Raw genomic sequence first — 57,671 nt, 5'->3', positions numbered from 1 at the left:
ATTAATTTCTTGAATGAAATGATTATATTTAATATTTTCCGCAACAGAATTTGATGAAGCACTTCGAGCCTGCTCCTGGACTAATTCTGTGATAGCCTGATGAAATTCTTGGTTTAATTCTTCATGGATATTCACATCATCGGTACTTTTTAACCGCGTAACTAACTGAATTAATTTTTCGGCCTTTGCCTGTACATCCTCATTATCAAAAGTAACAGTTGGGACTCCATACATAAATACCACATTGATAGAATCCGCAGCTTCATGATTAGCAGGATCCGGTAATAAATTTTGTCCGTATTCATTATCTAAATAGGCAATTAATTCATGTTTATCAAAACACTTGGATTTAATATTTCCATCTAACTTATCATCATAAAGTGTGATTGAATCTGGAAAATTTTCACCAACCGGGTAGCTACACCTAAATATATTTCCATCAATAAGCGTTGCATTAGAACTGCGAACTGGCAGTTCAAGCTCGTGCCCATTAATCGTAATGGGGTAACTCGCAGGTTTAAACCTCTCTTCTTTGCCATCAACGGCATAAACTTCAGACAATGTGTAATAAACAAAATGATTTGGGTTAATAATACCGCCAGAGTTATTTTCAAAGACAAAAAAATCCGTCACGTTACCCTCATCGCTTTCTAACTGGTGTAACCCGCTAGAAAGTAAAACAACACCTTTATCTTCTGGTAAAACATCATAATCTTTACCATCTAGCTTAAACCTAATCGTGTTTGCGCTTGGGTTACTATAATAAAATTTACCTTTACCACTTAAAAGCTCCATATCATCACAAGCGGAAAGTAATATAACCGCGGCGATAAAACAGCTATATTTTAGTATAGTATTCATAAAGTTATTCCAAAGCTTTTTAAAATCAATTTATTAAATAAAAAGTGAGCGCTATCTGTAACGCTCTTTAAGATATTATTATCGATATTGAAACCATTATTCAGTTATTCAAATAAAATAACTTTACGATAAATGCGGTAGTAATCTGTCTTAGTTGATAAATCTCATACGTTGTTATCACGCAATACTTTTAATAATACCTGAAAAACCTCGTCCATTAGTGGCGTCGCTTGCTCGCTATTACGAATTAAAGCGACTGTGCGCGTTAACTCCGGTTGTTGTAATTGCAAAACTTTCAATTCCGGGTCTCGTAAATGTACAGTATAAAGCAGTGGTAAAATAGCAATCGCTAATTTTGAACGAACTAAGCCATATAAGGTTTCAATATAATCTACTTGATAACGAATATTTAATTTTAGTCGGTGACTTTCCACCGTAGCAGCAACTAAACGTTGAATATTACCTTTCGAAAATACGGCAATATCACGATTATTTAGCAATTTCCACGGCAAGTGAAATTCATTGGTAGACACGGTATCATCATGATGAATAACAGCAACAAAAGGGTCATCCTGCAAGGGAAAGATATTTAAATTTTGAGGCACTGAGCTATCTAACACACCAATGCCAAAATCAATTTCATGATTGATAAGTTTATCAATCAAAGCGTCATTCGTTTGGTCATAAAACTCAATATTAAGCCTCGGAAAATATTGAGTTAATAATTCAGGTACAGCAGGAAATAACAAAGAACTTACGGAAGGAACTAGCCCAATACGTAATGTTCCATCCCCACCTTCCACGATTATTCTTTGAATTTCACTAAATGCACGGTGAGAAACACTCAGTATTTGCTGTGCATGTGGCAAAATTGCTGCGCCTAGCTCCGTTAATGTTACGGATGAAGCGGTACGATTAATTAGTTTTCCTCCAATAACCGTTTCTATTTGCCGCAAAGCACTACTCAAAGCAGGTTGGCTCACCGCTAGACGATTTGCTGTCTCGGTAAAATGGCGCAGTTTTGCTAATGTCACAAAATACTGTAGTTGTTTGAGCGTAAGTGCTGGCAGTCTCTGCCAAGGTTCTATCATAATAATGTACTTTTATTTTTATTGGGTTAGCCAATATATCTGTTCATTATAACCATTTCTTATCGCATGATAAATTTTATCATCTTGGCAAACGTTTGCGTTGCTCATAAAGTAACAGTCATTAAATTGAAGGAATGGTATTTTTATGAGCATAACAGAACAAAACAGGCGTCATGTCATTCAATCCGCTAAAGGTGAAAAGCCTTTTGACCTTTTACTCGCTAATGCCAATATTGTCGATATGGTCACAGGTGAAGTTCGCCTTGCAGATATCGGGATCACCGGCAACCTAATTGCTAGCGTTCACCCTACTGGAACCCGTACTGATGCAAATGAAACCCATGATTTATCAGGCTATTTCATTTCACCCGGCTTAATAGACACTCACGTTCATTTAGAAAGCTCACACTTACCTCCTGTTCGCTATGCCGAGATAGTTCTAGCTCAAGGAACAACAGCTGTATTTTGGGACCCCCATGAACTCGCCAATGTGCTAGGCCTAGAAGGTGTACGTTATGCCATTGATTCTAGCCGAAATTTGCCGCTAGATATTATGGTTGCAGCCCCTTCATCTGTACCATCAACACCTGGCCTAGAAATGTCTGGTGCAGACTTTGCTGGGGATGAAATGTCAACCATGCTGAGTTGGCCGGAAGTTCGTGGTGTGGCTGAAGTTATGGATATGTTTGGCGTGCTCCATGGCAGTGATAGAATGGAAGAAATTCTAAATGCAGGAATTACATCAGGTAAACTTATAGAAGGCCATGCAAGAGGCTTAAATGGGGCTGATCTCCAAGCTTATCTGGCTGCCGGAGTCACATCTGATCACGAATTAACCTCGGCTGAAGATGCCCTTGAAAAACTGCGTGCGGGCCTTACATTACAAATTCGTGGCTCTCATCCTTACCTTCTTCCCGATATTGTTGCCGCATTAAAATCCTTACCACATTTATCATCGCAAATTACAGTATGTACGGATGATGTTCCGCCCGATATGTTAATTGAAAAAGGTGGCATTATTGCGTTACTTAACCTTTTAATTGAGCATGGAATGCCGGCAACGGACGTACTACGCTTTGCTACATTTAATGCTGCAATACGCTTGCAACGCCATGACCTTGGCCTGATTGCCGCAGGTAGAAAAGCAAATTTAGTTATCTTCGATTCATTGGAAGTTTTGAAAGCGAAAGCTGTGTATGTGTCTGGACGAAAAATTGCTGAAAATAATCAGCTTATCAATGCATTAAATGTGCCTAATGACATTTTACCTCCACGCGATACCATGCGACTTTCACCTATTACCCCAAATGATTGCACATTAAAAATTGATGAAATAAATAATGGTAGTGCGCGTTTACGTCATATTCGTGGGGCGCGCTTTACCCAATGGGGAGAAGTTGACGTACAAATCAAAAATAGCGTGGTACAACTGCCGAATAATTTCAGTCTTATTCGAGTTCAACACCGTCACGGCCGTCACGATGCTTTACCTCAAATAGCCTTACTTGAGGGCTGGGGTGAATTACGCGGAGCCATTGCGACAAGCTATTCACACGATTCACATAACCTCGTTGTTCTTGGACGTGACCCCGATGATATGGCTATCGCTGCTAATTTATTAATCGAGAGTGGTGGAGGTATGGCGTTAGTGCAAAATGGCCAAATTTTAGCCCATGTTGCGATGCCAATAGCGGGGATGTTATCTGATTTACCTGCGCCTGAATTAGCCGCTCAGTTTCGTCAATTACGTGAATTAAGCAGTGAAATTGCAGATTGGGAACCACCTTACCGCGTATTTAAAGCCATTGAGGGAACTTGTCTTGCCTGCAATGCAGGGCCACATTTAACCGATTTAGGATTAACTGACGGAACAACACGTCAAATCGTTGACGCTGTTATCCATACGGTTAAGCACGCTTAGAAAATTAAAAATATCAAAAATAATGATAGGAGAGCCTATTAATGGCTGACAGTTCAATAAATACGCCAACATCAGGGAGTTGGCTGGAAAAACGCTTTGCTTTACGTGAACGTGGGAGTTCAGTGAAAACAGAGTGTTTAGCCGGAGTTACTGGTTTTTTAGCCGCAGCTTACCTGCTAGTCGTGATCCCCGGTTTACTTGCCGCAGGAGGAATGGATAAAGGCGCAGCAACCACTGGAACAATTATTGTCTTCGTCATTGCCAGTTTATTAATGGCATTCTATGCGAATTTACCATTTATTGTTGGCCCCGGTATCGGAGGCTCTGTTCTTGTCGGCATTACTCTCGCAGGTAGTGAAGGCATTGACTGGCAAATAGGGCTCGGCATTGCTTGTTGGTCTGGAATTTTATTTTTCCTATTAACTAAATTTGGCTTGCGTGAGGTTGTTACACGCTCTGTTCCCCAATCAATTAAACTCGGATTAACTGCATCAATTGGTCTGTTCGTGGCCGTTTTAGGTTTTCGAAATGCAGGGTTAGTACTTGCTAACCCAAAAACAAATGCACTAATGCTTGGGGATTTCCTTTCTCCTGGTGCATTAGTTGCACTCGCAGGCTTTTTCGTTGCGATTGCACTACAAGCTCGCAAAATACCAGGCGGAATTTTATGGGCAATTTTATTTGCAACCCTCTTAGGCATTCCTTTTGGCGTCACAAAATTGCCTGAAAGCTTTATTGGTATTCCACATTCTGTAGCACCTGTACTAGGGCATGTAGACTTAATTGGCGCATTAAATATCGCTTTCCTACCTTTCTTATTTGTCTTTTTTGCTGCTGAGTTTTTCTCAACCATGGGAACAACTTTAGCCGTTGGCGGAGAGGCTGGCTTATTAGATAAAGAAGGTAATATGCCAAATATTAACCGCCCCTTTATCGTTGACTCAATTGCTGCTGCATTAGGCCCGTGGGTAGGTATTCCAGCGGCAACCGCACTCATTGAGTCCTCCGCTGCCGCAGAAGCTGGGGGTAAAACAGGTATGACCGCCCTTGCTGCTGCCTTTATGTTTTTATTAATGCTGTTATTTACGCCTATCGCATTAATGATCCCAGCCCAAGCCACAGCTCCAGCTCTAATTTTAATTGGACTAAATATGTTTAGTGGCTTACGAAAAGTGGACTTAGGCAATTTTACTGATGGCTTACCAGTATTAATGATGGTGATGATTACGTTAATCGCTAATAGTTTTGGTACTGGTATTGCAGGTGGGCTGTTATTTTATATTTTAATCAAAGCGGTTGCAGGCAAATGGAGAGAAATTCCAATAAGCTTGTGGATCCTTGCAGTGCCTCTTATTTATTATTTCTCAACATTAGTAAAACACTAATACCACGAGTGCCAGAAAAGCCGATACTTCCACTGTCGGCTTTTCTATTCTAATAAATTTAATTCAAAACTGCATGAGCTTCTATTTCTATCAACCATTCCGGTAAGGAAAGCCCTGAAACAATAACCCAAGAAGATGCAGGTGGCATATTTGGAAATTTTTCTTTTAATGCTCGCGCAATATCAGCTTGTTCCTTATGGCTGTTAAAGCCCTCTTTGATATAAATACGTAGCATAGCCACATGAGATAAATCGCCACCGGCCTCATGCAATACATGTTCAATATTAATTAATGATTGCACGGTTTGTTCGTAAATTCCCCCAGCAACAGTTTCTTCCGCAGCATTCACACCAACCTGACCCGATAAAAATAATTGTCGGGTTCCCGTTGTTTCTACGGCTTGGCTAAAGCCATACTGCAAAGAATTAAAGACAGACTCTGGATTTATCGATTTTTTAGTCATTTTTGTTCCATCGTTAATAAAACAGTAAAGCAGTATAAGACTTTCACTTTTCAACTCATTAAATATCAGGCAAACGTTATTTGATTTGTATTAAAAAAGCATCAAAAGACACACTGGCTTATGTGCATCTAAGAATAAACACGAATACGCTCAGCTAAATAGTTCGCACACAAGGTGACTTCCACCTGTTGATTTTCCCATTCAACAGAAACACCAGTTAAATAGGCCTTTTTCGCTACCAGTAGCACCGAGGCCAATTCCACTGGCATGAGTTCTATTGCCCAAATGGCAGCCTCATCCTTTGACATAAATAGTCCCGTTTCCATGGTGTACCACATGCGTGCTAATGTCAGTAAAACATTACGCTCATCACCTTTTAGAGATAACTCTAAATTAGGGAGTGAATCTAACATAGCTCGGCGAATATCATGCAGGCCAACAATAGGTAAGCCGTATATTTCCTTGTGCCATAAACTTACTGCTTCTTGTGACGCTTGGGCTAACATTAGTGTGAATTCAGGGTCTTGAGTTTGTCCTTCAAATACCCCTTGCTCGTACTCTGTACGTAACCACTCTCCATAAATTAATTCACATTTTGCAGGATAAGAAAGCATGTTTAATTCACTTGTTAAGAATACAACAATTTCCAGTGGTCGCCGGCCTTTTGGATCAATCGGATATAAGCCAGAAATATCCATTAAATCTCGTACAAGTTGTTCACGGCAAATATCAGTCACGGGGCTATCAATCACCACAAGTAAATCAATATCACTCATTGGCCGTAACCCACTAGAAACAGAGGAACCGTGTAGATAAACTGCAATTAATGAATCAGAAAAATGTTTTCGCAGAATAACCAATGCTTGTTCTGCTTGGGGGGGAGTTACCATCATATCACTCCTATCATATTTAATGATACTAATACTAGTATAAATAGTAATTAAAACAATAATTTTAATAAAATCAATAACTAAATCACTGACTTATTTTTATGACATAAATGAAATGGTTAAAAACTAAGCTATAATATTTAAATAGAATTACACTATTATTTTAATGAATAATATTCGCATTCATTTCACTGAGGTTAAAAGCAATTAATCGTTCAGATACTGAGCCCAAATGACATGTTCAAGACATCAATTTTCATTTGAATTATTAAATAAACTAAAAGCTCATTCTACATCATGCAGCATTACTCCTCTTCTTCTACAATTGCTAAGCGTCTTACATGCGGTACATCACACTTCTCATCATTCATATTGAATTCGGCTTTATAACCACGAGATAAAACCAGTGCAAATATTAATCACCATATAAATGATACCCAAATACATATCAAACAGAAAAAACCATAATTAACAAATAGTTAAATTGAAAATAAATAATTTACTACGGGATTGGATGGCTCGACAAATGAAAAAATAAGAATGTCGCAGTTAACTAAAAGTTATAGATACCCAAACAAAACTCATTGTTAAACAAAAGTTACGCAAAGTAATTTAATTTATCGCTAATGTTAAATAACAACGGTGAAAGTTCTGGTAAACTAACTTGAGGTAAAATAATGATCCTAGATGCCAGCTACACTTTATTAGTCGCTTGTTTGGCGCTATTGATTGGTATGTTTGTTGTAAAATACACTCCTTTTCTACAAAAAAACCATATTCCTGAAGCCGTTGTTGGCGGTTTTATTGTTGCTATCATTCTATTAATTGTCGATAAAACAGCTGGATATTCATTTACTTTTGATGCTTCACTACAAAGCATTTTAATGATTACGTTCTTTTCATCAATTGGATTGAGCTCAGATTTTTCGCGTTTAATAAAAGGTGGTAAGCCGCTTATTTTATTAACTATCGCAGTGACTATCTTAATTGCTATTCAAAATACCGTTGGTATGGGAATGGCTGTCATGCTTAATGAAAGTCCATTTATTGGCTTAATTGCAGGCTCAATCACACTTACGGGTGGCCACGGCAACGCAGGAGCTTGGGGACCAATACTGGCTGATAAGTATGGCGTGACTGGTGCTGTTGAATTAGCTATGGCATGTGCAACCCTAGGTTTAGTATTAGGTGGGTTAATTGGCGGCCCTGTTGCTCGTCATTTATTGAAAAAAGTTTCAATCCCTAAAAGCACTGAACTCGAAAAAGAAACAATCGTTGAAGCCTTCGAACAACCGAGTGTTAAACGAAAAATTAATGCTAATAATGTTATTGAAACCATCTCAATGCTGATTATCTGTATTGTTGTCGGTGGCTATATTAGTGAGTTTTTTAAAGATACTGTCATGCAATTACCAACCTTTGTTTGGTGCTTATTTGTCGGTATTATTATTCGTAACGTCTTAACCCATGTATTTAAGCATGAAGTTTTTGAACCAACTGTTGATGTTTTAGGTAGCGTTGCCTTGTCATTATTCTTAGCAATGGCGCTAATGTCCTTAAAATTCGGTCAACTCGCCAGTATGGCAGGCCCTGTTCTGATAATTATTGCTGTCCAAACGGTAGTTATGGTTCTATTTGCAACATTTGTTACCTTTAAAATGATGGGTAAAGACTATGACGCAGTTGTTATTAGTGCTGGGCACTGCGGGTTTGGAATGGGTGCGACACCAACCGCTATCGCTAACATGCAGACCGTCACTAAAGCATTCAGTCCTTCTCATAAAGCATTTTTAGTGGTGCCAATGGTAGGGGCATTTATTGTCGATATTTCAAATAGTATCTTAATTAAAATCTTTATCGAAATCGGCACGTATTTTACCTAGTACGCAATCATAGAGGCCAGGCTATAACCTATGTATATCATCTGGCCTTCTCTTTTTATCACCATTGAATTTAAACCGCCTAATTACCTTTCATCATTTTCAGTACCAAATAAATAGTTGTTCAGATTAATTTGTATTAATTCGGTAGAATATGCGAATTAATACAAATAGTCGGTTTCGGTGAGTCAAAGCAAATAGTAGGTTTCTGAAAATGAAATTAAGGCATCTCGATATTTTTTATGCAGTCATGACATGTGGCTCTTTAACTCGTGCAGCGGAGGTTTTACATATCTCACAACCCGCGGCAAGTAAGGCCTTAAAACATGCAGAACAACAACTTGGCTTAGTCTTGTTCCAGCGAATAAGAGGAAAGTTAATTCCCACGGCTGAGGCAAACCTGCTATTTGAAGAAGCCAAAGAAGTTTATCAAAATCTAGATAAACTAAGAATTTTAGCGCAAAATTTATCACGTGATCCGCAAGGTAAACTAGCCATTGGTTGTCTACCTAGCTTAGGGCTAAACTTAGTACCTGAAGTGACCGCGCAATTTATTAAAAAACACCCCAATATCAAACTCACGATCGGTACACATCATACAACGGATATTCTGCAGTTATTAACCCAACAAGATCTCGACATTGGTATTGGCTTTAATCTTGAAATTGAAGGGGGCATTACTGTTCTTCCCATTGCTGATATCCCATTAGTCTATGTGGATAGTAAATTACCATTGCACTCCCCTGTATCACTCACCGATATAGACCAAGAGCGTTGGATCCATCCTGGGTCTGACTCCTTATCTCAGCTATTACAAAAGCGCCATGAGTTTGCAGAATCAAATATTAGTGTTCATACCTACCATATGGCAGCAGAATTTGTTCAAGCGGGTTTAGGCTGTAGTATTACGGATATTTTTTCAGCCGAACATACGCTACCTGAGTCGATGATTTACCCACTAAAAGAAGGTTTACATCTTGCCGTATCTGTTTTTCATCGCGCAGACAAACCATTAACCAAAGCTGCACAAAATTATGTTAATACTTTGGCATCCACACTTGAAAAAAGAAATAAAGTAGTTAACCAAAAGTTATACTCTAGTAATGAAAACTCAATTGTTTAGTTAGCTTATTCACCGTTAAATAATAACATCTTGGTTATTATGAGTTACGGATTATTATGACTAAACATGTGGTGGTTATTGGAGCTGGTGTAATTGGTTTAAGCACCGCCTATGCATTAATTAAAGCAGGCCAAACCGTAACATTAGTTGAATCAGATACCGATGTTGGCATGCAGACCAGTTTTGCTAACGGTGGGCAACTCAGCTATCGTTATGTATCTCCTCTTGCAGACGCCGGTGTTCCTTTGCAAGGCCTACGTTGGATGGGGAAAAATGATTCTCCTTTAAATCTAAAAATAACGCCTTCAATACAACAATGGTCTTGGCTTGCACAATTTACATTAGCTTGTAACCGTAAAACGAATAAAATTAATGGTGCCCATCTTTTACGTTTATCACTTTTTAGCCAAGAAATAATGAATAAATGGCGTAACAATGGTGATATTTCTGATTTTGCTTGGGAAAAATCAGGGAAATTAATTATCCACCGTGATAATAAAAGTTTTCAAAAAGCCAGTGAAACGGTTGATAAACAATTTCAAAAAATATTAACACCCTCTGAAATTGTTGGGCTAGAACCTTCTTTAAAAAATATACAGTCTCAATTGGTAGGTGCAATATATGCCCCTGATGATGAGAGTGCAGATTGCTATTTATTCTGTAAGAACCTACTGCAATATTTACTCACGCAATCTCAATTTAATCTTTGCTTACAACATAATGTTCAATCTTTCATTAAACAAGATGACTGCATTATAGGAGTAGCCACTCACCAGGGAACTATCCAAGCTGATGATTTTATTGTTTGTGCCGGCAATGGTAGCCGCGAATTGTTAAAACCACTAAATATTAATGTCCCAATTTTAGGGTTAAAAGGCTATAGCTTAAGCGTAGAATACCCGCAGGTAGAACATATTGTTCCGAAAATTAACGTGACTGATTACGGCAATAAAATTGTCTATGCCAAACTTAATGATCAATTACGCATTGCTGCGATGGTTGATATTGGTTATGACAAGCAAGGCTTGCGTGAAAATAGAATACAAGCACTCAAGAATATTATTAAAAATACCTTCCCTGAATTACCTAAAATTGACGATGCTGAAAGTTGGTGTGGGTTACGCCCTTCAACACCGAAAGGCCCACCGATACTAGGAAAAACTGCCTATAAAAATTTATGGCTTAATATTGGGCATGGCAGTTTAGGGTTTACACTTGCCGCAGGCAGCGCGGAAATACTGAGCCAATTAATAACTGAACAAAAACCCCCTATTTCTTTAACTGGATTAACGAGGTAATCATGTCCATAAAACGTAACAACCCAAAACCACGCTTAGCTGATAGCGTTGAATATTCAGGTTTAGTTTACTTATCAGGGCAAGTACCTAATGATCTAACGGGTGATATCACACAACAAACCAAAGACGTTTTTGCCAAGATTGATTCATTACTTGCTGCAAGCAACAGTGATAAAACACGTATTTTATCCGCCCAAGTTTGGATTAAAGATATCAAACGGGATTTTGCTGACTTTAATGCGGTATGGGAAAGTTGGATGCCTATAGAAAATAGCCCTGCCCGTGCAGCTGTTGAAGCCAATATGGCTCGGGAACAAGTACTAGTAGAAATTATGGTGATTGCTGCTCAGGCTTGACCCTATTTAACTGTATTCTAAATCTAAAAAACAGTGAGGTCTAAAAAGATCTACTGTTTTTTATTACTCTACTAATTTATATTAATTTATTAAATAATATATTTAATAACCCCCATTAATCTCATTATAAAATATAACACTTTCACTACTTCCCTTATTAGCTATCATGGAATTGATTTCAATAAGAATAAATAGCTAATATAAATAATTACAAATCAAGTAAAAAACAATTATTAACTGGAGAAGTTAAATGAAAGAAACTGTTGTTGAATATATTTTATCTAAGCTCTATCAATTAGGCATCGAAGATATATTTGGTGTTCCTGGTGATTATTCATTTCCTGTAAATGATAGTGTTTGTGCAAACTCCCATCAACGTTGGATTGGCAATTGCAACGAATTAAACGCAGCGTATGCTGCAGACGGATATGCAAGAATTAAAGGTGTTGCTGCACTATCAACAACCTTTGGCGTTGGCGAATTAAGCGCTCTCAATGCAATAGCAGGTTCTTATGCTGAAAGAGTCCCTATATTTCACCTTGTTGGAATGCCTCCTAGCCTAACACAAAAGAAACAACGCATTTCTCATCACACATTAGGGGATGGAAACTATGACGTTTTTTATAAAATGAGCCAACATATTGTCTGTGCTCATGCCATTATTACCCCTGAAAACTGTATTGAAGAGACTGAGCGGTTAATCGCATGCGCCTTACATGAACGCCGTCCAGTTTATTTTGGCTTACCTGCTGATTATGCTGTAAAGACTGTAATTAAACCATTTCATCATGTTGTTCCATTAATACCAAACAGTTGCTCAGAAACACTAAAAAATATTATTCCTTTAATCTTAAATAAATTAATAAATAGCCAACAACCCTGCATATTAGCAGGCTCAATGTCTTTGCGCTTAGGCGTAGCAAATACCTTACAAACAATCATTGAAAAAACCAAAATTCCTTATACCACGTTATTTATGGATAAAAGTGTATTAGATGAAACTAATACGCAATATATCGGAATGTATACAGGGCAAATATTAACTCCTCAAGTCACTTCATTTGTCGAAAGCAGTGATTGTGTTATAAATATAGGCACTATTCTGTCTGACTTTAATTCAGGTTGTTATACCTCTAATATTAAAATCGAAAATATAATCCATATTATGGAAGATAAAGTCATTATTGATGGCCAATGCTACAATAATATTTCCATGAAAGACGTTGTTTTAGCCTTGCAGAATAGATTGCTATCACTGCCAACCTCTTCTTTTAATCAACACAAAAGTCCTAAGGCCCAATCACTAGGTCAACCGATAGCCGTAGAAACAAACGAAATAGCTGAATCATATCTATATCCTCGCTTAGAAAAAATGTTTAGACCTAATGATATAATATTTACAGATACTGGAACCTTTTCAATGGGCTTAGCATTTTCACTATTACCTAAAGGTGCATCTTTTCATTCCCAATCATTATGGGGATCTATTGGCTGGGCAACACCTGCTGCACTGGGCGCCGCTTTAGCATCCCCGTCACGTCGAGTCATCTTAGCGACAGGGGAAGGCGCTCATCAATTAACTATGCAAGAAATTAGTCAATTTGCACGATTCGGATTAAAACCCATCATCTTTGTATTAAATAATGATGGCTATCTTATTGAACGACTATTCTGTAAAGAACCTGAATATTATTATAATGATGTTGCGCAATGGAATTACGCACAACTTCCTTTAGCACTGGGATGTGACGATTGGTATTGCAAAAAAGTGACAACCTGCGATGAATTAGATGAGGCTTTACAGGCTATCGAAACACTCGATACTGCTGCTTATATAGAGATAGTCACTGACCGATATGATGCTTCAAAATATTTAATAAAAATGGGAGAAATGATTTCTTCTATTTATACCAACTAAACTAGTTTTAGGTCCTTTCGCCTTATAAAGGTCATTTAACTTTATAAGGCATGGGAATTTAACTTTAAACATCACAATACATTGAATTTGTAACCATTATTTTTTTCGTTTCACTAACATAACTAGATGAAACTACGCCATTTTTATGAGCTACAATATCCGCCATTATCGCTAATGCTATTTCGGGTGGTGTTTTGCTACCGATAGGAATACCAATGGGAGCATGGATGCGTTCTATTTCCGCCTCCGTCATCCCACCAGATGCTATAAGACGTTCACGACGACGAGCACTCGTTCTTACTGAGCCCATTGCACCAATATAAAACGCTGGGGTATTCACTGCTTCCATTAGTGTCAGGTCATCAATACGAGGATCATGGGTTAAAGAAACAATAGCGGTATTCGGTGTACAGCTTTGGGATTCCAAATAGCGAGCTGGAAATAATTTAATGACTTCAAATTGACTAGAAAGTTGCCCAGAAAAACGCGATAGCTCATCTTCACGGTGTTCACAAATGATAACCTCAAACCCTAATGTTGCTGCAAAACTAGCACAGTAAATACCTACATTTGAGATCCCAGCAATAATTAACCGTGGTGGCGCAGCAATATACAATTGAATATTATCCCCTTCCCGCTCTATTTGGGTTGGGATTTGTTGATTATTAACCGTGCTTACCTCCCCCCTTTGTGGCAACGTGATTTTTTTACTGATTGCAGTATATCCCAGTAACGCTTGATGTATCTCCGTAAGGTAACTAACACTTTCCTGACTATTCGGTAAATATTCAATTAAAACATCTAAACTACCATCACAAGGTAAATTCACTTTCGCTTCTAAACCACCGCGACCATAGCGAACAATTTGGCTGCTCTTAATGTATTCAGCATGCTGTATTCGTTGAATAAAATCTTCTTCAATACAACCACCTGATAAAGAACCAACATACTGGCCATCTGCCTTTGCAACAAGAAGTGAGCCCGGGCTACGAGGAGAGGAACCATATGTACTTAGCACCGTACACAACCATATGGGCTCTTTTTTTATCCAAGAAAGGGCTTGAGAGATAACAAAAACATCTTCACGCAACATATTCGTTCCTTAATCGTTATCAACACTCGGATAATCAATATCTTTTACAACATTTTCGTCATTTATGTCTAATTGATAAACAAGATTGCGACGTAATATTGATTTCGCACCGTCATCACCTACTAGATTAATTAATTCTGTATAATGCTTTGCAGATATTCCCACTGGATGGCCTGGCAAACCATTATATATTGGCCTGACTAATGTATGCTGTTTTAATTCATTCACTATACGAGTAAATAAATGACTATTGATGTATGGCATATCCGCTAAATGAATTATCCACCCATCTAAATTAGACGTATTTTTAACACCAAATGCGATTGATTCACCTAACCCATTACTATTTATCAACGAGTATGGAATATTAAATTGTAAACAATTATTAATAACACCTTCATTCTCAGGCCGTGTCACTACATGCACAGGAAGCTCACTATCGATTGAATTTAATAGTGTTTTTTCAAAAACTGTATTTTTTTCAAGCATAAAATTTAATTTACTTCCTTTACCTCCAGCATTTTGAAAACGTTCACTTTTTCCTGCTGCCAATATTAAAATACCAATATTCATAGTTTTTATTTTAAATCGATATACTGATTGCGTATCTCATAAATAAAGTATATTCAGTAAGATCACAAGAACTACTTATCATTAATTTGAAATTTATTAAGAGAAGTATAATATAAATGTGATACAAGTAATTTTTTCGATATGACTATAAAAATAAAAATACCGATGTAATAATAATAAGTGTAAGGGTGTATTATGAGCAAAAGCAATGTCGAACTCTCCCGCAGACACTTTCTAAAATGTGCCGTTATAGCGGGAATATCTGTTTATTTAGCCCCTTTGTATAGCCGTGCTTTTGATGTGCTATTCGAAGAAAAAATCCTTCAATCTCCTGACTGGAACCCGGTCGACAAACAAATCAAATTTCGTATTGATGGTTTTGCCAAAGTCCAAGGGGAAAAAGTCTTCGCCAGAGACATTCGTGCACGTGATATCCCTCACTGGCCAAAACAGCAAGGTCATGCATTTTTACTCCGCGTGACTCAAGCCGATAAAATTTACCAAGGCTTTAACCTTGATCTGCTAAAAGATGGCCTGATGCCTGACCGCATCGTAACTGCAAGTGACTTAGAAAAAGATGGCGTTGCTTTCCCTGAATTTTATGGTGATGATTTATTGCTTCCAGAAGGGAAAACTCCCGCTTACCTTGGCCAAGCCGTCGCATTATTGATTTATCATGATTTTGCTAAATTCCGTTTTGCCAAAGAAACCTTAAAATTCCGTGACGATGTTATCCAATACGGCGCAGTAACTGGCCCATTAGAACGAGACCCATGGGGAACCTACCGTGGCGTGCGAATTGGCAATGAAAATCCTTATGAGCCAGATATTTATTCAAGCCTAAAAGATATGCCAATCTCCCCTATTGGCATGAAAAAGCACTTACCCGTTTGGCCTGAAGGTCGCGAAGGCGGAAAATTAGATCAACAAGGCATGCTATATGCTGATGAGCTCGCTAAACAACTGGAAAACCCACCGGAAGACTGGTTAGTGCTCAAACGAAAATACTTTTCTCAATCCATTGATACTGCTGCCTTAGAGCCTGATAATGCTAACGGTTGGTACGACGCCAAAACACAGTCATTCCATCTTGTTATTCCGACACAGTCCCCTCAGGAAGTTGCGGAATCATTACCAGAGATGTTGGCAAAATCGCATTTTCCAATTAAACAAATTTTCCTACACCCTTGTTTTACCGTTGGTTATGGTTCTAAAGACCACACTCCATTCCCCTATTATGGTGCGATGGCAACATTATATGGAGACGGAGTCCCTATTCGTCTAGCTAATGACCGTTATGAACAATTTCAATCTACCATCAAACGCCATGCTTTCGATATGGATTACACCTTAGCGGTTAATAAAAAAACGCATAAAATTGAAGCCCTTTCAGCTTCTTTTATCGGTGACGGCGGTGGTCGCTGTAATTTTACGCCTTCCGTTGTCATGGTCGGGGCTACTGGGGCCCAAGCTATCTATTATATTCCCCGTAGTGATTTATCTGCGGTCGGTATTGCATCAAGAGCTGTCGATGCGGGTTCAGCTCGCGGTTATGGTACTTTACAAGCCATGGCAGCAACCGATATGTTAATGGAAGAAGCCGCAAAACTCCTAAAAGTAGACCCCATCGAGTTCCGTCTTAAAAATATCATCAAATCTGGGATGAAAAATACCCAAGGGGCAATTCCTGGCGGCGCAATTCGTGCCGATGAAGTGTTAACCCGCTGTGCTGCTCACCCAATGTGGACTGACAGAGCCAAACGTAAAGCCGACTTTGAAGCGAAAAATAGCGGTAAACTATTCGGTACAGGGATTTCTTGTGTGCAAAAAGACTTTGGGACAGGTGCGGAATCCTCCTTTGCTCGCGTAGAACTTACCCCCGAGGGTAAAATAGCCATTTATCATAGTGGAGCAGAAATTGGTACAGGTATGTCTACGTCCCAATCGGTGGTTTGCGCTAAATGGTTAGGAAAGCCTGCGGAACAAGCTCATTTTTCCGTTGTTGATTGGTCAATTTTACCGATGATCTCAACAGGTAACCCATTTGCTATGTCACAAGATGAGCAAAACCACTTAGCACAAAACCCATTATGGACACCGAACTACTGCTCACCTGCGAGTGCGAGTAATTCAGCCTATTATTTCACCCACAGCACAGAAGCAGCCGCACGCCTTATATTCGAACATGGGTTATGGCCAGCTGCCATGTCAATTTGGCAAGAAGGGATTGGCGGCGGACAAGCGGCCCCTCTAGTTGTTCGCCGTGAAGATGCTCGTTGGGTTGCTGAAGGCTTAACCGCTGATGGGCTTGAGGTGCTTAGCTTACCGCGCTTAATTGAACGCACTTTTGCAATGGGCGGGGTAACTGGCGCAGTGTGCCACGTATTTAACCGCTGGCAATGGGCTGAAGCCGATTTCCCTATTCAGGGTGAAACTCGCCGTTTACCGATTGATGGGCTATCACTACGATTTGCCGATAAAGAATACCAAGTTTGCCACCGCGAAAAAGCTTATTACCCTGATACACAAAGAAATAATGCCGGAGTCACTTACTACAGTGCCGTCGCTACCGTTAGCGAGCTATCCATTGATAAAGCGACTGGGCAAGTCGAATTGCTGAATCACCATAGTGTGGTGGAATGCGGTAATCTTATCGTCCCACAACTGGTTTCAGGACAAATTCAAGGTGGATTAGCAATGGGTATCGGCCATGCACTCCATGAATATTTACCTCTCTACGAAGATGGTCCCGGTAATGGGACGTGGAACTTCAACCGTTATCATCTCCCGCTTGCCAGTGATGTTGCAGTTTGGCAACAAACCAATGAAGTCCTACCAGGACTTTCAGATACTGACCCGCCGAAAGGCGTTGCTGAGGTTGTTATGATCCCGGTAGTTTCATCCATCGTCAATGCCATTGCAGATGCAACTGGTCATCATTTCTTGCATTTGCCTGTACGCGCAAAAGACATTTTAGAGGTAATATCATGAGCCTAAATTTCCTTCCCCTCACCTTAACCATTAATGGCCAACAGTATGGACCAATGGACGTGCCTGAAGGCCTCATGATGATAGACTTTCTTCATGAATATGTTGACCTAACAGGTTCTCGCCTAGGTTGTGGCCAAGGCATTTGCCATGCTTGCGTTGTTATATTAGATAATCCATCTGGTACCAGCGAAGAAATCCGCACCTGTATTACTGGTGCACATTTTTTCAATAATAAAAGCATCCGAACTATCGAAGGGGCTGCCACCAAAGAAGAAAACGGAGAGGTAAAACTATCTCCGGTTCAACAAGCTTTTGTTGAAAATTTCAGTTTTCAGTGTGGCTACTGTACCCCAGGTTTTGTAAATGCAGCGACTGTGTTTATTGAAGAACTTCAGCGAAACCCGATTGCAGAAGCAGACTTAGAAGAGGCTATCAAACAAGCTCTAAATAACCATATATGCCGTTGTACTGGTTATGTACGCTATTATGAAGCAGTACGCGATGTGGTTCTTGCGACTCCTGGTCTTATCAAGGAGGCAGTAAAATGATCAAACGAATTATTTTATGGTTGATAGCCATCGCTATCATCGTTTGGGCGGTAATGTATTGGTATGAAAGCCGTACCTTAGATGGCCCTGTACAAAAAGTGACTGCGACGCCTCAAGAAATTGAGCGAGGCCGTTACCTCACTCTTGCCGGTGACTGCGCTGCGTGTCACACCAGTGCTGATGGTGCACCATTAGCTGGTGGTTTTCCACTCGATACCCCATTTGGTACCATCTACAGCAGTAACTTAACGCCCTCAGCCGATTTTGGTATCGGCCGCTGGACAAAAGATGATTTTTATAAAGCACTGACCCAAGGTATCTCTCCACCCAGTAAAAATCTTTATCCGGCAATGCCTTATACATCCTATAAAGGGATCACTCGGGAAGATTCTGATGCTATTTACAGTTATTTGATGAGCCAGCCAGCTATTGATGTCGCGCCACCTGAAAATTCATTGCCATTCCCACTGAACCAACGCATGGCAATGATTGGCTGGAATTTATTGTTTTTTAACGATAAACCACTCCCCGATAGCTCACAAGGTAGCTCCCCTGAATGGCTACGTGGTAAGTATTTAGTTAACGTATTAGAGCACTGTGCTGAATGCCATACGCCAAGAGGAAAGCTGGGAGAAATGGATTTAGATAACTTTATGAAAGGGGGTGCTTTAGGTCGTTTTGTTGCTCCAGATATTACCCCGCAAGCGCTTGCAGAACGAGGATGGACAAAAGAAGATTTACAGCAGTTTTTCATGACTGGGCTCACACCACAAGGTTCCGCCTACAGTGATATGCACCCTGTAATTTATCTGAGTTCTCAACATTTAACTCCAGAAGATAATAATGCCATAGCCACCTATTTAATGGGCGATAACCCGCCAGCAACTTCGCCATTAAGGGTGGGGGAAGGTAATGCACAAGGCCGCCAAATTTATTTAGAAACCTGCTCAGGTTGCCACTCCTATGACGGTAGCGGTAAACCGAATGTGGCGGTGGCAATGAAAGGAAATTCAACATTGCGTGATGTGGATAGCACTAACCTAATTAATGCGATTCTAGATGGTTTGCCTGAGCAAGCGTTCCCAAATAACCAATATATGCAAAGCATGCCAGGGTTTGCCAATAAGCTAAATGACCAACAAATTAGTGACTTAGTGAACTTCCTTCGCGTTCAGTGGGGAGGACAACCTGCTGATGTCACCCCGGAGCATGTTAAATCCTTACGTCAATAATGACAAAAAATGAACTATCGGGCTTGTTCGTATTTAACGAGCCCAATAGTTTTCTATTTAATAACCGAATACAAATATACTTTACATAATTAAATGCATATTGATTTAATCATTTATTAATAAGAATTAGTATCATTTAAATAAATTGTGTTCTAATAAAGCTCAGTTATTTTATTCAATACTGTCATATTAAGATGACTTAAACAGTATTATTCACTTTCTTGTCTAAATCCCTTTACTCGTTCTTGATATATCATTACAGATACCCATACTATTTATGTAACTTACTGAGCTATCTGATATTAGTCATCAAATTGTGAGCAAACTTAAGCGAAATAAAACGATCTTATAATGAATGACTAAAAAATATTATTTACTTCCATTGCTCATAATAAAAACCCTAAAAATATAATCAGGGAGCACAACATGTCGGGACATATTTCTAGACGCAATTTCATCAAACTAGGCACTATTGCGGGCATTGCTGTTATGGTCGGCAAACTCCCTTTTGCGATAGCAATGGAGCTCGATTCTGACGCCCCATCAACGGATTGGATTGGTCAAAACGGTAAAGCACGTTTTCGTTGGGATGGCGTTGAAAAAGTCACTGGCCGTAAAAATTTTGCTCGTGATTACCGCGCTAAAGACATCCCCGGCTGGCCAAAAAAACAAAGTTATGCCTTTATGTTAAAAGCGACAGAGGCAGATAAAACCTTTGAAGGCATTGATATTTCAATGTTAGGGCCAAATCTACAACCTGATAAAGTTGTTTTACAAGAAGATCTTATCCGTGATGGCTTAAATATTCCCCAAGATACCAGTATGGGGAAAGGCTTCTATGGCACCAATATTTTAGTTCCTCTAGGGGATACACCGCCGATTATTGGCCACCCAGTTGCTATCTTGATTTATCATGATTTCGATAAATATAGTGCAGCACAGCGGATGTTACGCTTTGCCACAAACACCGTAAAATACGGAACGGTGACAGGGCCAAAACCGCCCGCCAACTATGGTGCAGCACGGTACGTGCGTATCGGTGGTGACACACCACTTTCGCCTTCTATTTTTTCCCCTTATCAAGATTCAGGTATTAAAGGCGGGTTCGATGGCAATACGCCTATTTGGCCACCTTATGACCCCAAGCACGCCATTTCTATTCCCCCAGTGATCCGTAAAGATCGTGGCGGTGGCTTTATTCAAGCCCTTCATCAGGCAGAAAAAAGCCCTGATAAACAAGAAAAAGCGATGGATTACGCGCGGCAAATTGAGCAAGAAATCGCAGCGGCTCGCGAGAACCCTGATAAGTTTGTGATTGAGCGCCATGGTTTTTCACAATCCATTGACCCTTGCGCGATGGAGCCAGATAACTGTAATACTTGGTATGACGCGCAAACCAAAACACTGCATATCTTAACCGCGACACAGTCTCCTGCTGGTGTAGTTAATGCTGCTGCTGAGCTATCTAAACACAACAAACATTTTTCCGTCGAAAACATTGTGTTATTAACCGGTTCTACTGTTGGTTACGGCTCAAAAGACTATTCGGTTTTTCCTTTTTATTCGATGGTCGCTAGTTTCTACGCTGATGGCTTACCTGTTCGCATGGCAAATGACCGCTATGAACAATTCCAAATGGGAATGAAACGCCACTCCATTGAGATGGATGTCACCATTATTGGTGATAAAAAAACAGGTAAGTTTGATGTATTAAAAGGCACTTATAACTGTAATGGCGGCGGTCGTGAAAACCTCTCCGTTGCCGTATCTCACGTAGCAGTGCGCGGTGCTCAGTCTATTTATTACTTCCCTAAATCTGACCTCACTGCTCTCGCCATGGCCACTCCGGCTGTCGAAGCGGGGTCAATGCGTGGTTTTGGTTCCTTGCAGTCGATGGCAGTCACTGAATTGATGGTGGATGAAATCGCTCATAATCTTAATATTGACCCGATTGAACTGCGCCGCCGTAATGCCATTTTAGAAGGTTATCCAAATACACAAGGTGGTGTAATAGCCGGTGACCCGCGCAACGTTGAAATGTTAAATCTTGCGGAAAAACACCCGATTTGGGTCGATCGTGAGAAAAACAAAGCCGATTATGAAGCGAAAAACCCCGGTAAGTTATACGGCGTTGGCTTCGCGCAAGTACAGCAAGTTTATGGGTCTAGCGGTGTTCCAACGATTCTTTCTCTTGAATTTGATGCCAATGGCAAGCTAACAATGCGCCATTGTATGCAAGAGATTGGCACCGGTGGCACAACCGCACAGCAAGTGATGGTATGGCAAGCACTCAGCAAAGCCCCTGATGTCGTTGAGTTTGGGGTGACTGAGTTTGAAGAACTACCGCTTAAAACCAGTTGGGCCGACCAGAAAAAACAAGATGAATTATCCAAAACTGATCCCTATTGGACACCCGCTCTAATACCTGACATGAGCTCATCAAGTGGTGTTTACTACATTGGGTTCGGTACGCGCCAAGCTGGCCATTTTTTATTGGAAAATACCCTCTGGCCTGCGGCTAAAAGCATTTGGAGTGAAGGCCCCGGCGGCGGTGCGTTCAACGGCTTAAATGTTGAATTTGCCGATATTCGCGTTGGCCCAGATGGTATTGGCGGTGGTGGAATGAAGCCCATTCCTTTTGACATTTTAGCCAGAAGAGCCCATGAGATGGGGCTCATCACTGGGGTTGCTGTTCACGGTTATTCCAGCTGGCAGTGGGCTCGCGCAGAATTCGATATCCCAACTGTGGGTTTGAAAAATCTCCCTCTCGATGCAATATCCGTTCGTTATGGCGAGGGTGCACCACAAGAATTGAAAAAACAAATGACAACTGGCGGTTACCATTTTATTAAACGTAAAATTGCCTACTACCCACCAACACAACGCGCCAAAGCGGACCCAACAACGGTCACGCCTGCGTCTTGTTTAGTCGAGCTCAACGTCAACACCATGACGGGTGAGGTCGATATCATGCGCCACCATATGATTATGGACCCCGGTACGATGATTGTCCCTGAATTGGTTTCAGGCCAAATTCAAGGGGGTACCGCGATGGGTATCGGCCACGCGTTGATGGAAGAATTACCACTCTATGAAGATGGGCCAGGAAACGGAACATGGAACTTTAATCGCTATGTCCTGCCACGCGCTAAAGATGTTGCGGTTTGGCAGCAAACCATTGATTACTTACCACCACTTTCAGAAACTTCGCCACCCAAAGGCATGGCAGAACTGGGGATGATCCCAATCTTACCTGCGACTAGCAATGCATTAACCCATGCAACAGGCAAGCGTTTCTATGAATTCCCTATTACGGTAGATAAAATTAAAAAGGCACTCTCATGAAAATCAACAATGCCGTTCCGATTATTGAGCGCAAGCCACTAACACTGACCATTAACGGCCAAAAAATTGGTCCTATTGATGTCCCTGTTGGGATGCCAATGATTGAGTTTCTACATGAATACCTAGACCTCACTGGCACCCACTTTGGTTGCGGACAAGGGATTTGCCATGCTTGTACCATTATGGAAATCCAGCCCGATGGCACAACGGTTGAAAGCCGGACTTGTATCTTTGGTGCCCATTATTTCAACAATAAAAATATTGTTACCATCGAAGGGCAAGCCAAACTGGATGAACAAGGCAAAGTTGTTGAATTAACGCCAATTCAACAAGCTTTTATCGAAAACTTTTCGTTCCAATGTGGTTATTGTGCTCCCGGTTTTGTCACAGGTGCAACGGTGTTTCTCGATAAACTGAAGAAAAATCCAGTGAAACGAGACCAACTCGAACATGCGATTGAAGAGGCTCTCAATGAGCATATCTGCCGTTGTACAGGTTATGTACGCTATTATGAAGCTGTGAGGAAAGTCGCTCTCGACACTCCTGGCTGCGTGATCGACTAGGGAGAAACATCATGGCTAAATCCAGCTCTCTACGTAAAAGCATTTATATTATTATCTTATTATTCATAATATTAATGCTTGCGATCCTGTTTGGCGCTTTTCGTACCTCCAGTATCGGCCCTGATTTAGATAAACCGCTAACCTCAGAAGAAGTCGCCAAATTATTGCCAAGAGGGCAAGAACTGGCAACCGCTGGGGATTGCTTTGGTTGCCACTCATTACCTGAAGGGCCATTGGCTGCGGGGGGGCGTGCTATCGGAACCCCTTTTGGTACCATTTACTCCACGAATATAACGCCTGATAAACAATTTGGTATTGGTAACTATACCCGCGCTGATTTCCATCGTGCGTTGAAAGACGGAATTGGCAAAGAAAGAGGTAATCTCTACCCTGCGATGCCGTTTGTATTTACCCATATGACCACATCGGAAGATATTGATGCACTATATGCTTATGTGATGTCGCTTCCACCAATGGCCGTGCCAAACAAAGAAAATACAGGTGTCTTTGTCCTACCCGTTCGTCCATTTATGAACTTCTGGACTTTGCTTAATTTTCCTAAACAAAATGCACCCCATGACCCGCAACGCTCTGCCGAATGGAACCGTGGCGCGTATATTGTCGAAGGTTTGGCACACTGCGGTGCTTGCCACTCACCGCGTAACTTAATGATGGGTGTCGAGTTTTCACGGTCACTTCAAGGGGGTGAAGAAGCGGGCTTAGCGATCCCTGATATCACAGCAGAAGCGCTTTCCAAACATGGCTACGATACCGCCTCTTTGAGCCAATTTTTACTGACGGGCAATGCCCCACAAGGCTCTGCATTTGCAGACATGAGCACAGTGACTCATTTTTCTACTAGTCAGATGAAAAAAAGCGATGTTGATGACATGGCGATTTATTTGATGACCGATAAACAAGGAAAAATACTCGGAGCCAAAGCCCCACCAGCGCCATTACCGGAGGCAAACTCACCAGAAGTGGGTGATGTCAGTCAAATCATGGAAACCGGTCGCTTGATGTATATGTCTACGTGTGCAGGTTGCCACGGGATCACCGGAGAAGGTGTACCAAATGGCATTCCAGCGTTAAAAGGTAATGCCATCCTAGCCATGGACAGCCCTGAAACCTTTATCAGTGTGGTATTAACCGGTATTCCAACCACCACCTTCCCGAACGGGCAGCGTATGTATGCAATGCCAAGTTTTGCCGATGATTTAACACCACAAGAAATGGCAGATTTAATTTCATGGGCGCGCGCTGAGTGGGGAGGACAAGGTAAACCCGTCACCGCCGAACAAGTTGAAAAACTGAAAAAGGCGGCTCAGTAATCATTCGTCGCTTCTCTTCAAATGACTTATTTATTGAAGGGAAGCGACATTATTATTTTCATTACAATATTTGAGTAAAATCCCCATTAATTTTATTGTTATCTAAAAGCCTATCTTGAGTTAATCCCACAAGCAGAGAAAACGACAGCCCACATTCTAATTATTTGGAATATATCAACTGGATTTCCTTTCACATTACCTCACTCAAACATTCACACAACTCATGGGTATTTTTCAATATTAACCTTTATTAATAAGCACTTACTATATACATAACGAAAATTTAGCTTAGCACATACAGTCACAATTCAAATTAATAACCTATGTTATAGTTAACATACAAATAATAACATTAAATTATCATTTATTGTGATTAGCAATGTGAAAGGAAAGTATATGCAACTAAATATCAATGGAAGATGGGTTGAACTAAGTAATATTTCTCCATCAACACCGCTTCTTTACGTATTACGTAATGATTTAAAGCTCAACGGCCCCAAATATGGCTGTGGCTTAGGCGAATGTGGTGCTTGTAGTGTACTTATCGATGGTAAAGTCGTTCGCTCTTGTTCAACACCTATATCGACAGTAGAAAATAGAAAAATTACGACATTAGAAGGTATTAGTGATGCTGATACACTCCATCCTGTGCAACAAGGATTTATTGATGAGCAAGCAGCACAATGTGGTTATTGTACGAATGGCATGATAATGACATTGGTTGCTCTGTTTAAACGTAACCCTAATGCAAGTGAAGAAGAAATAAAAAAAGAGCTCGCTTTTAATTTATGCCGTTGTGGAACCCATGTAGAAATATTAAAAGCAGCTAAAAAAGCTAAAATAATCATCGCACAAGGTGGTAAAGCATGAGTATTTTTGATATCACTCGACGCCGTATGCTGCAAGCTGGTGGGCTCATCGTTGTCAGTAACATGTTGCCTTCTATTTCATTTGCAACAGAAAAAACACCAACCAAGAATGCCGCTATCCCTTTAAATTATGTCGATAGTTTTATTGCTCTTGCTGCAGATGGTTCGGTGACTGCATTTAATGGCCATGTGGATTTAGGTACAGGAATTCGTACCTCGCTCGCACAAATTGTCGCTGATGAAATTGGTGTCTCTTTTGAATCGGTAACAATGATACTTGGGGATCCGCAAAGTACACCAGATCAAGGACCGACTATCGCCAGTGCGACCATTCAAGTCACTTCTATCCCTTTACGCCATGCCGCAGCTCAAGTTCGCATGAAGCTAACATCTCTTGCTGCAAAAGCGTTAAATGTGCCTGTGGAAGCTGTTCGAGCAGAGCATGGATATGTTTTTGTCACTGCCGAACCTGAACGCCGTTTGAGTTATGCGCAATTGGCGAAAGGACAAGATCTCCATTTTGAATTAGATGAAAATGTAACCTTAAAACCTATTTCTGAGGCTGTTTATGTCGGAAAGCCGATTCAACGCGTAGATATTCGCGCTAAAGTAACGGGTGAATTGACTTGGGTACATGATATGCGAGTACCCAATATGTTACATGGCAGAGTTATTCGCCCTCCTTATGCAGGTGCAGATAGTAGCGCGCCGCTTGGGAATAGTTTGCTTTCCATTGATGAAAGTTCGATTGCCCACCTGCAAGGCGTGGTAAAAGTTGTACGCATTAATGACTTTGTTGGTGTCGTTGCAGAACGTGAAGAACAAGCGATAGACGCTATGCGTCAGTTAAAAGTTCAATGGAAAGAATGGCAAGGATTACCCGATTTAACCCTCGATAAGCTCCATGACACCCTTGATGCATTACCCAGCCAAGATAGGGTATTACGAGATGATGGCGATGTTGACAGCGCCTTAGCAAATTTACATAAAACCGTGAATGCTGACTATGTTTGGCCATACCATTTACATGCATCAATTGGGCCATCTTGCGCTATCGCTGATGTCCGTGCCGATAAAGTAGACGTCTGGTCAGGCACACAAAACCCTCATGACCTACGAAAAGATTTAGCACTACAACTCGATAGAGACCTATATCAAATACATATTCATCGCATGGAAGCATCAGGGTGCTATGGGCGCAACTGTGCTGATGACGTGGCTGCCGATGCTGTATTACTGTCTCAAGCGACAGGCCGACCTGTGCGAGTGCAATTAATGCGAGAACAAGAAGCGGGTTGGGAGCCAAAAGGCACAGGGCAATTGATTAAAATTCGAGGGGGAGTTGATCAAAATAATGATGTCAGCGCTTACGAACTCAGTACTCGTTATCCATCAAATAACGCCGCTACTTTATCGTTGATTTTAACTGGGAAAAAAGAAAACAAACCAGATATTCAACAGATGGGGGACCGCACTGCTATCCCTCAATATCTATACCCACATATGCGTGTTATTGCTAAAGATACCGCACCTGTTGTTAGGGCATCTTGGATGCGTGGAGTTTCAGCGCTCCCGAATGTATTTGCCCATGAATCTTGGATTGATGAAATTGCTTATTTAGCACAGCAAGACCCTATAGCATACCGCTTGAAATATTTAGATGATCCTCGAGCTATCGCTTTAATTAATGCTGTGAAAAAACAGGCAAATTGGATTGATGGACCAATGCATCAAAAACCATCCCCTGTAACCGAAGAAATTGTGAATGGTCGAGGCTTTGCATGGGCGCGTTATTTTCACAGTAAATTCCCGGGGTTTGGTGCAGCATGGGCAGCTTGGGTTTGTGACTTAACCGTTAATCGTCGTACAGGGCAAGTGCTTATCAAAAAAGTCTATGTCGCTCATGATTGTGGACAAATAGTTAACCCAGATGGCGTTAAACACCAAGTCCATGGAAACATTATTCAATCCTGTAGCCGAGTATTAAAAGAGTTTGCCACCTTTGATAAATCAGGCACAACCTCACTTGAATGGGGGGGATACCCTATTCTACGTTTCGATGAGTTACCCGAAATTGACATTCAATTAATGGAATATCCCAATGAACCCCCTATGGGAGCGGGTGAATCTGCATCGGTACCAAGCGCTGCCGCGGTAGCAAATGCGTTATTTGATGCATTAGGTGTGCGTATGCGGGAAGCTCCATTTACCCCTGAACGTATTCTGCGAGCAGTAAATATGGCAGCCAAAAACCAAGGAGTGGCTCATGAGTAAAGCAAAAAAACTATTTGGCTACAGTGCGCTTGCTATCATTATTATTGCGGTGGGGGGACTCGCTCTGAGTTGGCAATCTGCCATTGAGCCATTACACACTAATTCGACACAAAGTTTTACTGATGCTCAAATTGCCCACGGTGAAAAATTAGCGGCACTAGGTGATTGTGCTGTTTGCCATACACGGCCTGGCGGTGAGAAAAATACAGGGGGCTTCGCAATGGAGATCCCCTTTGGCACGATTTACACCACAAATATAACACCGGATATAGAAACAGGAATTGGCAGCTGGTCATATGAAGCGTTTGAACGGGCTATGCGTTATGGTGTTGATCGTGAAGGGAATTATTTATACCCTGCTTTCCCTTATACCGCATTTACTCATACTTCCGACGATGATTTATATGACCTCTATGCATGGTTAATGAGCCAAAAACCCGTTCGTTATCAACCCCCAAAGACATCGTTGAACTTCCCCTTTAATATTCGCCAAGGAATTTGGGCATGGAACCAGCTCTATTTAACCACTGGGTCATTAAAACCAGATAGTTCACAAACTGATGAGTGGAACCGAGGTGCATACCTTACCGAAGGACTCGGCCATTGCAGCGCTTGCCACTCTCCACGTGATATTTTATTTGGCGAAAAAGGCGGAGATAGCCACTTGATGGGCGGAGATGCTGAAGGGTGGAGTGCACCAGCGCTGCGAGGTAACCAATCTTCACCTGTTGCATGGAGCCATCAGGACATGGCGGAGTTTTTGCGTAGCGGGTTCTCAGCTAACCATGGCGTTGCAGCAGGCCCGATGGCGCCTGTCATTAGAGAAGGAACCTCTCAACTAACCGAAGAAGATAGACAAGCTATTGCTACCTATTTGACTTCTGAAGTTGATCATCCGCAAGTCACATCGCAAGCCGTAGCAATCGTACAGCAAACAGAAGATAAAATTGAACCACTCTCTACTGAAGGGGCAAGGTTATATTCAGGGGCTTGTATGGCATGCCACGCCCAAACGAAAGGTGCGCAAATGTCAGGTATACGCCCCGCTTTAGCCTTAAATACAAATCTTTATGCAGATACACCAGATAATGCCATTCGCGTTGTATTAAATGGAATAGAGTATGAGGCAACAGATGGGCTCGGTAGCATGCCTGCTTTTCGTCATAATTTAAGTGATAAGCAAATAGCTGTACTCTTAAATTACCTAAGAACAACGTTTACCGACAAATCGCCATGGCCTGATTTGGAACAACAAGTTAGCCAGCTGCGCGCGGAAACAGCAGCTAAATAATCCGTTTTATCTTTAGCGCAAATAACGGTTATATCTATGTCCCCTTATTTGCGCTATTTATTTCTACTCAACAATATTTCAGACCATTTATCACCAAACACGCATTGTCCCTGTGATAATCACATCATACTATAGAGAATTGCATGGCTAACACGTTTGCCTACTCTCATTTCTTGCGATTTGTGGTATTTTAGTCTCTGAAAATAATCGTCGAATACACTCACAGAATTTAGTTAACTCAATACGTTAAACAGACAACATTATGACTGATAAGCAAAGTTTCGAATCTCACACCCCTATGATGCAGCAGTATCTAAAACTAAAAGCACAACATTCAGACATACTGCTGTTTTATCGCATGGGTGACTTCTACGAACTGTTTTTTGATGATGCTAAAAAAGCGTCTCAATTGTTGGATATTTCCCTCACCAAACGGGGGCAATCTGCGGGGCAGCCGATCCCTATGGCCGGCGTTCCCCACCATGCTGCCGAGGGCTACTTAGCCAAATTAGTACAAATGGGTGAATCCGTCGCCATTTGTGAACAAATTGGCGACCCTGCTACCAGTAAAGGGCCGGTTGAGCGCCAAGTAGTACGTATTGTCACGCCGGGTACTATCACCGATGAAGCGCTATTAAATGAAAGGCAAGACAACCTATTAGCTGCGGTATGGCAAGACCAACAAGGCTTCGGGTTTGCCACATTAGATATCACTTCTGGTCGTTTTATTATCAGTGAAATCGCCGACGAAGAAGCATTACAAGCTGAACTTCAACGCTCTCGCCCTGCCGAACTTCTATACCCTGAAGACTTCGCCAGTATGGCATTAATTGAACACAATAAAGGCCTACGTCGCCGCCCATTGTGGGAATATGAGCTCGATACTGCAAAACAACAGCTCGGTTTACAGTTTGGTACGAAAGATTTAATTGGTTTTGGGGTTGAAGATGCTCATAAAGCGCTCAGAGCCGCAGGCTGCTTATTACAATATGTAAAAGACACACAACGTACTTCACTGCCCCATATTCGCAGTATTGTGATGGAAAAACAAAATGATAATGTCATTTTGGATGCAGCAACTCGTCGCAATTTAGAGATCACACAAAACCTTGCAGGTGGTACAGAAAACACACTTGCCGCCATTTTGGATATGTGTGTGACCCCAATGGGCAGTCGTATGCTAAAACGTTGGCTACATACCCCATTGCGTAATATTCAAGTATTAAATAACCGCCAACAAGCTATTAGTGCATTGCAAGAATGCGGCTTTGAATTACAACCATTTTTGCGTCAAATCGGCGATTTAGAACGGGTATTAGCACGCTTAGCGCTGCGTTCCGCTCGCCCACGCGACTTAACCCGTATGCGTTACGCATTCCAGCAATACCAAGATATTCATCAAATACTGAGCCAATCAAGTTGTTCGTATTTACAAGATCTTCAAAATCGTATTGGCCAATTTGATGAATTACAAGACTTACTTGAAAAAGCCATTATTGATGCGCCACCTGTGTTGGTACGTGATGGCGGTGTTATCGCCCCAGGTTATAATAGTGAACTCGATGAATGGCGCGCCCTTGCTGATGGGGCAACCGACTACCTCGATAGACTCGAAATTCGTGAAAGAGAAAAGCTGGGGATCGATACCCTAAAAGTCGGTTATAACGCGGTTCATGGCTACTATATTCAGGTTAGCCGCGGTCAAAGCCATTTAACACCTATCCATTACGTTCGTCGCCAAACGTTAAAAAATGCCGAACGCTATATTATTCCTGAACTCAAAGAGTATGAAGATAAGGTATTGACATCAAAAGGAAAAGCATTAGCTATTGAAAAAGCGCTGTATGATGAGCTGTTTGATATGCTATTGCCTCATCTTGCTGCGCTGCAAACTAGTGCTGAAGCACTCGCTGAGTTAGATGTCCTAGCCAACCTTGCGGAGAGAGCACAAACTCTAGGCTATGCTTGCCCACAACTGACTGAAAAACCGGGTATCCAAATAACCGAGGGTCGCCACCCTGTTGTAGAACAAGTGCTTAGCGAGCCGTTTATTTCTAACCCATTATCACTATCACCACAACGTCGCCTATTAATTATTACTGGTCCAAATATGGGCGGTAAAAGTACCTATATGCGCCAAACTGCATTGATTACCTTATTAGCGTATATCGGCAGTTTTGTTCCTGCCAGCAAGGCAGTAATAGGGCCAATCGACCGTATTTTTACTCGTGTTGGAGCCTCTGACGACCTAGCTTCTGGCCGTTCCACCTTTATGGTTGAAATGACAGAAACCGCCAATATCCTTCACAATGCGACAGAACATAGCTTAGTGCTAATGGATGAAATTGGTCGTGGGACTTCAACCTATGATGGCCTTTCTCTTGCTTGGGCTTGCGCTGAAAATTTAGTTAATAAAATCAAGGCAATGACCTTATTTGCTACGCATTATTTTGAATTAACAACACTACCTGAAAAACTCGAAGGTGCAGTCAATATTCACCTCGATGCTATTGAGCACGGTGATACCATTGCCTTTATGCACAACGTTCAAGACGGCGCCGCCAGCAAAAGCTATGGTCTTGCTGTCGCTTCTCTTGCAGGCGTGCCAAAAGATGTGATTAAACGAGCGAAACAAAAGCTTAAAGAACTCGAAGTGATCTCAAACAATGCCAATGCGAGCCATGTGGATAGCGCCCAGCTTAGCTTTTTAACCACAGAAGATGTCGAGCCATCTCCAGTATTAACTGCTCTCGCTGAAATTGATCCCGATAAACTCACTCCGCGCCAAGCCCTAGATTGGATTTATCGGTTAAAGGATATGGATAACTAACATGGATGAGTATGCGCAATTACTCACACCAATCAGGCAGTTTCTGCAATGTGAAACGCCTGATGCGTGGGTAAAAAAAGCGAGTTTGCCTGAAAACTTGCCCATTATCTTAAAAGACCATTTATTATGCGAATTAAAAGCCGCGCAAAGTGCGATGTTTTTAATTCGCAAGTATGCTGTCGATAAAGACAGTGCTGCAGTGCTACTTGAATGGTTTAAACCTTATGAATCATTTGCTTATGACAGAATTGGTGACATCCATACATTAAGAAACAAAAATCAGGTTTCTAAACAGATATTGGCAAAAAAACAATCACCTTATAGCCAAGATTTAATTGATAAAATGGTCCTGCTAATCAAAGAGGAACTTCATCATTTTTACCAAGTTCTAGAGATTATGCATGAACGTAATATTCCATACGATGGCATCACTGCAGGCCGTTATGCTAAAGGGTTGTTGAGCCATGTCGACCCCCATGATCCAAAAACCTTAGTTGATAAGCTAATTATTGGAGCTTATATCGAAGCACGTTCTTGTGAGCGTTTTGCTAAATTAGCCCCATTTCTTGATGAGCAGCTGGCAAATTTTTATATTTCATTATTACGCTCAGAAGCTCGCCACTATCAAGATTATTTGCACTTAGCACAATTAATTAGCAAACAAGATATTACTGAGCGAGTTAATTATTTTGGTATTATTGAAGCTGAATTAATTTCGACACCTGATGATGATTTTAAATTTCATAGTGGTGTCCCCATTAACTAAGCTTGTTCTCTATTATTTACATATAAAAAGCCCCTATAAACCTTAGCTTATAGGGGCTTTAACTATCTAATCAACATCCTACATATTAAATAGCGACTCCAGAGTCAGCTCTTCTCCATGTAAAATATCTTTTAATCGCTTTAAACCTTCTACTTGGATCTGGCGAACACGTTCTCTTGTTAACCCTATTTCACGGCCAACTTCTTCCAGAGTTTCAGCTTCATAGCCTAAAAGCCCAAAACGTCGTGCTAAAACCTCCCTTTGTTTTGGGTTCAATTCATATAACCACTTAACAATATTCTCTTTTAAGTCATTATCTTGAATTGTATTTTCTGGACCTGAATCATTATCATCAGACAATACCTCAAGCAAAGATTTCTCTGAGTCCCCTGCAATTGGCGTATCAACAGATGTGATACGTTCATTTAAACGTAACATCCTACTGACATCTTCGACAGGTTTATCTAGCTGCTCAGCGATCTCTTCAGGGCTTGGCTCATGATCCAACTTCTGGGCTAATTCACGTGCAGTACGAAGGTAAATATTGAGTTCTTTAACGATATGAATAGGAAGACGAATGGTTCGAGTTTGGTTCATAATCGCGCGCTCGATCGTTTGACGGATCCACCACGTTGCATACGTCGAGAAGCGAAACCCTTTTTCAGGATCAAACTTTTCAACAGCACGAATCAACCCAAGATTTCCTTCTTCTATCAAATCGAGTAATGCGAGACCTCGATTATTATAACGACGTGATATTTTTACAACGAGACGAAGGTTGCTTTCTATCATGCGCTGTCGTGATGCAATATCTCCACGCAATGCACGTCTTGCATAGAAAACTTCTTCTTCTGCTGTAAGGAGTGGTGAGAACCCAATCTCACTAAGATAAATTTGAGTGGCATCCAGAACACGTTGATTTGTGTTCTGGAGTAAATCCATTTCGTCATCTAGCTCAGTAACCAGATCCTCTTCTTTAAACTGACTCTCGTCAAAAGTGTCATTTAAATTACTTTCATCGAGGTCATTATATAACTCGTTAACTTTCAGCGAACTTTGGCTCATCAGTGACTCCTACCCTAGATAATGCGGACAGAATGTCAAAGCACTCTGCCCAGTTTATCGTTGCGGCAAATAGCGCAACGGGTTTACTGATTTTCCCTTGTAACGAATTTCAAAGTGTAGTCTAACCGAACTAGTTCCAGTACTACCCATAGTAGCTATTTTTTGACCCGCAGTGACATCCTGCTGATCACGCACAAGTAACGTATCATTGTGAGCATAAGCACTTAGATAGTCATCGTTATGTTTTATAATTATTAGATTTCCGTATCCACGCAAAGCATTACCTGCGTAAACGACTTTTCCTGGCGCAGCAGCAAGCACAGCTTGACCACGAGAACCGGCTATATCTACCCCTTTGTTCCCGCCTTGAGCATCAGAGAAACCTTCAATCATTTTCCCTTCAGCTGGCCAACGCCATTTTATTGACGAATTATTCGTACTGCTGACTGCGGTAGAAGCGGTTGCTGTCGAGGTTGTTGTTGTCGTTGAAACTTGCGTTGCAGGTTTCTTATTATTAGGCAACATCTTACCTGAAGTTTGACCACCACTGTTTGCAGGATACTCATTAGTTGTTCGAAGATCAACCGCTTGCTGATGACTATTTGATGAATTTGCCGCTAATTGAGTGTTCGAGTTCACATTTGTGTTACCAATATTAATAACCTGCCCTACATTTAGGCTGTAAGGTTCTGGAATATTGTTTCTCGATGCTAACTCACGGAAATCATTACCGGTTAAGTATGCAATATAGAATAATGTGTCACCACGCTGTACCGTATAACTATTACCGCTATAACTGCCTTTTGGAATACTGCCATAGTCACGGTTGTATACAATGCGCCCTTCACCATTAGTTGTTACCGGCGCTGAACTACGGCTGACAGGCTGAGTGTTAGTATTACTTGATAAATTTGGACGAGACGACGGCATTGCCGTGCTCATACCCGTATTTGGTGACGAGGCCGGTGTCGTCCTTTGCACCGTCTGTTGGCTAGACTGGCTATCATTCACACTCGAAATAGGTGCCGCTGTATGATACGGTGTAGAACAACCTGCCAATAGCGCTCCGCTAAATGAAAAGATGACGGCCCATCGAATTCTGCTTATAGGGCTAACAATTTTCATGCTTCTTCTCCCGTGAAGAAAAATCTGACGCGACAATTCAAAACAATGTCAGCAATAGAGTTATCATAAAATATTTCACTTATTAAAGCAGAAATACAAAATAGTGAACAAGTTAAATATATTAAAAATATAACAATTTGAGAGTATGACCTAACGCTTTAAGCTATTCCCCCAAATTCAGCTGGGTAAAATATCATATTTGGAATAGTTTTACTGCTATTTGGGTTAATAGAACCTTTGCAATGATATTTTAGTTAAATCGATTATAAAAATAATCAGACTTTGATTAAATACCATTACAAATAGGTTAAAGGAGGTCACCGGCAACCAATGGGACAAAACGGACTTTTTCAATAACATTAGTATGGTAATCATTACCACGTCGAGTAATTAGCTTCAATGCTTGTTCTTTATCACCGACAGGTAAAACCATTCGCCCGCCATCTTTTAATTGCCCTAATAATAGAGCCGGTATTTCTGTTGGTGCCGCAGTAACGATAATAGCATCAAAAGGCCCTTTAGATTGCCAACCTTCCCAGCCATCTCCATGACGCGTTGAAACATTATGTAAATCAAGCTGTTTCAAACGCCGTTTTGCAGCCCATTGCAAGCTCTTCACCCGCTCAACAGAAAAAACATGTTTAACTAAGTGTGCCAATACTGCTGTTTGATACCCTGAGCCTGTCCCTATCTCAAGAACGTGATCATTCGGAGCTAAAGCCAATAGCGCCGTCATTTTAGCAACAATATACGGCTGAGAAATAGTTTGCCCATGCCCAATAGGTAATGGGATATTGTCATAGGCTTTATGGGAGAGCGCTTCATCCACAAACCGTTCCCGAGGAACGAGTGAAATGGCATCTAATAGGCGCTCATCGTGAATTCCCTGTTGGCGTAATTGAGCCAAAAGTTCTTTCATGAGCCCTGTTTTCATTATACTGACACTCCTGATTTTTCGAGCCACTCTTCTACTAATGAATGTGCTTTATAAGCGGTTAGATCAACTTGTAATGGGGTGATGGAAACATAGCCATTTTGCACAGCTTCAAAATCCGTTCCAGGGCTGGCATCACGAATTTCACCAACAGGCCCTAACCAATACAGTGTATTCCCTTTCGGGTCTTCTAAACTATACACCTCAGAGGCGGCGTGACGGCTGCCACAACGAGTGACTTTGATACCCTTAATCTCTTCGTACGGGATATCAGGTACATTTATATTTAAAATATTGCCTGCTCGCAATGGGTTCTTCTGTAAGAGCGCTAAAATATCGCATGTCACTTTAGCGGCACTTTCGTAATGCGTTTCGCCATCTAGCGATACCGCAATTGAAGGTAAACCTAAGTGGCGGCCTTCCGTTGCCGCTGCAACCGTGCCTGAGTAAATAACATCATCCCCTAAATTAGGGCCACAGTTGATACCAGATACAACAATATCAGGGCGTGGACGTACCACTTTATTCACCCCAATATAGACGCAATCTGTCGGTGTGCCTTCTTGTACAGCAAGGTCACCATTACTTAGCGTCTGAATTTTAAGTGGTTTATCTAATGTTAATGCGTTCGAAGCCCCACTTCGATTGCGGTCAGGCGCAATCACTTGAACATGATAATATTGGCGTAACGCAGCCGCAAGGGTTTGAATCCCCGGCGCATTTACCCCATCGTCATTACTCAATAAAATCTTTAGCATCGACATTATCCTGCCCATTTTGATTAATAATTTCTCTCACAACACTGGTTGCAAAACAACCCGAGTTTAAGAAAAAATTCAGTTTTACCGTCGAGTCATCCAACCATTCCCACTGTAAATTTTGTGGTTTAACAACTACCGCCCGTCTAGCTGAAGAAACTCGTTCGCGCTGCATTAAAGAGATAAAGGGTTGATAATCCTCTAAACACTGGGTTTCAAATGCCAGTGCTTCATCCTGAGTACCCAATTCCCCATCACCTGGTAATGGCGCAGTAATACTTAATTCATTGGACTCCAAGCGAGGTTGCAATGTAGCAAATTCATCTTGTGTCGCGACAAACCAACTTCCTCTGCCGGTTAATTGCAACGCATCACCCAACATTACGTGTTGAGCGGTATTATTTGCAATACGTTCACTTGCCACATGATTAAACATTGCACTACGTGCAGCAGAAAGATAAAAACTACGCTTGTTGCGTTCACGTACGTTGATTTCTTGGTTTGCCCAACGCAACGCTTGCGTTAAATTTTGCCCATCGCGCCCAAAACGTTGTTCACCGAAGTAATTAGGCACCCCTGATAATGCAACTTTCTGTAAACGTTGCTCAACGTCTTTTGCATCTGAAATATCACGCAAGGTTATTTCGAACTGGTTTCCTTTCAAGGAACCAATACGTAATTTGCGTTTTTGCCGAGTGACAGCCAGTATTCGGCAGCCTTCGAGTTGCCAAGTCGAAAAAACAGGTGTTTCTTTACCTGGCATTTGCAGGCAAAACCACTGCTCCGTTACTGCATGCCTATCTTTTAAACCTGCGTAACTGACCGCTCTCGCTGAAATTTTAGCAAATTTTGCTAGTTGTTCAGCAACAAACACCGTATTGCAGCCTGTTTTTTCCACACGAACCATAACATGTTCGCCTTCGCCATCTAGCTCAAAGCCTAAATCTTCTTTGACGATAAAATCTTCTGGGACACTTTTTAATGTGCCAGAAGACAATGGCTTACCATGCAGGTACTGAACATTCATTACTTTCATTACTATTATCTTTTATTAAAAGAACAACTGCAGCACAGGCAATGCCTTCTTTACGCCCCACAAAACCTAATTGCTCGGTTGTGGTCGCTTTCGCATTGACATCATCCATGTGGCACTCAAGGTCTTCGGCAATATTCACACGCATTTGCGCGATATGTGGCAACATTTTTGGTGCCTGTGCCATGATGGTAATATCAATGTTACCAATGCGATACCCTTTGGCACGCACATGGCAAAACGCGTCTCTCAATAAGACTCGGCTATCCGCCCCTTTATATGCTGGGTCAGTATCAGGGAACAATTTACCAATATCCCCTAATGCAGCAGCGCCGAGAATTGCATCAGTTAACGCATGCAATACCACATCACCGTCAGAGTGCGCGAGCAAACCTTGTTCATAAGGGATACGCACGCCACCAATGATAATAGGGCCTTCGCCACCAAATTTGTGTACGTCAAAACCGTGTCCGATTCTCATTTTTTTTCCTTAATTGTTCATTCTTGAAAGATAAAATTCCGCTAAAGTGAGGTCTTCTGGGCGCGTCACTTTTAAATTATCAGCGCGGCCAGCAACTAACACTGGTTGGTGGCCGCAATACTCTAGCGCAGAAGCTTCATCTGTGATCACAGCGTTTTCTTTCAAGGCCTTACTTAGACAGTCCCGTAATAATGTTAACGGAAAAAATTGTGGTGTGAGCGCATGCCATAACGCTTCACGTTCAACAGTGTGGTCAATTAATTGACTCGCTATTGAGCTGCGTTTCATGGTGTCGCGTACGGGGGCTGCGAGGATCCCACCACAACAATTTTTTTCCGCTGCTAATTGAATAATTTCATTTAAATCTGATTGATGGAGGCAGGGACGCGCCGCATCATGCACTAATACCCAGCAATCTGAAAAATTGGGGTTAGTGATTAAAAAATCCAGACCTGCTAATACTGAATCAGCACGTTCTTTGCCACCAATAACCGTCGTTACTCGTGGGTCATTAGAAATTGCAAGCTGCTGAAAATAATCATCTTCTGCACTCAAAGCAACCACAATCTCTTGCACTTTATCATTTTCGAGCAATGCGCTTATGGTATGTTCAATGATCGTTTTACCTGCAACCTGCAAATATTGTTTTGGGCACTCGGCATTCATACGGCTACCTACCCCAGCAGCAGGAATCAGTGCAACAATTTGAGGGAGATTGTTTTCTGGGGCATGGTTTGGATTTGTCATTGTTGAATTCTTACATCAGAAATTATCAGGCTAATGGGTATACTATTTTGACATCATTTTATTATGTCTATTTCTGGTTATTACTTTCTTTAACCATCCGATAAAATGATTCCCCTGGTTTGATCATCCCAAGCTCAGTTCGAGCTCGTTCTTCAATCGCATCTTGGCCATCATTTAAGTCGTTGATTTCAGCGAATAGCTGTTCATTACGCATTTTTAAACGCGAATTTACAATTTCCTGAGCGGCGACATCATCTTTGACTTGTACGTAGTCGTGTATGCCATTTTTGCCTAACCATAAGGAATACTGTAACCAAGCTAATATCGCAATTAATAGTAGCGTTAATTTACCCATCTTGCCCCCTGAAATGATTTGCTAATCATCCCATAACTCAACGATTGACGCCACTGTGATACTGAAATTGTGATAAAAAGTCAGATTAAGTCGGGTTTGAATACGCAAAATACCGCCTTATTTTACCATCGAATAAAATAAAGGAGGTATTTTAGCTGTATTAATAATCTAGCTGAATGACATGATTGCGCAATAAAAGCGCAATGATTTGGGAAAGAGAATCCGAAATAGGTTGTTGACCATCCAGATGCAGCTCAGGATGTTGTGGTACTTCATAAGGGGAATCAATCCCAGTAAATTGTTTTATTTTCCCTTCTCGTGCTTGTTGATATAACCCCTTAGGGTCTCTCTGTTCACAAACATTTACGGGGGTATCCACATACAACTCAAAAAATTGCTCGGGTTCAAACAAGTCACGAACTTTCTGTCTATCCGATTGGAAAGGTGAGATAAAGGCAGTCGCAACAATTAACCCCGCATCGATCATTAACTTAGCCACCTCTCCCACTCGACGGATATTTTCTTGTCTATCAGCCTCACTAAATCCTAAATCACGGCATAAACCATGGCGAATATTATCGCCATCCAACAAGTAGGTTTTCATTCCCATGGACGTAAGTTGGTTCTCTATTGCCCCCGCTAATGTTGATTTCCCAGAACCTGATAACCCGGTGAACCACAACACAGCACCTTTATGGCCATTATTACTTTCGCGTAATTGGCGAGTTACCGCGTGTTGGTGCCAAACAATATGGTTTTCTTTTGTCATCCGTATTATTTCCCACCTAAAACATCACGTGCACCCCAATGTGGGAAATGGCGGCGGACTAATTTGTTTAGCTCTATTTCAAATTCACTAAAATTACTATTTTTTTCAAAGACAGGGGCTTGTGTTTCGCGGACTAAACCCGCTCCGACGGTCACATTTGTTAATCTATCAATAAAAATCATTCCGCCAGTGTCTGAATTGCGTTGATAGTTTTCCAGTAACAATGGTTCATCAAAGGAAAATTCGACTAAACCAATACCATTCAATGGCAGCTCTGTCGCCACTTTCTGCGTTAAATTATTGATATCTACTTGATATTGAATATTTTCTACTTTTGCCCGACTGCGTTTTCCCGCAATTTTAATATCAAGTTGTTGACCTTGAACTAACGGCTGCTCAGACATCCACACGACATCAACAGATGCATGCTGTGTGCTTTGTAAGGTTTCATCTTGTGCAACAATTAAGTCGCCACGACTGATATCAATTTCATCCTCAAGCACTAATGTAATTGCTTCCCCCGGCACAGCGAAATCTTGTAACCCTGAAAATGTCACAATTTCTTTGATTGCTGAGATGGCGCCAGAGGGCAACACTTTAACCTTTTGCCCCACTTCCACGACACCTGATGATAATGTCCCGCTGTATCCGCGAAAGTCCAAATTTGGGCGGTTCACATATTGCACAGGGAAACGCAAAGCTTGCTCCGAGGCTTTTTGCTCCACTTGAACATTTTCCAATATCGATAATAGCGTATCGCCTTGATACCATTTAAAATTATCACTTGAATTTACAATGTTATCGCCATCTAGGGCAGAGATAGGTACAAACCATACCTTTAAATCCACAGGCAATTCCATCGCAAACTTTTGGTAATCTTGTTTTATTTTTTCAAAAATGGCTTCACTGTAATCCACCAGATCCATTTTATTGACGGCAACAATAAGATGGCGAATCCCAAGCAATGTACTAATAAAACTATGTCGACGTGTTTGCTCCTGTACCCCTTTTCGAGCATCGATCAACAAAATAGAAAGTGAGCAAGTTGATGCCCCTGTCGCCATATTGCGCGTATATTGTTCGTGACCGGGGGTGTCCGCAATAATAAATTTGCGTTTTTCTGTTGAAAAATAACGATAAGCCACATCGATTGTGATCCCCTGCTCACGTTCAGCAGCAAGGCCATCCACCAGCAAAGCAAGGTCAAGCTTTTCCCCTTGAGTCCCTATCCGCTTACTGTCACTTTGCAAAGTTGACAGCTGATCTTGGTATATTTGGCGGGTATCATGCAGTAAACGGCCGATTAAGGTACTTTTACCATCATCCACATTCCCACAGGTTAAAAAACGCAATAATCCTTTTTGTTGCTGCGCCAATAAGTAAGGTTCTACCCCACCTTGCTGTTCGATTTGATGAGCGATTGATTCATTATAAACGGCTTGTGCCATGATTTTTCTCCTGACTTTGCGTATTCACCTTGCCCACTAAAAATAACCTTGGCGCTTTTTCAACTCCATAGAAGCGGATTGGTCGCTATCAATCAGCCGCCCCTGCCGCTCACTCGTTGTGGAAATCAACATTTCTTCTATAATCTCAGGCAGCGTTTGTGCTTCTGATGGCACAGCTCCGGTCAGTGGCCAACAACCTAATGTTCTAAAACGCACTTTTTGCTGACTAATGACTTCACCAGCTTGTAAGTCAATACGGTTATCATCCACCATTAACAAAGTGCCGTCCCGCTGAATAACCGGCCGCTCTTTTGCAAAATACAGGGGAACAATATCGATATTTTCCAAATAGATATATTGCCAGATATCGAGCTCAGTCCAATTTGATAACGGGAAAACTCGAATACTTTCCCCTTTATTGATCTGTCCATTATAGTTATGCCACAACTCAGGCCGTTGGTTTTTAGGATCCCAACGATGAGATCGGTCACGGAAAGAGTAGATCCGTTCTTTGGCACGTGATTTCTCTTCATCACGACGAGCACCACCAAATGCAGCATCAAAACCGTACTTATCTAAAGCCTGCTTTAAGCCCTCGGTTTTCATAATATCTGTGTGCTTAGCGCTGCCGTGCACAAACGGGTTAATCCCTAATTTTTCCCCTTCAGGATTACGATAAACAAGTAGCTCAAAGCCGTATTTTTCTACAGTTGCATCGCGAAACTCGTACATTTCACGAAATTTCCAGCCTGTATCAACATGTAAAAGAGGAAATGGTAGTTTTCCCGGATAAAATGCCTTGCGTGCTAAATGCAGCATCACGGAAGAATCTTTACCAATAGAGTACAGCATGACTGGGTTAGCAAATTCGGCGGCAACTTCACGAATGATATGAATACTTTCTGCCTCTAACTGCTGTAAATGAGTCAATTTTTTGTCGTTCACGATAGCCCCTTACTTAAGCCAGTTCCAATACGGCACTGCGCCATCTTATATCTTCAGTTTGAGAACCAAACCATGCGAGTTGTTGGTGTAATGCAGCGACTTCACCAACCACTATCAAAGCAGGAGCAGGTGCCTGCTGTGCTAACACTTCAAGTTCATCGAGTTTTCCGGTTACTACTTTTTGTTCACGCCTTGTACCACAGCCGATAACCGCTACAGGGGTATTTTCAGCACGGCCAAATTGAATCAATTGTTCGCTGATTTTCGCAGCTTTCACGGTACCCATATAGATAGCTAAGGTTTGGTTTCCTCGAGCAAGTGCCTGCCAATCAAGTTCCATCCCATTTTCACGGCAATGACCCGTAATAAACGTAATGCTTTGTGAATGTTCACGGTGAGTCAGCGGAACTCCTGCGTAAGCGGCTGCACCAATTGCTGCAGTCACACCCGGAACCACTTGAAATGGGATCCCCGCTTGCGCCGCCACTTGTAGCTCTTCCCCTCCTCGCCCGAAAACAAAAGGATCACCACCTTTAAGGCGCACCACTTTTTTACCTTGTTGAGCAAATTTCACGATTAAAGCATTGGTTTCTTCTTGGGAAACACTGTGATTTCCTGCGCGTTTCCCAACACAAATCTTGTCAGCGTCGCGGCGAACTAACTCGAGGATTTCCTCACTCACCAGATGGTCATACAAAACCACTTCTGCACTTTGTAAAACTCGCAACCCTTTTAACGTGAGTAGCCCCGCATCACCCGGCCCAGCACCGACTAAGATTAATTCGCCATGGTTATCAGGCTCATACAATTGACGTTCCAATTGTTGTTCCGCTTCACTGAATTGCCCTTTTTCTACTAAAGAGGCAAAACGCCCACTAAAACTTTTTTCCCAAAAACGTTTTCTTTCACGCATATTAGTAAGTGTTTCTTTGACTTTATGACGCCAGCGGCCGGCTATTTCCGCCATTTTCCCCAAAGAAGTTGGCAACATCGTTTCCAATTTTTCTCTGAGTAAACGTGCTAATACAGGCGCAGCCCCCCCTGAAGAGATCGCCACAATCACTGGCGAGCGATCGATAATAGAAGGCACAATAAATGAACATAATGGTTGGTCATCAACCACGTTAACAAATATTTTTCGTTCATTGGCGTCATAGAAAACCGTTTCATTCAGTAATGCATCATCTGTTGCTGCGATAACTAAAAAAGCATCATCTAAATGAATGGATTGGTAATCTTCAGCTAACCAAACAAATTTATTTTGTTGGTGTTCAGCTTGTAACTGTGTACATAACGTCGGTGAGATGACCACTAAGTCAGCTTGTGCTTTTATTAGCAATTCTGCTTTTCGTGCTGCGACCACACCGCCGCCAATTAACACGACCTTTCGCGTGCGGACATCGACAAATAATGGTAAATAATCCATCTTGCTCACCCATCGTTATATAAACTTATTATAAGAAATAGACAATTGACTATATGGCTTCACGTAATAGGTTTGAAATGACAAAAAGCTCTTTCTTGTAACTGAAAAGCATAAGCCCCAAAATTTGTATAAAAGCAATTAAAACCCGCTAATATCGAAAAAAACACAACACTTAACGCAAACTTATAATATTTATAAGAAAATTAAAAATAAGGGAAAAATAAGAGATACTTATTTTTAATAAAAAGTATCCCTTTGTAATTAAACAAATATTTTATTAAATTTGTAATTATTTATATTTTAAACTCAAGTCATAACGTGAAACATGACTAATCAACACTCTAAATTATTCGAATAGCGCGTAGCCAACAACGCTGCAGATTGAATTATGACCTAATCAATATTCTAAATAATTCAAGTTGCAGCTAGGCGGCAAGTAAATGAGTCGCTAGGAGCATACACCAGTATGTGACTAGTGCGAGTGCGCGTAGCCAACAGCGCTGCAGATTGAATTATGACGAATATTTAGTTTTCATGAAGCCCGCACTCCCTCTTTAAACCAAAAAAACGCGTATCTTCTTCATTCATACCCTCTTCCCATTTGCGAGTTGTATGGGTATCGCCAACCGATAAATACCCTTGTTCCCACAACGGATGGTAGGGTAAATCATATTTTGTTAGATATTCATAAACTTGCTTATTATTCCAATCAATCACTGGTAAAACTTTAAAAATCCCTTTCCCGATACCTAGTACAGACAAATTTGCACGGCTTGCTGATTGTTCTCGCCGTAAACCAGAAAACCAGGTTTGTGCTTGTAATTCATGTAACGCGCGCTCCATCGGCTCAACTTTATTCAATTGGTTATAACGCTCAATACCATCAAGCCCTTGTGTCCAAAGTTGACCATACAGCGCTTCTTGCCAAGCTGGTGACTGTTTGGCTCGATACACCTGCAAATTTAAATTCAGCTTATCTGTTAACACTTCAATAAACTGATAGGTTTCTGGGAACAAATAACCAGTATCCGTTAAAATAACTGGGATATTAGGCACAATTTGCGTCACCATATGCAATGTTAGTGCCGCTTGGATACCAAAGCTGGAAGACAACACAAACTCTGCGGGTAAATATTCAATCGCCCACTCAACCCGTTGCAATGCATTCATAGCTTCTAACTGGGAATTAAACTCCGCGAGATAAGCGACTTGTTGGGGCTTATCGAGTGCGGTGAGTGTTGCTAGCTCAAGTCGACTCATACCGCCTCCTTTACCTCATAAAAATCGATGGCTGAATTCAATACCGGTTTTACGACATTGGTGCGAATAAGAAAATCGCCAAACCCTTCGTCAGGCAAGCGTGCCTTTGCCCAGTCACCGATTAATTCATCTAAAATGGTTAGAATTTCCGCACTGCTAATATTTTCACGATACATGCGTGGAATACGAGTACCAATGCGATTTCCACCTAAATGTAAGTTATATCTATCAATAGCTTTACCGACCAGCCCAACCTCTGCCAACATCGCTCGCCCACAGCCATTAGGGCAACCCGTTATCCGCAAAACGATATGTTCATTGGCCACTTGATGAGAGGCCATAATACTTTCCACCTGACTAATAAATTCAGGTAAAAAGCGTTCGGCTTCCGCCATCGCGAGCGGGCAAGTTGGAAATGATACACAAGCCATGGAATTTTCACGTTGTGCCGTAATGTCATCACTCATTAACCCATGAGATCTGGCAATTGCTTCAATTGCCGCTTTTTCACTTTCGGGCACACCCGCAACAATTAAGTTTTGGTTTGCCGTTAAACGAAAGTCCCCTTGGTGAATACGTGCAATTTCAGCCACGCCGGTTTTTAATAGTTTATTTTCTAAATCAATTAATCGACCATTTTCAATAAACAATGTTAGGTGCCAACGGTTATCAATGCCTTTAAGCCAGCCAATCTTGTCACCGCGTTCAGTAAATTCATATGGGCGAATAGGTTCGAAAACTACGCCTGAGCGCCTTTCGACTTCAGCTTTGAAAGTATCAACTCCCACTCGCTCAAGGGTATATTTGGTTTTCGCATTTTTACGTTCAGTACGATTTCCCCAATCCCGTTGGGTAGTCACTATCGCTTCTGCAATGGCTAACGTTTTCTCTAATGGAATAAACCCAAACTCACTGGCTAAGCGAGGAAATGTCGCCGTATCACCATGAGTCATAGCAAGGCCACCGCCCACCAGCACGTTAAAACCGATCAACTCACCATTTTGGGCTATCGCAACAAAGTTCATATCATTTGCATGCAAATCCACATCGTTTAATGGCGGGATCACGACAGAGGTTTTAAATTTTCTTGGCAAATAAGTTTGCCCTAAAATTGGCTCTTCATCCGTTGTCACTATTTTTTCTTTATCTAACCAAATTTCCGCGTAAGCACTAGTGCGCGGTAATAAATGTTCAGATATTTTCTTTGCCCATTCATAAGCTTGTTGGTGCAATTCAGATTGCACGGGGTTAGAGGTACATAACACGTTACGGTTAACGTCATTCGCCGTTGCAAGGGCATCTAAACCAACGTGACTTAACATTTGATGGGCAGGCTTTACATCCCCTTTTAAAATGCCATGGAACTGAAATGTTTGCCGATTCGTAATGCGCACACTGCCATACAGCGTGTGCTCTGTGGCAAACTTATCAATATCAAGCCATTGCTTGGGTGTAATAATGCCGCCCGGCAAACGACAACGTAGCATCATTGCATGGCGAGGCTCGAGTTTTTGTTCCGCTCGCTCGGCACGAATATCACGGTCATCTTGTTGGTACATACCGTGAAAGCGAATCAACAGGAAATTATCACCCTCAAATCCCCCCGTTAACCCATTTTTTAAGTCATCCTTAATGGTTCCACGCAAGTAATTACTGTCTTGCTTCATGCGTTCACTGTCTGCGAGTTTACCTTCGACAATTAAGGGCTTTTGTTGTTGTTCATTGCTCATTAATAAACATCCCTCTGATAACGGCGCATTACGCGCAGCTCACTTAAAAATTCATCAGCTTCTTCACTGTCCATGTTCCCATATTGACTGACGATATCTAATAATGCCTGTTCAACATCTTTGGCCATGCGGTTTGCATCACCACACACATAGATGTGCGCACCTTCTTGTAACCATTGCCAAACTTCTTCACCTTGTTCGCGAAGTTTATCTTGTACGTAAATTTTTTCTTGCTGGTCGCGAGACCACGCTAATGAAATATGGGTTAGTAAACCGTCTTTGACATAACGCTGCCATTCCACTTGGTAGAGAAAGTCATCAACAAAATGTGGATTACCAAAAAATAACCAATTTTTTCCTGTCGCACCGTCATTGTCACGCTGCTGTAAGAAAGCACGAAATGGCGCTATCCCTGTACCTGGGCCAATCATGATCACAGGCGTATTTGGGTCTTGTGGCAGTCGAAAATTATCATTGTGCTCAATGAATATACGAAGTTCATCATCCTCATTTAAGCGATCGGCTAAGAAACCTGACGCACCACCAGTACGCGCCTTACCATCAATCTCATAGCGGACAACGCCAACCGTTGCATGAACTTCATTTTCTACTTCAGATTGGGAAGAAGAAATCGAGTACAAACGAGGGGTTAGCGGACGCAGTAGGTCAACAAATTCTTGGGCAGTAGGCTGAGATGCCGCTTGGCGTACCATATCGACGATTGGCGTATTTTGTGCGTAGTGCAAAATAGCGGCTTTATCGCTAATTAATGACAATAGTGCATCGTCTTTTGATAACTGAGCATATTTTTCGACAATCACTGGAGTATTTTGTGTCAGTTCTAATTGATAAATCAGCGCATCACGTAATGAGTGGCGCTGCGAACCAATAAAGACTTCTTCATCACCTTGCAGCCACAACAAAGCCACCAGCTCATCAACTAAAGCAGGGTCATTATCGAACCAAACACCTAGTGCATCACCAGGTTGATAACGTAAACCAGAGTCACCGAGATCAATTTCAATATGGCGAACATCTTTTTGTGAGTCCCGACTGGTGATCTTTTGATTGCTAAGAAGTGACGCAGTTAATGGCGCAGTTTTACTATAAGGTGATGAATGAATTTCATTCACACTTCCTGCTTGAGTCACCAATAATTGGCTATCACTTTGAGCAGGAACGCGAGCTTTTAAAATCTGAGTGAGGCTTTCAACCCACTCATCCGCAATCCCTTGGTATTCAACATCCGCATCAATTCGCTCGGTTAATGACGTCGCCCCTAATGATGCAAGCTGTGAATCGAAATCTTTACCTGCTTGACAGAATTTTTCGTAAGATGAATCCCCCAGCGCAAAAACCGCATAACTGGTTTGTGATAAATTTGGCGCTTTTTTAGAATGAAGATATTTGTATAATGCAACCGCTTCTTCAGCTGGCTCCCCTTCACCCTGCGTTGAGGCTACAACAACTAACACTTTCTCTTGGTTAATTTGTTTGAATTTATAATCCCCTGCATTCACTAAATTCACACTAATTTTTTCACCGACTAAACGCTCTCTAAGCTGCTCTGATAGGCGGCGTGCATTTCCTGTCTGTGATGCAGAGATGATTGTGACCGTATCTTGGGTAACCACAGGCGCACTGACAGATGCATCAACTTGCGTATTCTGATTTACTATTCCCCACAAATAACCAGAAAGCCATGCGAGTTGATGGGATGAAAAATCATCAACGGCCGTCTGTAAACGTGCTAATTGCTCAACAGATATTGGCAGCGCCGCTAATGGCGGCTGTTTTTTTGTCATTATCTTGTAACCCCAGTGTTATTCATCTTTGATTTTAAAAACGACGCCATGTCATTACCCCAGAAAAGACCGACAACCTGACACTTGCTCATTCACCCAAATAATTAAGGTAATAAAGCAAAAAATACCGCAGTACCTGAAACATATAGGGTATGCAGTTAGGTTATAACAACCCTAGATAATGGGATAAGAAACGATAGCCATAATTAATAACTAAAAAGCCTAAAGCAATTAACTGATGGATCATATTGATAAAAGCGGTTAACGCTATTTTAGTAATTAAAGATATTTTCACCTAAAAATGCAGTACAATACGCTGTTTATTCATAACAAGGAGCCACATATGAGCACAACAATCTATAAAGATTTCACTTTCGAAGCTGCCCACAAATTACCTCATGTCCCAGAGGGCCATAAGTGTGGCCGCCTCCATGGGCATTCTTTCATGGTGCGTTTAGAAATTACTGGTGAAGTCGACTCCCATAGTGGTTGGATTATTGATTTTTCCGATGTAAAAGCCGCGTTTAAACCTATTTGGGAACGCTTAGACCATCATTATTTAAATGATATCGAAGGGTTAGAAAACCCAACCAGTGAGGTATTAGCGCAGTGGATTTGGCAACAAACTAAGCCTTTACTACCCTTATTAAGTGCGGTTACCGTAAAAGAAACCTGCAATGCAGGTTGCGTCTATCGCGGAGAAGCTTAAAAGTACAAGTGCTACAAATATAATGTATATGTTATTTTACGCAGCCATTTTGATAGCTGGGCAAAATAACATTCATAAATATAGAAATATAATATAGGGACACAAGCACCTCAGGCGGCAAGCCTAATAGATTTTGAAAATAAATGAGGGGCAAAAAGCAATCAGTGGCTGACATTCCCCCCTTGAAATTAAGGATATAAAAACTTTAATTTGACATAGTGCATTAAATTATAACCTGATCTATTATTTACCATTATTTACTCTTAATAAGGCAGGGAAAATGCATTTATTTCAACAAACACCAAAATCCAGAAGGCGTTATGGACTGGCCGCATTTATTGGTCTAATCGCTGGTATCGTCTCTTCGTTTGTCAAATGGGGGGCTGAAGTCCCATTACCACCAAGAAGCCCAACGGATATGTTCAACGCAGCTTGTTCGCCAGAAACGCTGATCCGTGCAGCAGAACAAATTGACTGCTCACGTAACTTCCTCAACCCACCTTATATTTTCTTAAGGGATTGGTTAGGAATTGCCGACCCTAACTCTGCAGTTTACACCTTTGCTGGGCACGTTTTTAACTCTGTGGGTGTTACTCACATCATATTTTCTATCGTATTTGCTGTCGGATATTGTATTGTTGCTGAAGTATTCCCTAAAATTAAGCTATGGCAAGGGTTGTTAGCGGGTGCACTGGCGCAATTATTTGTCCATATGATTTCTTTCCCTCTTATGGGGCTCACCCCTCCACTCTTCGACCTACCATGGTATGAGAATGTTTCAGAAATATTTGGCCATTTAATTTGGTTTTGGTCTATTGAAATTATTCGCCGTGACTTGCGTAACCGTATTACTCATGAGCCAGATCCTGAAGTACCATTAAACCAACCATTTAGGTAATTTAAAGGCCCCCAATGAGTATTTTCCAACTCTTGGGGGTTACTAAAAACCATCGCTATTTTTTATTATTGAATATCCAAATACTTATGTGTTTGAATTGATAAACGCCAGTTGCGTTGAATACAGGTTTCAATACACAATTTTGTTGCTGCCGCTTTTTGGCTGATTGGCTGTAATGCCACTACTGGAGGCGTTTCGACAGTACGCAATGCTAAAATTTTCTCAAGTGCTTCAATATCTTTCTCGCGAGCAACAGGATGTTTAATTTCATTGGCACGATTTACTGCTTGGCTGATCACCTGCAGTCCTCCTTTCATACCGACTTTTGGTGATACAGTAACCCATGTGTTATCAGTGCATTGAATAGGGTATGTGCCGCTAGTTTCAATTTGGCATTGATATCCATGTTGTTCTAATATCCCAGTCAGTGGCTGTAAATCATAAATACAGGGCTCACCGCCTGTAATAACAATATGCTGTGCGCTGAAGTGTTTTTCTTTCATTAATTGAACCAATGCCTCACTATCTGCCATAGCCCATGCATCTGAATCAATCGTTTTAAGTGCGATATCCCCTAGGGTAGATTCTTTATCTTGTTCTTTTTCCCATGTTTGTTTGGTATCACACCAGCTACATCCAACTGGGCAGCCCTGCAAACGAATAAATACGGCTGGAACACCAGTAAAAACCCCCTCTCCTTGAATGGTTTGGAAGATTTCATTAATTGGGTATTTCATATCACTCCTAAAATAGTTAGCTGAGCACGCATTATATTGCAGATATCTATCTCACGAACAAGGAAGTTTGTGATAATGTAGCCACCTTAAGGTTCAATAAAGTACGTCCGACTTAATAAACAATACCGAAAGCCTATTCGGAACAATATATCGAACGAAGAAAAAGACAGGAAAAGACATGCAAAGTAGTGAACAAAATCAACTCAGAAAGGGACTGAGTGTTCGGCACATTCGCTTTATGGCTTTAGGGTCAGCGATTGGTACCGGCTTATTTTATGGGTCTGCTTCCGCAATTCAAGCGGCAGGGCCTGCTGTGCTACTCGCTTATATGGTCGGTGGTGCCGCTGTATTTATGGTCATGCGAGCCTTAGGCGAGATGGCTGTGCATCACCCAGTACCCGGTTCATTCTCTCACTACGCTAGCCATTACATGGGTCCCTTAGCTGGTTTTTTAACTGGCTGGAACTACGTATTTGAAATGTTGGTCGTTTGCTTGGCTGATATTACCGCCTTTGGGATGTACATGGGGTTTTGGTTCCCTCATGTCGACCAATGGGTGTGGGTATTAAGTATCGTGCTATTTATTAGCGCACTCAATTTATGCCACGTTAAAATTTTTGGTGAAATGGAATTTTGGCTGTCTATCGTAAAAGTCTCTGCAATCATCGCAATGATTGTTGGTGGAGCCTTCTTAATGTTCTACGGCTTCGGCCAAGAAACTGACCATGCGGTGGGTATCCAAAATCTATGGGAACACGGTGGCTTTATGCCAAACGGCATTGAAGGCGTTATCGCGTCCTTAGCTATCGTAATGTTCGCCTTTGGGGGTATCGAAGTGATCGGTATTACCGCCAGTGAAGCGCAAAACCCAGAGAAAACTATTCCTAAAGCAATCAATGCGGTACCCATTCGTATTTTATTATTCTATGGCTTAACTCTTTTTATTCTGATGTGTATCTATCCGTGGAATCAAATTGGTCAAAATGGCAGTCCATTCGTCCAAATTTTTGATAGCTTAGGCATTCAATCAGCGGCAAATATCTTAAATATCGTGGTGATCACTGCGGCAATTTCAGCTATCAATAGTGATATTTTCGGTGCTGGTCGCATGATGTATGGTATGGCACAAGACAAACAAGCACCAAAAGTCTTTACCAAGTTGACGAAAAGTGGGGTGCCTTGGGTCACTGTACTGGTGATGTCTGTTGTCATGTTACTGGGCGTTTATTTAAACTACCTACTTCCAGAAAAAATCTTTGTGATTATTGCGTCAATCGCAACCTTTGCGACCGTTTGGGTCTGGTTAATGATACTACTTTCTCATGTCGCAATGCGCCGCCAAATGAGCCCTGAAGAGGTTAAAAAACTCAAATTCCCTGTACCGTTCTGGCCAATTGGCCCTGCAATTACTATCGCATTTATGGTCTTTGTTATCGCGCTACTTGGCTTCTTTAAAGATACACAAGTTGCCCTTCTCGTCGGGTTTGCATGGGTCGCTATATTGAGCGTCACCTTCTTTGTCATGCGTAAATTTCAAAAACCTTAATCGACTAAAGCATTCGTAAAGTAAATTTAGGCCCTATATTTATATGATATAGGGCCTTTTGTTACCTATTTTGGTATCAAATGAGCGCCTGCTTAATATCGGCAATCAAATCATTAGCGCTTTCTAACCCAACTGACAAACGAATAAGCCCATCACTAATCCCATACTGTTTTCGTTCCTCAGCAGTGTAAGTAGAATGGGTCATACTTGCAGGGTGCTGGGCCAATGACTCACAATCACCTAAGCTAACCGCACAAGAAAATAGCTGTAAACGGTTCAGAAACTGCTTACCCGCCTCAAGTCCCCCTCCAAGTTCAAAAGCAATCATCCCTCCAGGCAGCTTCATTTGCCTTTGAGCTAATGTGTATTGAGGAAAACTCGGTAAACCCGGATACATCACTTGAGAAACTTCAGATAGTGAGGCCAAATATTCCGCAACTTTCTGTGCATTCTCAACCACTCTTTCCATTCTGATTGGCAGTGTTTTCATTCCTCGCAATATCAGGTTTGCATCATGAGGGGATAAACATGCTCCAGTCATATCCTTCAGCCCAACCAATCTGATTTGCTTCGCTAATTCCTCAGTTGTTATAACAGCGCCAGCCATCACATCACCATGCCCATTCATATATTTCGTTAATGAATGAACAACAATATCCGCCCCAAGCTCAAGTGGTTTTTGAATGTAAGGAGTACAATAGGTATTATCTACTGTCACCAATATTTCTTGGTTATTTGCAAGGTTATATTGATGAACGATATTGCTTACAGCATTAATATCAACTAAGCGCATATTTGGGTTTGCAGGTGATTCGAAAAATATCATCTTTGTTTTTTCAGTGAGTTCCTGTGCCACATTATTTGGGTCACTCATATCAATGTGACGAACTTTGACACCAAATCGAGCTAACCCATGATGAAAGAATGCATATGTACAGCCATAAACCGTCATATCAACTAACAGCTCATCTCCTGGGCTTAGTAAGGTCCAAAGAGTCGATGTTATTGCCCCCATCCCTGAAGAAAATACAATTGCGGCATCCCCCTCTTCTAAATCAGCAAGCCGCTTTTCCAACAAACTTAATGTTGGGTTATTTATTCGTGTATAAATATACCCATCCGATTCACCGCTAAAACAAGCGGCACCTTCTTCAACACTATCAAATACGTAAGTTGACGTTTGATAAATAGGAGAAGCTAGTGATCCTAAATTTTCGGCTGCATCATAGTAATTATGTATCACACGCGTATCAAAAGAATACAGTCTATCTAATATCATACCACCTCCGAAATATTATCCCTATTGGGGGGAAGACAATCGAGAACCCATTATTTGCAAGGTTCGTAAAACGGTACTAATTCCACGTAATGTATTTGGATCTTTTAATAAAGCATACACCGAACGAAAATTTGGATTTTTACTATTATATATTTCCTCCATTTTAGCCATATTATATGCAGTGCCGAATTCCCAGACTGGCGCTAGAATATCCTCAAATGAGTTTACCAGTTTTTCTACCGTGCTATTATCAGTAATGTCAATAAGGTCAGAAATTAGAGAAAGTAAATCAACAATATTATCTAAACGATTCAATTGTAATAGCGGTGCTAATTTGTCTGCGAAATGATCACCCGACTCAGAATTAAGAAGTTCAATTAGTTTACTTTGATTTTCATTATTAGACATTTTGATTTCCTCCTTAAACTAAGCCACGAATAGCAGCCCAATAAATACCTCTATTAAAGCCATTTCTTAGTAATCCCCCTAATTTAGTCGGAGGCGTAGGAATAACATCGTGTTTATAATCGTATTGTAAAGGCATCCCTGCAGTTAATCCCATTTGAGCAACAGCTTGAACTCGCCCATCATAGATAGCTGCCGGATAACCATAAATTAATTCTCCGCAGATATTATCAGCTATAATTGCAGCCTGATTATGACAGCTTCCACCTGCTTTACTGATCGGTAAATCAACGGTATCACCTATAACATAAACGCCATCAACACCATAAACTTGCATAGTTTCATGATCGGTAGGTAACCAACCTTCACCATTATTATGCTCACTTAATCCGGTATTAATAACTGCCTCAACCGCGGTAATTGGCGGAGTGCTAATCAATAAGTCGAAATTTTGCTCATCACCTTCTTTCGAATAAGCTATTTTTTTATCTGGATCAACTTTATCTAAAGTAAACCCTCTCTGAGCTTTAATATTTTTAGCAGTAAATACTTCAGGAATAACTTCACAAACAGGTTGTTGCATGAATAAACAGTTACGCAATAATTGTGAAACTGTTGGATAGGTATAAACGATTTCAATACTATCCCTAACTCGACGTTTACGTAAAAATTCATCAATCATTAATGTTGTTTCCATCGGCGCGATGCCACACTGATGGGGTACATTTGGCGTTTCAGGGAATGATACCGTAATAAAAATTCGACCTTTTTCAATCTTAGCAAGTTGATCTGCTAGCTTTCTCGATGCTTCATATGCATAAAAGTGGTTACCGATATCTTTTAAACCTTCAATTCGCTCAGGTTTAGGTATGCAACCTGTTGCAATCACAAGAAAATCATAGTTATATTTTTTTCCATGCTTAGAGTTTAGCGCTTTATTTTTAAAATCAAAATGCTCTATTTTATCAATGGCTAACTCTATTTCAGGTCTTAGCAATTCTCTTTCAGGGCGACTCAGTTCATCCTTAAAAAATAAATTAAAAGCAACATACATAAATGCAGGTTTATAATAATGGATTGGATTATCAGTAATTAATGTTATTTTTATTTTCTTCGAAAAAATTTCTCTACTCAATTTTCTAGCAAGTGTATTTGCTAGCATCGTCCCACCCGTTCCACCGCCAACAATAACTATATTTTTCATAACATTAACCACCATTTATATATAATTAAATTCTATACGACATACCACCTATCTGTTATAAATATAGTTCATAGTGAATTAATGCTAATACAATAATTAGAATATAATTTTAAAAACAACAATTAAAACTAATCACTTACATATATAAAACCTCTTGAGTAAGTTAATTTTTAAAATTATAATCTAGGAAATTATATTATATAAAAACCATTTCACTTAATAAGAATAATGTCCAACAATATCCCAACGAAATAAAACATCTTCAGCAACTTGGCCATATCCAATATTGTGCATAACTAAATAACTTTGTGTACTTGGTGACTTTATCGAAGTTACAACACCGATATGTGGCCGACCATTATCTAAACGCCAAGAGACAATATCGCCGGGAATATAATCACTGGCATTCTTTGATATAGGCTTTTTTTTCCCTTTTCGCGAGAAAAAAGCCTCTAAATTAGGTACACGACGATGATCAATATTTGTATCTGGCTTACGTAATCCCCATATACGTTGGCTGGGATATTGACTAAAGTTTGCTTTCATGTCTTCATGTACTAATTTTTGTAAATCAATACCAATTTTTCGGTAGCTTCGTATAACTACATCAGAACAGACACCATATTGTTCGGGCACATCACCATTTGGATAAGAAATTTGTCGATAAGATGAGTCATAAATAACTAAACTAGGCAACTGTTCAGCATGTTTTGCCAACAATAAGCTAGACCCATTAGCTATTTGTGCAAAAAAGAAAAGAATGTATAAAAACGATGATTTCAATCTGATATTCCCCATACAAGTAGTTCATCGAATCTACAATTAAATACGAGGGAAAATAAGGGAGATAATCTTAATTACTTAGAAAGCGTAAATTTGGTCATAATAGGGTTATGATCAGAAGCATCTGTCGGTAGTACAGTGCTATCTTTAACGTTCAATCCACGATAAAACACGTAATCCAAAGGACGACCAAAAGCCTTAGTACGGTAATCATCACTAAATACAATTTCTTTCAAGCCTACACTGCGAATAAATCGTTTCAACGCATTCACACGCTGTCTACTCCATGCATTAAAATCACCTGCTAGGATTACTGGCCCTACATGTTTAGCAATATGAACACCTAATTTACTTAGTTGCCGAGTATAAACATCTACTCCAAAACTGAAATTAATTGCATGAACATTCGCTACCATCAAATGTTTTCCATTTGGTAGGGGATATACCGTAATCAACGCAGATTTAGCTAACCGTAAAAGTGGTTCTTTTTCTCTTAAAGGACAGCAATATATTGGGTGTGAAGCTGCAAGCGTCATCACACCAGCGGGATGAGGAGAAAAAGGTAATGCAGGTACTTGGTCAGCAATTAATTTGTGTGATGCAGCAAAAGATATTAGCTCAGGTGACATTTGAGCTTCTTGCAACAAAATAAGTTTTCTATCTTTCACTAACTCATTAAGTGTATATTTCCAATTTGGACGCTGCTGCTTATAAATGTTCCATGTAACCACATCAAGAGTTTCACCCGCAGCAAATAGCGGTAAACCTATTGGAAGTGATTCTCCTAACATATGTACAGGCATGGGCTGAATACGTTTAGCGGGCTCACCTGCAATATACCGAACAGAATAGGTTCTTTTCGCCAAATTTGAAGTCCCTATATCACAGAAAAATAATGAAAATCTTACACTTTTTGATTAGTTACTGTGGGTAGTATATCAAATTTGAGGTGTTATAGCTTATCAAATTTAATGTAACTGCCATCTTAACCCTAGGGTCTTTAAGTTTTTCATTAGCGCTATCTATAAAGAGGTAATGCTCCATGCCTTCTTTTACTTCTCCCTTTGAAATGATAAGTATGTTAGGCACCCCACCTAAGCGGTATCATTCATCACCGTGATGGGGAAACACCCAACCCACAATATTTATTTGATTTTATTAAAATTTCGCTACCCTAAACAATCTATGAGTTGTTACTCACTCTTTGCATCCACAATATCCATTCAGCGCACCAATACAACCGCTCCCCCTCCATTACTTCTCCTAACTCCTGCCATCTCACCATCACTAGCAGCCAACATCCCTTTCAACAAGTGAGTTGTTACTGACTACTTTGG

Annotated in this window: 48 protein-coding genes (1 of these 48 running past the window's edge); 21 read left to right on the top strand and 27 right to left on the bottom strand. The window is 41.0% G+C overall.

Annotation, left to right across the window (positions count from 1 at the left end; translation table 11 throughout):
* Both PR834_RS03135 and PR834_RS03130 read right to left on the bottom strand, forming a co-directional pair.
* On the bottom strand, nucleotides 1-861 hold the 5' portion of the coding sequence (locus tag PR834_RS03135; RefSeq protein WP_112307189.1) for a hypothetical protein. It extends 33 nt beyond the left edge of the window; 861 of the gene's 894 nt are visible here — the first part of the coding sequence; the start codon lies at nucleotides 859-861; the stop codon falls past the left edge of the window.
* 164 nt (nucleotides 862-1,025) lie between these two features.
* Nucleotides 1,026-1,952 (bottom strand): LysR family transcriptional regulator, encoded by a 927-nt coding sequence (locus tag PR834_RS03130; protein ID WP_272524983.1) that lies wholly within the window; start codon nucleotides 1,950-1,952, stop codon nucleotides 1,026-1,028.
* A 145-nt stretch (nucleotides 1,953-2,097) separates the two neighbouring features.
* Between PR834_RS03130 and PR834_RS03125 the strand changes: the two genes are divergently transcribed.
* Nucleotides 2,098-3,873 (top strand): adenine deaminase, encoded by a 1,776-nt coding sequence (locus PR834_RS03125; RefSeq protein ID WP_094960932.1) that lies wholly within the window; start codon nucleotides 2,098-2,100, stop codon nucleotides 3,871-3,873.
* Between the two features lie 41 nt (nucleotides 3,874-3,914).
* Nucleotides 3,915-5,258 (top strand): NCS2 family permease, encoded by a 1,344-nt coding sequence (locus tag PR834_RS03120; RefSeq protein ID WP_004260651.1) that lies wholly within the window; start codon nucleotides 3,915-3,917, stop codon nucleotides 5,256-5,258.
* A gap of 58 nt (nucleotides 5,259-5,316) precedes the next feature.
* Here the strand turns inward: PR834_RS03120 and PR834_RS03115 are convergent, their stop codons facing one another.
* Both PR834_RS03115 and PR834_RS03110 read right to left on the bottom strand, forming a co-directional pair.
* On the bottom strand, nucleotides 5,317-5,721 hold the full coding sequence (locus PR834_RS03115) for a RidA family protein (protein ID WP_153673129.1): 405 nt from the start codon (nucleotides 5,719-5,721) through the stop codon (nucleotides 5,317-5,319).
* A 128-nt stretch (nucleotides 5,722-5,849) separates the two neighbouring features.
* Nucleotides 5,850-6,614: an aminoglycoside adenylyltransferase domain-containing protein gene (locus tag PR834_RS03110; RefSeq protein WP_272536422.1), complete on the bottom strand. Its 765-nt coding sequence runs from the start codon at nucleotides 6,612-6,614 to the stop codon at nucleotides 5,850-5,852.
* Nucleotides 6,615-7,288: 674 nt separating this feature from the next.
* Between PR834_RS03110 and gltS the strand changes: the two genes are divergently transcribed.
* From gltS to PR834_RS03085, 5 genes are all read left to right on the top strand, one after another.
* Nucleotides 7,289-8,494: a sodium/glutamate symporter gene (gene gltS / locus PR834_RS03105; RefSeq protein WP_094960930.1), complete on the top strand. Its 1,206-nt coding sequence runs from the start codon at nucleotides 7,289-7,291 to the stop codon at nucleotides 8,492-8,494.
* A gap of 211 nt (nucleotides 8,495-8,705) precedes the next feature.
* Nucleotides 8,706-9,614 (top strand): LysR family transcriptional regulator, encoded by a 909-nt coding sequence (locus PR834_RS03100; RefSeq protein ID WP_262960947.1) that lies wholly within the window; start codon nucleotides 8,706-8,708, stop codon nucleotides 9,612-9,614.
* A gap of 56 nt (nucleotides 9,615-9,670) precedes the next feature.
* Nucleotides 9,671-10,912 (top strand): D-amino acid dehydrogenase, encoded by a 1,242-nt coding sequence (locus tag PR834_RS03095; RefSeq protein ID WP_272536421.1) that lies wholly within the window; start codon nucleotides 9,671-9,673, stop codon nucleotides 10,910-10,912.
* Between the two features lie 2 nt (nucleotides 10,913-10,914).
* Complete coding sequence (locus tag PR834_RS03090; RefSeq protein ID WP_004260681.1) at nucleotides 10,915-11,268, top strand: RidA family protein; 354 nt, start codon at nucleotides 10,915-10,917, stop codon at nucleotides 11,266-11,268.
* Nucleotides 11,269-11,518: 250 nt separating this feature from the next.
* On the top strand, nucleotides 11,519-13,186 hold the full coding sequence (locus tag PR834_RS03085) for an alpha-keto acid decarboxylase family protein (RefSeq protein WP_272536420.1): 1,668 nt from the start codon (nucleotides 11,519-11,521) through the stop codon (nucleotides 13,184-13,186).
* Nucleotides 13,187-13,250: 64 nt separating this feature from the next.
* Here the strand turns inward: PR834_RS03085 and PR834_RS03080 are convergent, their stop codons facing one another.
* Both PR834_RS03080 and PR834_RS03075 read right to left on the bottom strand, forming a co-directional pair.
* Complete coding sequence (locus PR834_RS03080) at nucleotides 13,251-14,279, bottom strand: XdhC family protein (protein ID WP_110592288.1); 1,029 nt, start codon at nucleotides 14,277-14,279, stop codon at nucleotides 13,251-13,253.
* A 9-nt stretch (nucleotides 14,280-14,288) separates the two neighbouring features.
* Nucleotides 14,289-14,852: a nucleotidyltransferase family protein gene (locus tag PR834_RS03075; protein ID WP_180312398.1), complete on the bottom strand. Its 564-nt coding sequence runs from the start codon at nucleotides 14,850-14,852 to the stop codon at nucleotides 14,289-14,291.
* A gap of 195 nt (nucleotides 14,853-15,047) precedes the next feature.
* On the opposite strand from PR834_RS03075, the gene PR834_RS03070 reads away from it, so the two are divergent.
* From PR834_RS03070 to miaE, 11 genes are all read left to right on the top strand, one after another.
* Nucleotides 15,048-17,843: a xanthine dehydrogenase family protein molybdopterin-binding subunit gene (locus tag PR834_RS03070; protein ID WP_094960925.1), complete on the top strand. Its 2,796-nt coding sequence runs from the start codon at nucleotides 15,048-15,050 to the stop codon at nucleotides 17,841-17,843.
* On the top strand, nucleotides 17,840-18,391 hold the full coding sequence (locus PR834_RS03065) for a (2Fe-2S)-binding protein (protein ID WP_004260697.1): 552 nt from the start codon (nucleotides 17,840-17,842) through the stop codon (nucleotides 18,389-18,391). Before PR834_RS03070 ends, PR834_RS03065 begins: the two co-directional genes overlap by 4 nt.
* Nucleotides 18,388-19,623 (top strand): c-type cytochrome, encoded by a 1,236-nt coding sequence (locus PR834_RS03060; RefSeq protein ID WP_272536419.1) that lies wholly within the window; start codon nucleotides 18,388-18,390, stop codon nucleotides 19,621-19,623. The genes PR834_RS03065 and PR834_RS03060 overlap by 4 nt, the downstream gene beginning before the upstream one ends.
* 426 nt (nucleotides 19,624-20,049) lie before the next feature.
* The gene (locus PR834_RS03055; RefSeq protein ID WP_096863307.1) at nucleotides 20,050-22,968 is read left to right on the top strand and encodes a xanthine dehydrogenase family protein molybdopterin-binding subunit; all 2,919 of its coding nucleotides are present in this window, start codon (nucleotides 20,050-20,052) and stop codon (nucleotides 22,966-22,968) included.
* Complete coding sequence (locus tag PR834_RS03050) at nucleotides 22,965-23,531, top strand: (2Fe-2S)-binding protein (protein WP_004260707.1); 567 nt, start codon at nucleotides 22,965-22,967, stop codon at nucleotides 23,529-23,531. Before PR834_RS03055 ends, PR834_RS03050 begins: the two co-directional genes overlap by 4 nt.
* An 11-nt stretch (nucleotides 23,532-23,542) precedes the next feature.
* The gene (locus tag PR834_RS03045) at nucleotides 23,543-24,862 is read left to right on the top strand and encodes a cytochrome c (protein WP_232368696.1); all 1,320 of its coding nucleotides are present in this window, start codon (nucleotides 23,543-23,545) and stop codon (nucleotides 24,860-24,862) included.
* Between the two features lie 396 nt (nucleotides 24,863-25,258).
* Nucleotides 25,259-25,732, top strand: coding sequence for a (2Fe-2S)-binding protein (locus tag PR834_RS03040; RefSeq protein ID WP_036958302.1), 474 nt, complete (start codon nucleotides 25,259-25,261; stop codon nucleotides 25,730-25,732).
* Nucleotides 25,729-28,005 (top strand): xanthine dehydrogenase family protein molybdopterin-binding subunit, encoded by a 2,277-nt coding sequence (locus PR834_RS03035; protein ID WP_272536418.1) that lies wholly within the window; start codon nucleotides 25,729-25,731, stop codon nucleotides 28,003-28,005. Before PR834_RS03040 ends, PR834_RS03035 begins: the two co-directional genes overlap by 4 nt.
* A complete protein-coding gene (locus PR834_RS03030; RefSeq protein WP_164564713.1) occupies nucleotides 27,998-29,296 on the top strand; it encodes a c-type cytochrome in 1,299 nt (432 codons plus the stop codon). The genes PR834_RS03035 and PR834_RS03030 overlap by 8 nt, the downstream gene beginning before the upstream one ends.
* Nucleotides 29,297-29,558: 262 nt before the next feature.
* Nucleotides 29,559-32,126, top strand: coding sequence for a DNA mismatch repair protein MutS (mutS, locus tag PR834_RS03025; RefSeq protein ID WP_004260719.1), 2,568 nt, complete (start codon nucleotides 29,559-29,561; stop codon nucleotides 32,124-32,126).
* A 1-nt stretch (nucleotide 32,127) separates the two neighbouring features.
* Nucleotides 32,128-32,892 (top strand): tRNA isopentenyl-2-thiomethyl-A-37 hydroxylase MiaE, encoded by a 765-nt coding sequence (gene miaE / locus PR834_RS03020; protein WP_096865144.1) that lies wholly within the window; start codon nucleotides 32,128-32,130, stop codon nucleotides 32,890-32,892.
* Nucleotides 32,893-32,970: 78 nt separating this feature from the next.
* On the opposite strand, the gene rpoS is transcribed toward miaE, so the two are convergent.
* From rpoS to cysJ, 15 genes are all read right to left on the bottom strand, one after another.
* The gene (gene rpoS / locus PR834_RS03015; RefSeq protein ID WP_004260723.1) at nucleotides 32,971-33,957 is read right to left on the bottom strand and encodes an RNA polymerase sigma factor RpoS; all 987 of its coding nucleotides are present in this window, start codon (nucleotides 33,955-33,957) and stop codon (nucleotides 32,971-32,973) included.
* A 54-nt stretch (nucleotides 33,958-34,011) separates the two neighbouring features.
* A complete protein-coding gene (nlpD, locus tag PR834_RS03010; protein ID WP_094960916.1) occupies nucleotides 34,012-35,082 on the bottom strand; it encodes a murein hydrolase activator NlpD in 1,071 nt (356 codons plus the stop codon).
* 307 nt (nucleotides 35,083-35,389) lie between these two features.
* Nucleotides 35,390-36,016 carry a protein-L-isoaspartate(D-aspartate) O-methyltransferase gene (locus PR834_RS03005; RefSeq protein WP_004260727.1) on the bottom strand — a complete coding sequence of 209 codons (627 nt, stop codon included), beginning with the start codon at nucleotides 36,014-36,016 and terminating at the stop codon, nucleotides 35,390-35,392.
* A complete protein-coding gene (gene surE / locus PR834_RS03000) occupies nucleotides 36,016-36,774 on the bottom strand; it encodes a 5'/3'-nucleotidase SurE (RefSeq protein WP_140172970.1) in 759 nt (252 codons plus the stop codon). Before surE ends, PR834_RS03005 begins: the two co-directional genes overlap by 1 nt.
* Nucleotides 36,752-37,810: a tRNA pseudouridine(13) synthase TruD gene (gene truD, locus PR834_RS02995; protein WP_164455162.1), complete on the bottom strand. Its 1,059-nt coding sequence runs from the start codon at nucleotides 37,808-37,810 to the stop codon at nucleotides 36,752-36,754. Before truD ends, surE begins: the two co-directional genes overlap by 23 nt.
* Nucleotides 37,776-38,288 carry a 2-C-methyl-D-erythritol 2,4-cyclodiphosphate synthase gene (gene ispF / locus PR834_RS02990; RefSeq protein ID WP_004260732.1) on the bottom strand — a complete coding sequence of 171 codons (513 nt, stop codon included), beginning with the start codon at nucleotides 38,286-38,288 and terminating at the stop codon, nucleotides 37,776-37,778. The genes truD and ispF overlap by 35 nt, the downstream gene beginning before the upstream one ends.
* Before the next feature lie 9 nt (nucleotides 38,289-38,297).
* Entirely contained in the window at nucleotides 38,298-39,035 is a 738-nt protein-coding gene (ispD, locus tag PR834_RS02985; protein WP_004260733.1) for a 2-C-methyl-D-erythritol 4-phosphate cytidylyltransferase, read from the bottom strand.
* Between the two features lie 67 nt (nucleotides 39,036-39,102).
* A complete protein-coding gene (gene ftsB, locus PR834_RS02980) occupies nucleotides 39,103-39,390 on the bottom strand; it encodes a cell division protein FtsB (protein ID WP_004260736.1) in 288 nt (95 codons plus the stop codon).
* A gap of 160 nt (nucleotides 39,391-39,550) precedes the next feature.
* Nucleotides 39,551-40,159 (bottom strand): adenylyl-sulfate kinase, encoded by a 609-nt coding sequence (cysC, locus tag PR834_RS02975; protein ID WP_153673125.1) that lies wholly within the window; start codon nucleotides 40,157-40,159, stop codon nucleotides 39,551-39,553.
* Between the two features lie 5 nt (nucleotides 40,160-40,164).
* Nucleotides 40,165-41,607 carry a sulfate adenylyltransferase subunit CysN gene (cysN, locus tag PR834_RS02970; protein WP_196725302.1) on the bottom strand — a complete coding sequence of 481 codons (1,443 nt, stop codon included), beginning with the start codon at nucleotides 41,605-41,607 and terminating at the stop codon, nucleotides 40,165-40,167.
* Nucleotides 41,608-41,643: 36 nt separating this feature from the next.
* Nucleotides 41,644-42,552, bottom strand: coding sequence for a sulfate adenylyltransferase subunit CysD (gene cysD / locus PR834_RS02965; RefSeq protein WP_004260743.1), 909 nt, complete (start codon nucleotides 42,550-42,552; stop codon nucleotides 41,644-41,646).
* A gap of 13 nt (nucleotides 42,553-42,565) precedes the next feature.
* Entirely contained in the window at nucleotides 42,566-43,978 is a 1,413-nt protein-coding gene (gene cysG / locus PR834_RS02960) for a siroheme synthase CysG (RefSeq protein WP_272536417.1), read from the bottom strand.
* A 525-nt stretch (nucleotides 43,979-44,503) separates the two neighbouring features.
* Nucleotides 44,504-45,238, bottom strand: coding sequence for a phosphoadenosine phosphosulfate reductase (cysH, locus tag PR834_RS02955; RefSeq protein WP_272536416.1), 735 nt, complete (start codon nucleotides 45,236-45,238; stop codon nucleotides 44,504-44,506).
* Nucleotides 45,235-46,968, bottom strand: a complete 1,734-nt coding sequence (gene cysI, locus PR834_RS02950; protein WP_272536415.1) for an assimilatory sulfite reductase (NADPH) hemoprotein subunit — start codon at nucleotides 46,966-46,968, stop codon at nucleotides 45,235-45,237. Before cysI ends, cysH begins: the two co-directional genes overlap by 4 nt.
* Nucleotides 46,968-48,773 carry an NADPH-dependent assimilatory sulfite reductase flavoprotein subunit gene (gene cysJ, locus PR834_RS02945; protein WP_004260754.1) on the bottom strand — a complete coding sequence of 602 codons (1,806 nt, stop codon included), beginning with the start codon at nucleotides 48,771-48,773 and terminating at the stop codon, nucleotides 46,968-46,970. Before cysJ ends, cysI begins: the two co-directional genes overlap by 1 nt.
* A 343-nt stretch (nucleotides 48,774-49,116) precedes the next feature.
* On the opposite strand from cysJ, the gene queD reads away from it, so the two are divergent.
* Both queD and PR834_RS02935 read left to right on the top strand, forming a co-directional pair.
* Nucleotides 49,117-49,482: a 6-carboxytetrahydropterin synthase QueD gene (gene queD, locus PR834_RS02940; RefSeq protein WP_004913900.1), complete on the top strand. Its 366-nt coding sequence runs from the start codon at nucleotides 49,117-49,119 to the stop codon at nucleotides 49,480-49,482.
* A 280-nt stretch (nucleotides 49,483-49,762) separates the two neighbouring features.
* On the top strand, nucleotides 49,763-50,380 hold the full coding sequence (locus tag PR834_RS02935; RefSeq protein ID WP_004260761.1) for a YagU family protein: 618 nt from the start codon (nucleotides 49,763-49,765) through the stop codon (nucleotides 50,378-50,380).
* Nucleotides 50,381-50,445: 65 nt separating this feature from the next.
* Here the strand turns inward: PR834_RS02935 and queE are convergent, their stop codons facing one another.
* Nucleotides 50,446-51,117, bottom strand: a complete 672-nt coding sequence (gene queE / locus PR834_RS02930) for a 7-carboxy-7-deazaguanine synthase QueE (RefSeq protein ID WP_110592300.1) — start codon at nucleotides 51,115-51,117, stop codon at nucleotides 50,446-50,448.
* A 178-nt stretch (nucleotides 51,118-51,295) separates the two neighbouring features.
* Between queE and PR834_RS02925 the strand changes: the two genes are divergently transcribed.
* Entirely contained in the window at nucleotides 51,296-52,663 is a 1,368-nt protein-coding gene (locus PR834_RS02925) for an amino acid permease (RefSeq protein ID WP_094960907.1), read from the top strand.
* 76 nt (nucleotides 52,664-52,739) lie between these two features.
* Here PR834_RS02925 and megL read toward each other — a convergent pair whose 3' ends face one another.
* The 5 genes from megL to PR834_RS02900 all read right to left on the bottom strand — a co-directional run bounded on the left by megL (nucleotide 52,740) and on the right by PR834_RS02900 (nucleotide 57,200).
* A complete protein-coding gene (gene megL, locus PR834_RS02920; RefSeq protein WP_096865138.1) occupies nucleotides 52,740-53,942 on the bottom strand; it encodes a methionine gamma-lyase in 1,203 nt (400 codons plus the stop codon).
* Between the two features lie 21 nt (nucleotides 53,943-53,963).
* On the bottom strand, nucleotides 53,964-54,350 hold the full coding sequence (locus PR834_RS02915; protein WP_272536414.1) for a hypothetical protein: 387 nt from the start codon (nucleotides 54,348-54,350) through the stop codon (nucleotides 53,964-53,966).
* Nucleotides 54,351-54,363: 13 nt separating this feature from the next.
* Nucleotides 54,364-55,551: an NAD(P)/FAD-dependent oxidoreductase gene (locus tag PR834_RS02910; RefSeq protein WP_096865156.1), complete on the bottom strand. Its 1,188-nt coding sequence runs from the start codon at nucleotides 55,549-55,551 to the stop codon at nucleotides 54,364-54,366.
* Nucleotides 55,552-55,767: 216 nt separating this feature from the next.
* Nucleotides 55,768-56,349, bottom strand: a complete 582-nt coding sequence (locus tag PR834_RS02905) for a DUF1287 domain-containing protein (RefSeq protein WP_272536413.1) — start codon at nucleotides 56,347-56,349, stop codon at nucleotides 55,768-55,770.
* Between the two features lie 59 nt (nucleotides 56,350-56,408).
* Complete coding sequence (locus tag PR834_RS02900) at nucleotides 56,409-57,200, bottom strand: endonuclease/exonuclease/phosphatase family protein (RefSeq protein WP_036958303.1); 792 nt, start codon at nucleotides 57,198-57,200, stop codon at nucleotides 56,409-56,411.
* Between the last annotated feature and the right edge of the window lie 471 nt (nucleotides 57,201-57,671).

Origin of the sequence: Providencia sp. PROV182 (genome assembly GCF_028480325.1) — a bacterium.
GTDB lineage: Bacteria > Pseudomonadota > Gammaproteobacteria > Enterobacterales > Enterobacteriaceae > Providencia > Providencia hangzhouensis.
Note: the sequence above shows the minus strand (reverse complement) of the source record. Positions and strands in the feature narration are given on the sequence as shown.

Bases quoted from the DNA above. Each gene is read 5' to 3' on its own strand.
- PR834_RS03130 (WP_272524983.1), bottom strand. From the start codon at position 1,952: ATGATAGAACCTTGGCAGAGACTGCCAGCACTTACGCTCAAACAACTA.
- PR834_RS03125 (WP_094960932.1), top strand. From the start codon at position 2,098: ATGAGCATAACAGAACAAAACAGGCGTCATGTCATTCAATCCGCTAAA.
- PR834_RS03120 (WP_004260651.1), top strand. From the start codon at position 3,915: ATGGCTGACAGTTCAATAAATACGCCAACATCAGGGAGTTGGCTGGAA.
- PR834_RS03115 (WP_153673129.1), bottom strand. From the start codon at position 5,721: ATGACTAAAAAATCGATAAATCCAGAGTCTGTCTTTAATTCTTTGCAG.
- PR834_RS03110 (WP_272536422.1), bottom strand. From the start codon at position 6,614: ATGATGGTAACTCCCCCCCAAGCAGAACAAGCATTGGTTATTCTGCGA.
- gltS (WP_094960930.1), top strand. From the start codon at position 7,289: ATGATCCTAGATGCCAGCTACACTTTATTAGTCGCTTGTTTGGCGCTA.
- PR834_RS03100 (WP_262960947.1), top strand. From the start codon at position 8,706: ATGAAATTAAGGCATCTCGATATTTTTTATGCAGTCATGACATGTGGC.
- PR834_RS03095 (WP_272536421.1), top strand. From the start codon at position 9,671: ATGACTAAACATGTGGTGGTTATTGGAGCTGGTGTAATTGGTTTAAGC.
- PR834_RS03090 (WP_004260681.1), top strand. From the start codon at position 10,915: ATGTCCATAAAACGTAACAACCCAAAACCACGCTTAGCTGATAGCGTT.
- PR834_RS03085 (WP_272536420.1), top strand. From the start codon at position 11,519: ATGAAAGAAACTGTTGTTGAATATATTTTATCTAAGCTCTATCAATTA.
- PR834_RS03080 (WP_110592288.1), bottom strand. From the start codon at position 14,279: ATGTTGCGTGAAGATGTTTTTGTTATCTCTCAAGCCCTTTCTTGGATA.
- PR834_RS03075 (WP_180312398.1), bottom strand. From the start codon at position 14,852: ATGAATATTGGTATTTTAATATTGGCAGCAGGAAAAAGTGAACGTTTT.
- PR834_RS03070 (WP_094960925.1), top strand. From the start codon at position 15,048: ATGAGCAAAAGCAATGTCGAACTCTCCCGCAGACACTTTCTAAAATGT.
- PR834_RS03065 (WP_004260697.1), top strand. From the start codon at position 17,840: ATGAGCCTAAATTTCCTTCCCCTCACCTTAACCATTAATGGCCAACAG.
- PR834_RS03060 (WP_272536419.1), top strand. From the start codon at position 18,388: ATGATCAAACGAATTATTTTATGGTTGATAGCCATCGCTATCATCGTT.
- PR834_RS03055 (WP_096863307.1), top strand. From the start codon at position 20,050: ATGTCGGGACATATTTCTAGACGCAATTTCATCAAACTAGGCACTATT.
- PR834_RS03050 (WP_004260707.1), top strand. From the start codon at position 22,965: ATGAAAATCAACAATGCCGTTCCGATTATTGAGCGCAAGCCACTAACA.
- PR834_RS03045 (WP_232368696.1), top strand. From the start codon at position 23,543: ATGGCTAAATCCAGCTCTCTACGTAAAAGCATTTATATTATTATCTTA.
- PR834_RS03040 (WP_036958302.1), top strand. From the start codon at position 25,259: ATGCAACTAAATATCAATGGAAGATGGGTTGAACTAAGTAATATTTCT.
- PR834_RS03035 (WP_272536418.1), top strand. From the start codon at position 25,729: ATGAGTATTTTTGATATCACTCGACGCCGTATGCTGCAAGCTGGTGGG.
- PR834_RS03030 (WP_164564713.1), top strand. From the start codon at position 27,998: ATGAGTAAAGCAAAAAAACTATTTGGCTACAGTGCGCTTGCTATCATT.
- mutS (WP_004260719.1), top strand. From the start codon at position 29,559: ATGACTGATAAGCAAAGTTTCGAATCTCACACCCCTATGATGCAGCAG.
- miaE (WP_096865144.1), top strand. From the start codon at position 32,128: ATGGATGAGTATGCGCAATTACTCACACCAATCAGGCAGTTTCTGCAA.
- rpoS (WP_004260723.1), bottom strand. From the start codon at position 33,957: ATGAGCCAAAGTTCGCTGAAAGTTAACGAGTTATATAATGACCTCGAT.
- nlpD (WP_094960916.1), bottom strand. From the start codon at position 35,082: ATGAAAATTGTTAGCCCTATAAGCAGAATTCGATGGGCCGTCATCTTT.
- PR834_RS03005 (WP_004260727.1), bottom strand. From the start codon at position 36,016: ATGAAAACAGGGCTCATGAAAGAACTTTTGGCTCAATTACGCCAACAG.
- surE (WP_140172970.1), bottom strand. From the start codon at position 36,774: ATGCTAAAGATTTTATTGAGTAATGACGATGGGGTAAATGCGCCGGGG.
- truD (WP_164455162.1), bottom strand. From the start codon at position 37,810: ATGAAAGTAATGAATGTTCAGTACCTGCATGGTAAGCCATTGTCTTCT.
- ispF (WP_004260732.1), bottom strand. From the start codon at position 38,288: ATGAGAATCGGACACGGTTTTGACGTACACAAATTTGGTGGCGAAGGC.
- ispD (WP_004260733.1), bottom strand. From the start codon at position 39,035: ATGACAAATCCAAACCATGCCCCAGAAAACAATCTCCCTCAAATTGTT.
- ftsB (WP_004260736.1), bottom strand. From the start codon at position 39,390: ATGGGTAAATTAACGCTACTATTAATTGCGATATTAGCTTGGTTACAG.
- cysC (WP_153673125.1), bottom strand. From the start codon at position 40,159: ATGACAAAAGAAAACCATATTGTTTGGCACCAACACGCGGTAACTCGC.
- cysN (WP_196725302.1), bottom strand. From the start codon at position 41,607: ATGGCACAAGCCGTTTATAATGAATCAATCGCTCATCAAATCGAACAG.
- cysG (WP_272536417.1), bottom strand. From the start codon at position 43,978: ATGGATTATTTACCATTATTTGTCGATGTCCGCACGCGAAAGGTCGTG.
- cysH (WP_272536416.1), bottom strand. From the start codon at position 45,238: ATGAGTCGACTTGAGCTAGCAACACTCACCGCACTCGATAAGCCCCAA.
- cysI (WP_272536415.1), bottom strand. From the start codon at position 46,968: ATGAGCAATGAACAACAACAAAAGCCCTTAATTGTCGAAGGTAAACTC.
- cysJ (WP_004260754.1), bottom strand. From the start codon at position 48,773: ATGACAAAAAAACAGCCGCCATTAGCGGCGCTGCCAATATCTGTTGAG.
- queD (WP_004913900.1), top strand. From the start codon at position 49,117: ATGAGCACAACAATCTATAAAGATTTCACTTTCGAAGCTGCCCACAAA.
- PR834_RS02935 (WP_004260761.1), top strand. From the start codon at position 49,763: ATGCATTTATTTCAACAAACACCAAAATCCAGAAGGCGTTATGGACTG.
- queE (WP_110592300.1), bottom strand. From the start codon at position 51,117: ATGAAATACCCAATTAATGAAATCTTCCAAACCATTCAAGGAGAGGGG.
- PR834_RS02925 (WP_094960907.1), top strand. From the start codon at position 51,296: ATGCAAAGTAGTGAACAAAATCAACTCAGAAAGGGACTGAGTGTTCGG.
- megL (WP_096865138.1), bottom strand. From the start codon at position 53,942: ATGATATTAGATAGACTGTATTCTTTTGATACGCGTGTGATACATAAT.
- PR834_RS02915 (WP_272536414.1), bottom strand. From the start codon at position 54,350: ATGTCTAATAATGAAAATCAAAGTAAACTAATTGAACTTCTTAATTCT.
- PR834_RS02910 (WP_096865156.1), bottom strand. From the start codon at position 55,551: ATGAAAAATATAGTTATTGTTGGCGGTGGAACGGGTGGGACGATGCTA.
- PR834_RS02905 (WP_272536413.1), bottom strand. From the start codon at position 56,349: ATGGGGAATATCAGATTGAAATCATCGTTTTTATACATTCTTTTCTTT.